At 60.2% G+C, this 42,436-nt stretch carries 34 protein-coding genes and 1 pseudogene; 24 read left to right on the top strand and 11 right to left on the bottom strand.

Going from position 1 to position 42,436, the window contains the following annotated elements:
- Nucleotides 1–40: 40 nt before the first annotated feature.
- From ASC97_RS34490 to ASC97_RS25505, 12 genes and pseudogenes are all read left to right on the top strand, one after another.
- Nucleotides 41–1,714: pseudogene (locus ASC97_RS34490) on the top strand (IS66 family transposase).
- Between the two features lie 735 nt (nt 1,715–2,449).
- The gene (locus ASC97_RS25555; RefSeq protein ID WP_057471120.1) at nt 2,450–2,725 is read left to right on the top strand and encodes a hypothetical protein; all 276 of its coding nucleotides are present in this window, start codon (nt 2,450–2,452) and stop codon (nt 2,723–2,725) included.
- Between the two features lie 1,546 nt (nt 2,726–4,271).
- Entirely contained in the window at nt 4,272–5,450 is a 1,179-nt protein-coding gene (gene repA, locus ASC97_RS25550) for a plasmid partitioning protein RepA (protein WP_057471119.1), read from the top strand.
- The gene (gene repB, locus ASC97_RS25545; RefSeq protein ID WP_057471118.1) at nt 5,447–6,448 is read left to right on the top strand and encodes a plasmid partitioning protein RepB; all 1,002 of its coding nucleotides are present in this window, start codon (nt 5,447–5,449) and stop codon (nt 6,446–6,448) included. The genes repA and repB overlap by 4 nt, the downstream gene beginning before the upstream one ends.
- 154 nt (nt 6,449–6,602) lie before the next feature.
- Nucleotides 6,603–7,904 carry a plasmid replication protein RepC gene (gene repC / locus ASC97_RS25540; RefSeq protein ID WP_057471117.1) on the top strand — a complete coding sequence of 434 codons (1,302 nt, stop codon included), beginning with the start codon at nt 6,603–6,605 and terminating at the stop codon, nt 7,902–7,904.
- Between the two features lie 453 nt (nt 7,905–8,357).
- Nucleotides 8,358–8,918 carry an FMN reductase gene (gene msuE / locus ASC97_RS25535; RefSeq protein ID WP_057471116.1) on the top strand — a complete coding sequence of 187 codons (561 nt, stop codon included), beginning with the start codon at nt 8,358–8,360 and terminating at the stop codon, nt 8,916–8,918.
- Between the two features lie 118 nt (nt 8,919–9,036).
- Nucleotides 9,037–11,175, top strand: coding sequence for a methylmalonyl-CoA mutase (gene scpA, locus ASC97_RS25530; protein ID WP_057471115.1), 2,139 nt, complete (start codon nt 9,037–9,039; stop codon nt 11,173–11,175).
- Between the two features lie 359 nt (nt 11,176–11,534).
- Nucleotides 11,535–12,692 (top strand): Gfo/Idh/MocA family protein, encoded by a 1,158-nt coding sequence (locus tag ASC97_RS25525; protein WP_057471114.1) that lies wholly within the window; start codon nt 11,535–11,537, stop codon nt 12,690–12,692.
- 13 nt (nt 12,693–12,705) lie between these two features.
- Entirely contained in the window at nt 12,706–13,590 is an 885-nt protein-coding gene (locus ASC97_RS25520; RefSeq protein WP_057471113.1) for a carbohydrate ABC transporter permease, read from the top strand.
- Nucleotides 13,587–14,447 (top strand): carbohydrate ABC transporter permease, encoded by an 861-nt coding sequence (locus ASC97_RS25515; protein WP_057471112.1) that lies wholly within the window; start codon nt 13,587–13,589, stop codon nt 14,445–14,447. Before ASC97_RS25520 ends, ASC97_RS25515 begins: the two co-directional genes overlap by 4 nt.
- Before the next feature lie 99 nt (nt 14,448–14,546).
- Entirely contained in the window at nt 14,547–15,710 is a 1,164-nt protein-coding gene (locus ASC97_RS25510; protein WP_244481593.1) for an ABC transporter substrate-binding protein, read from the top strand.
- 88 nt (nt 15,711–15,798) lie between these two features.
- Complete coding sequence (locus tag ASC97_RS25505; RefSeq protein ID WP_057471110.1) at nt 15,799–16,935, top strand: ABC transporter ATP-binding protein; 1,137 nt, start codon at nt 15,799–15,801, stop codon at nt 16,933–16,935.
- Nucleotides 16,936–16,960: 25 nt separating this feature from the next.
- Here ASC97_RS25505 and ASC97_RS25500 read toward each other — a convergent pair whose 3' ends face one another.
- The 4 genes from ASC97_RS25500 to ASC97_RS25485 form a co-directional block, all read right to left on the bottom strand.
- Nucleotides 16,961–17,263: a hypothetical protein gene (locus ASC97_RS25500; RefSeq protein ID WP_057471109.1), complete on the bottom strand. Its 303-nt coding sequence runs from the start codon at nt 17,261–17,263 to the stop codon at nt 16,961–16,963.
- 151 nt (nt 17,264–17,414) lie between these two features.
- Nucleotides 17,415–18,515: a D-TA family PLP-dependent enzyme gene (locus ASC97_RS25495; protein WP_057471108.1), complete on the bottom strand. Its 1,101-nt coding sequence runs from the start codon at nt 18,513–18,515 to the stop codon at nt 17,415–17,417.
- Nucleotide 18,516: 1 nt separating this feature from the next.
- The gene (locus ASC97_RS25490; RefSeq protein WP_057471107.1) at nt 18,517–19,992 is read right to left on the bottom strand and encodes a M81 family metallopeptidase; all 1,476 of its coding nucleotides are present in this window, start codon (nt 19,990–19,992) and stop codon (nt 18,517–18,519) included.
- Between the two features lie 20 nt (nt 19,993–20,012).
- A complete protein-coding gene (locus tag ASC97_RS25485) occupies nt 20,013–20,498 on the bottom strand; it encodes a hypothetical protein (protein ID WP_057471106.1) in 486 nt (161 codons plus the stop codon).
- A 110-nt stretch (nt 20,499–20,608) separates the two neighbouring features.
- Here ASC97_RS25485 and ASC97_RS25480 point away from each other — a divergent pair, with 110 nt between their 5' ends.
- The 6 genes from ASC97_RS25480 (at nt 20,609) to ASC97_RS25455 (ending at nt 27,385) form a co-directional block, all read left to right on the top strand.
- Nucleotides 20,609–20,998, top strand: coding sequence for a RidA family protein (locus tag ASC97_RS25480; RefSeq protein ID WP_057471105.1), 390 nt, complete (start codon nt 20,609–20,611; stop codon nt 20,996–20,998).
- 26 nt (nt 20,999–21,024) lie between these two features.
- Nucleotides 21,025–21,888 (top strand): MurR/RpiR family transcriptional regulator, encoded by an 864-nt coding sequence (locus ASC97_RS25475; protein WP_057471104.1) that lies wholly within the window; start codon nt 21,025–21,027, stop codon nt 21,886–21,888.
- 27 nt (nt 21,889–21,915) lie between these two features.
- Nucleotides 21,916–22,692, top strand: coding sequence for an SDR family oxidoreductase (locus tag ASC97_RS25470; RefSeq protein WP_057471103.1), 777 nt, complete (start codon nt 21,916–21,918; stop codon nt 22,690–22,692).
- Between the two features lie 28 nt (nt 22,693–22,720).
- Nucleotides 22,721–24,640 carry a beta-N-acetylhexosaminidase gene (locus ASC97_RS25465; protein ID WP_057471102.1) on the top strand — a complete coding sequence of 640 codons (1,920 nt, stop codon included), beginning with the start codon at nt 22,721–22,723 and terminating at the stop codon, nt 24,638–24,640.
- 10 nt (nt 24,641–24,650) lie between these two features.
- Nucleotides 24,651–26,087 (top strand): M81 family metallopeptidase, encoded by a 1,437-nt coding sequence (locus ASC97_RS25460; protein WP_057471101.1) that lies wholly within the window; start codon nt 24,651–24,653, stop codon nt 26,085–26,087.
- A 98-nt stretch (nt 26,088–26,185) separates the two neighbouring features.
- Nucleotides 26,186–27,385, top strand: a complete 1,200-nt coding sequence (locus tag ASC97_RS25455; RefSeq protein ID WP_057471100.1) for an MFS transporter — start codon at nt 26,186–26,188, stop codon at nt 27,383–27,385.
- 65 nt (nt 27,386–27,450) lie between these two features.
- Here ASC97_RS25455 and ASC97_RS25450 read toward each other — a convergent pair whose 3' ends face one another.
- The 4 genes from ASC97_RS25450 to ASC97_RS25435 form a co-directional block, all read right to left on the bottom strand.
- Complete coding sequence (locus tag ASC97_RS25450; protein ID WP_057471099.1) at nt 27,451–28,242, bottom strand: amino acid ABC transporter ATP-binding protein; 792 nt, start codon at nt 28,240–28,242, stop codon at nt 27,451–27,453.
- A complete protein-coding gene (locus ASC97_RS25445) occupies nt 28,239–28,907 on the bottom strand; it encodes an amino acid ABC transporter permease (RefSeq protein WP_057471098.1) in 669 nt (222 codons plus the stop codon). The genes ASC97_RS25450 and ASC97_RS25445 overlap by 4 nt, the downstream gene beginning before the upstream one ends.
- Nucleotides 28,904–29,545, bottom strand: a complete 642-nt coding sequence (locus ASC97_RS25440; protein WP_057471097.1) for an amino acid ABC transporter permease — start codon at nt 29,543–29,545, stop codon at nt 28,904–28,906. Before ASC97_RS25440 ends, ASC97_RS25445 begins: the two co-directional genes overlap by 4 nt.
- Before the next feature lie 83 nt (nt 29,546–29,628).
- A complete protein-coding gene (locus ASC97_RS25435; RefSeq protein WP_057471155.1) occupies nt 29,629–30,456 on the bottom strand; it encodes a transporter substrate-binding domain-containing protein in 828 nt (275 codons plus the stop codon).
- 234 nt (nt 30,457–30,690) lie between these two features.
- On the opposite strand from ASC97_RS25435, the gene hutC reads away from it, so the two are divergent.
- The 4 genes from hutC to ASC97_RS25415 all read left to right on the top strand — a co-directional run bounded on the left by hutC (nt 30,691) and on the right by ASC97_RS25415 (nt 34,371).
- Nucleotides 30,691–31,419 carry a histidine utilization repressor gene (gene hutC / locus ASC97_RS25430; RefSeq protein WP_057471154.1) on the top strand — a complete coding sequence of 243 codons (729 nt, stop codon included), beginning with the start codon at nt 30,691–30,693 and terminating at the stop codon, nt 31,417–31,419.
- An 11-nt stretch (nt 31,420–31,430) separates the two neighbouring features.
- Nucleotides 31,431–32,369, top strand: coding sequence for a LysR substrate-binding domain-containing protein (locus ASC97_RS25425; protein WP_057471096.1), 939 nt, complete (start codon nt 31,431–31,433; stop codon nt 32,367–32,369).
- 96 nt (nt 32,370–32,465) lie between these two features.
- Nucleotides 32,466–33,818, top strand: a complete 1,353-nt coding sequence (locus ASC97_RS25420) for an LLM class flavin-dependent oxidoreductase (protein WP_057471153.1) — start codon at nt 32,466–32,468, stop codon at nt 33,816–33,818.
- A gap of 16 nt (nt 33,819–33,834) precedes the next feature.
- Nucleotides 33,835–34,371 (top strand): flavin reductase family protein, encoded by a 537-nt coding sequence (locus ASC97_RS25415; protein ID WP_443216777.1) that lies wholly within the window; start codon nt 33,835–33,837, stop codon nt 34,369–34,371.
- 40 nt (nt 34,372–34,411) lie between these two features.
- On the opposite strand, the gene speB is transcribed toward ASC97_RS25415, so the two are convergent.
- Nucleotides 34,412–35,386 carry an agmatinase gene (speB, locus tag ASC97_RS25410; RefSeq protein ID WP_057471095.1) on the bottom strand — a complete coding sequence of 325 codons (975 nt, stop codon included), beginning with the start codon at nt 35,384–35,386 and terminating at the stop codon, nt 34,412–34,414.
- A gap of 177 nt (nt 35,387–35,563) precedes the next feature.
- Nucleotides 35,564–39,280, bottom strand: coding sequence for a trifunctional transcriptional regulator/proline dehydrogenase/L-glutamate gamma-semialdehyde dehydrogenase (gene putA, locus ASC97_RS25405; protein WP_156390462.1), 3,717 nt, complete (start codon nt 39,278–39,280; stop codon nt 35,564–35,566).
- 124 nt (nt 39,281–39,404) lie between these two features.
- On the opposite strand from putA, the gene ASC97_RS25400 reads away from it, so the two are divergent.
- Complete coding sequence (locus ASC97_RS25400) at nt 39,405–39,869, top strand: Lrp/AsnC family transcriptional regulator (RefSeq protein ID WP_057471094.1); 465 nt, start codon at nt 39,405–39,407, stop codon at nt 39,867–39,869.
- 11 nt (nt 39,870–39,880) lie between these two features.
- Here the strand turns inward: ASC97_RS25400 and ASC97_RS25395 are convergent, their stop codons facing one another.
- A complete protein-coding gene (locus ASC97_RS25395) occupies nt 39,881–40,840 on the bottom strand; it encodes a LysR family transcriptional regulator (RefSeq protein ID WP_057471093.1) in 960 nt (319 codons plus the stop codon).
- A 118-nt stretch (nt 40,841–40,958) separates the two neighbouring features.
- On the opposite strand from ASC97_RS25395, the gene ASC97_RS25390 reads away from it, so the two are divergent.
- Complete coding sequence (locus ASC97_RS25390) at nt 40,959–42,359, top strand: MFS transporter (protein WP_057471092.1); 1,401 nt, start codon at nt 40,959–40,961, stop codon at nt 42,357–42,359.
- Nucleotides 42,360–42,436 lie beyond the last annotated feature (77 nt).

Below are 42,436 nucleotides of genomic sequence, written 5' to 3'. Positions count from 1 at the left end.
GGGATTCCTAAGACGGGGCAAATCATGATTCGGTCCGGGGATGGCAAAGAAACGGCTCCCCTCCCCCGAGCATGCCGACACGCTTTCACTGAATGCGTTGCGCAGTCTGGTGACGGGATTGCTGGAGCGGTCGCAGCAGGCGGAAGCCCGACTTGAGAAGCTTGAGGCCGACAACATCCAGCTGCGGGAGGAAAACGCCGCCCTTCGGCTGGACAACACCCGCCTGAAACTCGAGAACCAGCTGTTGCGCGACGAGATCGCCCGACTGAAGAACCTGCCACCGCGGCCGCCGTTTCGGGCCTCCGGCATGGACAAGGCAACCGACAGCAACCCCGGCGACAAGCAGCCATCGAAGAAAAAACCACGTGGCCCGAAGCTCGACGTAAAGCGGGTGAGCCGGCAGGAAATCCTGCGCGTCGCTGCTCCAGCCGGCTCACGCTTCAAGGGATACAGAAGCTGTTTCGTGCGGGATCTGGTGCTCAGGGCAGAGCTCGTGCACTACCGTCGCGAATGCTAGGTGACGCCGGATGGACGGACGATGCAGGCAGCGTTACCCGCGGGGATCGTGGGTGGATACGGCGCCAACCTGCGCCGATTTTGCCTGATGCTGCATACACAGGGTCAGGTGACAGCCGGCCGGCTGACGACATTGCTAAACGATATCGGTCTCGAAGTCTCGAAGCGTCAGATGGTGCGGCTTCTGACCACGCAGTTGGCCGGCTTTGTCGCCGAGGATGCGGCGGTGTTGCACGCCGGTCTTGTGTCGTCCCACTATGTCACGGTCGACGACACTGGTGCCCGACACGCCCATAATAACTATTACACCACAAATATCGGCGGCCCGAATTTTACTGCTTTCCGCACCTCGAAATCGAAGTCACGGCTGAATTTTCTGTCGCTGTTGCGCGGCAACTACCAGGATTACGTGCTCAACGATGCGGCATTCGATTATCTGAAGGAACGCCGCGGGGATCCGGCCATTGTCGCAGGTCTTCGGACCCCTGAGCCGCAGCGCTTCTGCAACCAGGTGCCATTCATGACGCATTTGGCCGACAAGGGTATCGATATCTTTGACCGGCAGGAGATTGGCACGCTTGCCGAGGCCGGCCTGTGGGGCGCCATCCGCCATCATGGCCTGGTCGGCAACATGGTGATCGTGTCCGACGACGCCGGCCAGTTCCGCGTCGGCAACCACGCCCTGTGCTGGGTGCATGCCGAGCGCCTACTGCAGAAGCTGATGCCGGCGACCGCGAAGGAGGAGCGGCTGCTCACGATGGTCCGCGATCTCGTGTGGCGCTTTTATAAGGCGCTGAAAGGCTACAAGCAGAATCCTTCCCCTCAGTCCGCTCCCGCGTTCCGACGACGGTTCGACAGGATCTTCACCCTACACACCGGTTATGAGGCCCTCGACAAGTTGCTCGAACGGCTGCATCGACGAAAGAACGAGCTGCTGAAGGTGCTCGAACATCCTGATATTCCGTTGCACACCAACGCATCGGAGAATGACCTACGAACGTTTGTCACGAAGCGGAAGATCTCCGGCGGCACGATGAGCCAGGATGGCCGTGTTGCGCGCGATGTCATGCTCGGTTTGATGAAGACGTGCCAGAAGTTGGGGCTTTCCTTTTACCACTTCCTCGGTGACCGGCTCGGCATTGGCAACATAGGTCACCCGGTCCCGCCGCTGCCGGCAATCATTCTCGCTCGGGCCTGACACCGGAGCCGCGCGGCTCGGCCTCCATTCAGCGAAATTGCCCAACCCACGACCAGTGCCACCGAATCTGCCCCACTTACCCNAAGTTGGGGCTTTCCTTTTACCACTTCCTCGGTGACCGGCTCGGCATTGGCAACATAGGTCCCCCGGTCCCGCCGCTGCCGGCAATCATTCTCGCTCGGGCCTGACACCGGAGCCGCGCGGCTCGGCCTCCATTCAGCGAAATTGCCCAACCCACGACCAGTGCCACCGAATCTGCCCCACTTACCCGTTGAGTTAACCTTCTGTCGTTGCCTAGGCTCGATATAAGTCGTTGCGATGACCACAGGAACGGCTGATAATAGAAGCAATATCGGTATTCAATTCAGTCATCGCAGATTCAGGCTTACCCAATTTCAACGCCCCTAGCGACCTCGCACCCCTCGGGATGATGAAGCCGCCATATTGCAATTGGGATATCGGCGGAGCTACGCGCCGACGACATGCCCCGCCGGGAGGTCGGTGAACGCATGGATCGCGTTGCATGATCGATGATGGCCACGACATTACGCGTGAAGGGCATCCTTCATAGGTATAGAAATTAACCTTCCGTTAACTATGACGGCCTAGCCTCCGTACTGCTTTCTCTCATGGTAAGGTGCCTCCTCTCACGGGCGCCATCAGTGTACCATTGGGACATGATTTGATTCGCTCGCTATGCGCGGATTAGTCCAGAGCGTTTCGGAGGAGATCGAGATGCCACTCGTTGCCATACCCGGCAAAATCAAGTTGATCGGCGCAGACACCATTATTGTCATGGACGCGGGCACGGCGCATCAGGCCGTCCATATTACGGAAGACGCACTGAGCAACAGCGGGGAAGTGCTGTCACGCGACCATCTCATCGTTCAGCTGGAACTTATAGAGCAGGTTGCGAGCCACAAGTTCGATCGGGGTGACCTGGCGTTCGACGGTAGCATCTGGATCACTTCGGAAGATATTCTCGACTGGCGCCGCGGACGTTCGCACTAGAATGCTTCCAGCGAAAGCTGCGCGCAAACCCAGTTTATATAAAAGTATGGCGATACAACGGTTTCACGGTTCGGTGAAATAAGGCGCCGCTACGATTGAATTGCCATTCGCCACATTGCTTTCTGACATCACCCAGGCCCGCAGAAATGCAGCCCCTGGCAAATCTCGCCCCCCGTACTGAACCACCGGGCGAAAGAAAATTATCGAGCCACCCTTGAAATGCGGCGGCGTAGGGGACATTTAGCGCTCACTACCCGTATCGATAGCCTGCGGTGTCGGCCCTTGGTCGGCCAGCGTTTGCTGTCCGGGAAGAAAAGGCGCTCCCCGAAAGGGTCGAGCGCCTTTTTCATTTCGCGGCGCATAGCGGGAGGCGGTGATGAGCGGCCCTGGTCGCGCAACAGCTTCAGGACGTCCATGCCTTGCGGCGCGGGCCGACCTGTACCCTCGGAAGCGGCGCCATGCACCTGTCGCATCTGCGAAGGTCTGCCGTCACGGGCGGCCATAAAACACCCAAGGCGGAGGAAGACAAGGCGCGGCGGCGACGTTCGGGATACTCTCGATGCGTGCTCGGCGCCCCTGGCTCGCTTGCCTTGCAGGACGCAAGGAGCCTGGGTCAACTTCGGCCAGCGCCTGTCGCGCGATGTAGCAGCCACTGCTACATCGTTTGCAAATGCAGCCGAGAGGCTCCAGATCGTCATCGCCCGATCTGTTCGCGAAGGACGAATATCGAGATGCCGTCGCAGCCTTCTTGAAGGAGCGTGCCGCGCAGTTGACTTGCCTTGCCTAGCATAGATCGATTCTGAGCCTCGCTGACGAGCCGGCGACCGTCCGCTTCGGACGACGCCCGGATGCCGCGTCCAATTCCCTACAGCCTATTTTTTCGCGTCTCGGGGTTGTTCCCCGCGGGGAACTCGTCAATTTGCCGCCGCATGACTCCGATCCCGTTACATCATGCTGAAAGGAAGTTTGCCTGCTTCAAGCGAGGCGCTCAGATAGAGGGACGACTTCCTCAAGCCGATTCAACGCGTCGCAGACGTGCCAGTTCGACGCGCGCCGGCTTCCGAGGCGTGGACGCTACGATCTCGCTGCGCCTGCCGATCGCACTGGCGCCTTCGCTGCCGATTGGTTTCCACCCGATACATTCAAATACGCTCTGATGGAGGCATACTACGATCGCGTGGAAAGCCTGCCGAACGACTACACTCATGCCTGAACGCGGCCCAGATTGGGGGCTCAGCACCGGATCCGCTCAAGCCGAAAATAGCAGCCCTGACGGTGCCCTGACACGCGTCGCCCTCGGCCCGCGGGGGAGGCCCAGTTGCATTCCAGTGAGAACGCCTTGCATGGCAAGTCATCCGCTCCCGTCGACGCCCCGATCGCAGTTCCCCGCGGGGAACTCGCCCATTTGCCGCCGGATCCGAATCGGGATACTTCTTTAACTACGCAAAAAAAGCGAATTATCGGTTTTTGTCGAAACAACATGCCCGTTAATCCCGTGTTAACCAACTCGGCGCTTAGGTTATTGAAACGAATTGAGGGAAGAATCGTGACCCGGCACTTAAGCAGCCTCGACTTCATGCAGAGTTTCTCCAGCAAACTCGAGCTCGCCTTGCAAAATCTGTCCATGGCACAATACCCGCCCGACGCCCGCAGGGAAATGCGCAAATTCGCCTCATCGGAAGTCGCGGCACTCCTTGATGTCTCAGAAGCCTACATCAGGCAGATTGTCGTGAAAGAGAAGGGGCCGGCGCCGGAAACCACATCCAACGGCCGTCGAATGTACACGCTCGACCAGATACTCGAACTCCGGATGATGCTTGCCGAAAAAGGTCGCAAGAAGTGGATGAACCCCCGCCGGATCGAAGGCGAGGAATGCCAGATCATCGCGGTCACCAATTTCAAAGGTGGATCGAGCAAGACGTCGACGACGATCCATCTCGCTCATTATCTCGCCCTCAGGGGCTACCGCGTGCTCGCTGTGGATCTCGACCCTCAGGCGTCTCTGACCAGCCTCCACGGCAGCCTGCCGGATTTCAATCCACGGGAAGACGAGACGCTCTACGCGGCGATCCGGTTCGACGAACCGAAGCCAACCAGGTCGCTCATCCACAATACCCATATTGCCGGCCTAGACGTGATCTGTGCCGGTCTCGACCTCACTGAATTCGAGACAGCCGTGGCGTTGGAGATGCGCAAGCACGGCGGCACGAGCTTTCTGTTGCGGGTCTCGCAAGCCCTGGAGCAGGTGTCCGGCGATTACGACGTGATCCTGATGGATTCTGCGCCATCGCTCAACTTCCTCACTCTCTCCTCCCTGACAGCGGCGACCGGCGTCATCATACCGGTGCCGGCCCACATGCTGGACGTCGATTCCACAGGAAAGTTCCTCGAGCTCGCTTCCTCCTACATGCAGATCCTAAGCGACATGGGCGCGGCGGCAGAGTGGGACTTTGCCAAGTTCCTGGTCACTAAGTTCGAACCGAACGACCATCCGCAGGCCAATATGACCGCGTTGATGCGACAGGTGTTCGGTGAAGACCTACTTTTGAACATGGTCGCAAAGTCCACCGCTGTCGCTGACGCGCTGACCTGGAAGCAAAGCCTCTATGAGGTTCAGCGCTCACGGTTCTCGGCGCCCAAGACCTACGACCGCGCGATGGAATCGATCAATGCGTCCAATGCGGAGATTGAAAAGTTACTCTGTGCAGCATGGGGGCGTGAATGAGCCGCAAAGACTCACGTGGTATGTTTGCCAATGTACTCGGCCAGCTTGACCAACAGGCGACCACTACTCAGCCGGCCAAGACGACATCGCCGCACCTGTTGAAAGTCGCCGCTGGCGTGCGACAGATACAGGAGAAGGGCGAAGTTCTCGACCGCCTGTTGAAGGACGGCGACCACATCGTCGAAGTCGATCCGAACGACGTAGCTCCATCGCCAATACCCGATCGCTTTGATGGATCTTATGACGATGCCGCGATCGAAGACATCGTCGCCTCGATCAAGGAGCGCGGACAGATCGTGCCGGGATTGATCAGACCACTGGTCGCCGGTGGCCAGTCCTATCAGATCGTTTTCGGACGCCGCAGGCTTGCAGCCGCAAGGGCCCTTGGCGTCAAGTTTCGCGCAATCGTTCGCGAGCTCAGTGACGAACAAGCCATCGTTTTCCAAGGCGAAGAAAATACCAACAGGAACGATCTTACGTTTATCGAAAAGTGCGCTTTCGCGTTCTCGCAAGAGCAGGCCGGGTATAAGCGCGACGTCATATGTGCATCGCTTTCGACCGGCAAGTCGCACATCTCGGAAATGTTGCGTATCGCCTCAACGGTTCCACGCGCAACATTGCTGGCAATCGGACCTGCACCTGAGATTGGCCGACGCCGATGGATCGACTTCGTTGAGGTTTTTGAGGCGCGCACTGACGGCGCTGACTGTATCCAGCACGCGCTGGAGACCGTTCCTCCAGCCGTTGCTACGGATCGCTTTGCAATCGCCCTGGCAGCCCTGAAAACCGAAGTGCCTCAGGCACCGACTGCCGCTGCGCAAACGGCCGAAATCCGGGCAAACGGCTTCCTGCTGGCCACTGTCAGCTATCCGAAATCGGGTCCACGCATCAACTTTACCAAGTCGGTGCCGACAAGTTTCGTCGAATTTCTGAATGATCGCATGGAGACGCTACACGGCGAGTTCCTGCAGTCGGTAGACCACAAACGCAAAGGATAATGCCGCAAAAGAAAAAAGCTCCCGAACGTTGCCGTCGCGGAAGCCCTTCTCATTGGTTTAGCAGCTAGAGAATCGCACTTCCGGGAATCACTGTCAAGAGTCTTGGCGTCGTTTTGGCGAGTAGAGTTCTTTTGCCTTGTAGAAGGTGAAGGTGATGGAAGGTCAAGTTGTAACGACGCCGTTCGGGCGGCGAGCGATGACGTTTGGCATGCTCGCAGCTCAGGTAAGAGCCCGGGATATCAAGCCGGGTCGTACTATCGACAAATGGAAATTGTATCGCGCACTGTGTGAAGCCAAACCACTCCTCGGGGTAACCGATCGTGGCCTCGCGGTCTTGAACGCGCTGCTGAGCTTCTATCCGACTGCCGAGCTTTCGGAAGCAGCGGGGCTGGTGGTATTTCCCTCAAACGCTCAGCTGTCGATGCGATCGCACGGGATGGCTGAGCAGACAATCCGACGGCATCTGGCAGCACTGGTGAACGCTGGTCTGCTGACCCGTAAGGACAGCCCGAACGGCAAGCGATATGCCCGCAAGGACAGGGCCGGCGAGATCCGCGAAGCATTCGGCTTCTCCCTGGCACCGCTTTTGGCACGTGCCGAAGAAATTGAGCGCCTTGCAGCTGAGGTCGTAGCCGAACGATTGCACGTACAGGATCTGCGTGAACGCATCAGCCTTTGCCGCCGCGACATATCCAAGCTGATCGACGCTGCTGTTGCGGAGCGCCTCCCAGGTGACTGGATGCTTGCATTCAATCGCTTTCGTGACCTCGTGGAGGGCGTCCCACGATCTCCGACGACCGCTCAGCTGGAAGATACACTGGATGCTATCACCAACTTTCGCCTGGAAGTGCTTAACCAGTTGGAGCTTCAACTTAATTTTCGAAATACGAGCGCCAATCCCTGTCAGAATGAGCGCCACATACAGAATTCTAATCCCGAATCTATCTTTGATCTTGGACCGGGGCTGGAAACGAAGAACGACCCACTGTTGCAGGAAACATCGGATCAACCACCTCTATCAACCGCCGATGAGCTGCTTGAAACATCTGATGAGAGCATCCCAAAGGTGCACCCAGCGCCAGGATCCGTGGCCGCTGGCGAACGTGAACTGAAATCTTTCCCACTGGGACTTGTTCTACAGGCATGCCCTGAAGTTGCAGCCTATGGGCCGGGAGGGATCATCCGAAACTGGCGAGACCTGATGACCGCCGCGATTGTCGTCAAGTCCATGCTCGGCGTCAGCCCCTCGGCCTACCAGGAAGCCTGCGCAGTCATGGGTCCGGACAATGCGGCAACCGTCATGGCCTGCATCCTGGAACGCACTGAGCAGATCAACTCGGCTGGCGGTTACCTGCGCGATCTCACGCGTCGCGCTGAACGAGGCGAGTTTGCCATCCGCCCGATGATCATGTCGCTGGTCCGAGCGAATGTGGTCAAGGAGAAACGTACCGGCTGAGTAGCGGAAAGGCACTGGTCGGCAGTGGCAACCGACGCCATTTTCCTGCCTAAGACCGGCGCCTACAAGCGGGGATTTGCAGCCGAAAAGACCGACCGGTGCGGGCAGATGCGTCACAACCGACTATCAGGATGCGAACCAACCAAAGCAAACCCAGTGTTTGCTTCACTGTAAGGCGAAGATGTTGTGGGATCATGGCCTTACCCCAAAGGAGTTTAGGATCTCCAATTCGCGCCTTTGCCGTATCTTCGGTCGGTTTAACCGTATCGATCTCGCCAAGCACCGTGCCAAAAGTGCACTAGAGGAAGGATACGACAGGTTTAAATGCCATGCAACAGCGGGTCCGCACTGATTTTTTCGCAAACGGTCAAAAGGAGAACCGGCTTTCCTTTAATCTACAATCTTTATAGACAATATTGCCGACATGGAACGGTTCGCTGGAAAGGAAATGAAATGTCGGCTCCGAAACTCGTTGGCCTTGCAGGTAGCTTCAATCGCCCGTCTAAGACCTATGCCTTGGTGCAACACGTGGCAGACCTCGCCGCTGGTCAGTATGGCTTCGACAACACGATCTACGACCTTGCCGATCTCGGCGCGTCGCTCGGCCAGGCGCAGTGGCGCAAGGACCTTGACCACACGGCAAGTCGGGTCATCGACGACATCGTTAGCGCAGATGCCTTGATCATAGGATCCCCTACCTACAAGGGATCCTATCCCGGTCTGTTCAAGCACGTGATCGACCTGATCGATCCGCACGAGCTTCGCGCCAAACCGATCATCATCACCGCGACAGGCGGAGGCGATCGCCATGCCCTCATGGTCGAGCATCAGCTGCGACCGCTATTCGGTTTCTTCATGGCTCACACCCTGCCCACCGCAGTCTATGCGTCGGACCGGGATTTCACCGACCACAAGGTGTCGTCCGAACCTCTCTCCAAACGCATCGACGAGGTCGTCGGCGAGCTGGCAGCATTCTTTCCGGTAAAACGGGCGGTTCTTGCTGCTGCCGAATGACACGCCGACGCCGGTGACATAACGCGCGATCTACCCTCGCAAATTATCTCTGGTCTCTCTCGCGCCGCACGCCGTTAAGGTGATAGCCTGTGGAAAAAGCAGAGAGCCGGAGGAAAACATGACGAAGAGAACGCTTGGCGATTGGCAGATGCTTGCCGAAAGAGAGCTGCGCTCTTCACCCGAGATGCTCGTCTGGAACACCCCAGAGGGCATCGACGTCAAGCCGCTCTATACAGAAAGCGATGTAGCGGGTCTCGATCACTTGGGGTCGATGCCTGGCCTTGCGCCGTTCACGCGCGGCCCCCGCGCTACAATGTATGCCGGTCGTCCCTGGACCATCCGCCAATATGCCGGCTTCTCAACCGCGGAAGCCTCCAATGCCTTTTATCGCAAGGCGCTCCTGGCCGGCCAACAGGGCGTGTCGGTTGCCTTCGATCTGGCCACTCACCGCGGTTATGACAGCGACCATCCCCGGGTGGTCGGCGATGTCGGCAAGGCAGGCGTGGCGATCGATAGCGTCGAGGACATGAAGATCCTGTTCGACGGCATTCCGCTCGACAAGGTTTCGGTATCCATGACGATGAACGGCGCCGTGATCCCTATCCTGGCGAGCTTCATCGTTGCCGGTGAAGAACAAGGGGTGCCACGTGCCGCCCTTTCCGGCACCATCCAGAACGACATCCTCAAGGAGTTCATGGTCCGCAACACCTACATCTACCCGCCCGAGCCTTCGATGCGGATCGTTGCCGACATCATCGAGTACACCGCGCGGGAAATGCCGAAGTTCAACTCAATATCGATCTCAGGCTACCACATGCAGGAAGCCGGTGCGACGCTTACCCAGGAATTGGCCTTCACCCTTGCCGATGGACGGGAGTACGTGCGCGCCGCGATTGCCAAGGGGCTTGACGTCGACGAATTTGCCGGCCGCCTCTCTTTCTTCTTTGCCATCGGCATGAACTTCTTCATGGAGGCCGCCAAGCTGCGTGCGGCACGTTTGCTATGGACGCGCATCATGGAGGAGTTCCAGCCGAAGAAACCCTCGTCGCTGATGCTGCGAACGCACTGCCAGACCTCAGGCGTGTCGCTGCAGGAGCAGGACCCCTACAACAACATCGTCCGTACCGCCTTCGAGGCGATGTCGGCCGTGCTTGGCGGCACGCAGTCGCTGCATACCAATTCCTTCGACGAGGCAATCGCGCTGCCGACTGAATTTTCAGCCCGCATCGCCCGAAACACACAGCTCATTCTCCAGCACGAGACGGGCGTCACCAACGTCGTCGATCCGCTGGCGGGCTCCTACTACGTCGAGAGCCTGACTGCCGAGCTCGCCGCAAAGGCATGGGCGCTGATCGAAGAGGTCGAAGCGCTTGGGGGCATGACAAAGGCTGTCAACGACGGTCTGCCGAAACGACTGATCGAGGAGGCGGCGACGCGCCGGCAGGCGGCAGTCGACAAAGGCGAAGAAGTGATTGTCGGTGTCAACAAGTACCGACTGGAGAACGAACAGTCGATCGACACTTTGGAGATCGACAACACCGCGGTCAGAGCAGCCCAGATCAGGCGGCTGGAAGACACGAAACGCCGTCGCGACGGCGAAACGGTCCGCCAGACCCTGGACGCGCTTGCGCGGGTGGCAGCCAGCGGTAAAGGCAACCTCCTTGAGGCGGCCGTCGAGGCGGCCCGCGCCCGGGCGACGGTGGGCGAGATTTCCGACGCGATGCGGAGCGCCTTTGGCGATCATACCGCGACGCCGGAGGTCATCAAGGATGTTTACGGCGAGGCCTACCGTGACGAACCGGAACTGGCGGTGCTGAAGAGCCGTCTCTCGGACCTCGGCGCGACGCTTGGCCGCCGACCGAAGATCATGGTCGCCAAACTCGGACAGGACGGCCACGACAGAGGCGCCAAAGTCATCGCTTCGGCCTTCGGCGATATTGGGTTTGACGTGCTTGCCGGCCCGCTGTTCCAGACGCCGCAGGAGGCTGCCGATCTGGCCGTTGCCAGCAAGGTCAACGTCGTCGGTATCTCGTCGCTTGCCGCCGGCCACAAGACCTTGGCGCCGCAGTTGATCGAGGCACTGAAGGCCAGCGGCGCCGAGGACATCATCGTCGTCGTCGGCGGAGTTATCCCGCGCCAGGACTATCAATTTCTGACTGACCATGGCGTCGCCGCGGTCTTCGGACCCGGAACAAATGTCATCGAGGCGGCAAATTCGGTGCTGGATCTACTGGAGGGAAAACGGCGGAACAACTGACGTTCGGTTGTTGCTGCCGGTGGCAGGCATTCCATCCGTGGATGCCACGCGAAATCGAGCACATCTCCCTTGCTTAGTCCGATTTAAATTAGGATAAACTGGTATCGTGAACCACGAAGCCTCGACAGGGCGCGGGGTGGTACGGTGAGCGCGAATGACCTCCTCGTTTGGCGCGGGGCCCTTGTGTGCCGACAGTGTCATGGGCGCTGCCGATCGACGAAAATCGAAGGGGCTCGTCAAAACAGGCGCTTATGAAAATTAATTTCATAGTTTCAACTTTTTGCGTGATTCGTGTTGACGAGTTCGAATTTTTGTCCCAACTTGACGAAAATAAATTACGTAATGGGAACGAGAACAGCATGAAAGTGGGAATTATCGGGCTAGGTTTTCGGCTCGGCTACCTTGGCTATGTTTTCAAGTCTGTCGACGAAAGCTTCGAGATCGTCGGCTATGTCGATCCCGCGCCGGCGGGTCTTCCAGACCTGATTGAAAAGGGAATTTCCGCGGGCAAGGCCTATGCATCCCCCAAAGAACTGATCGCAAATGAAAAACTCGATCTCTTGATGATCGGGTCGCCGAACCACATGCATCTCGACCATATCCGGATCGGCCTTGAGGCTGGCCTGAAGGTGTTTTGCGAGAAGCCGATCGTCACGACGGTTGCTGAGAGCATCGAGCTTGCACGCCTGATGGCGAAGTTCGGGCAGGAGCGACTAATGGTTGGCCTCGTGCTGCGCTATTCGCCGCTCTATAAGGATCTGCGCGCCATTCAGGGCGCCGGCACGCTGGGCCAGATCGTCTCCATCGAGGCGTCGGAACATATCGAGCCCTACCATGGCGCTTTCTTCATGCGGGACTGGCGTCGCTACGAGCGGTATTCCGGCAGCTTCATGCTGGAAAAGTGCTGCCACGATCTCGACCTCTATAACGGCGTCGTCGGAGCGCGGCCCGAGCGCGTTGCAAGTTTCGGCGGCCGCAAGAGCTTCACGCCGGTCAACGACCCTGCCCGCGAGGGCATCAACGACCTGGAACTTTTCCATCGCAAGCCAAGCGGCTGGATGGGTTCGGAGAAGGTTTTCGACAGCGACGCCGACATCATCGACTACCAGGTCGCTATCGTCGAATATGCCAACGGCGTCGGAATGAACTTCCACACCAATCTGAATGTTCCGGATCAGTTCCGTCGCTTTGCCGTCATGGGCTCTCGTGGCATGGCAGAGGGCGATTTCGTTCGCGGCTATCTCGATGTGCACGAGCAACTGACCGGCAAGAAGGTCGTCGAGAACAAGTACGTTGCGACGGAGCTTTCCCAGCACTACGGCGCCGACGAACAAATGGCCGCCGATTTGCTCGACAGCGTGCGCACCGGGACGGAGCTTCCCGTCTCGACGCTCAACGCCCTTGAGGCCGGCATACTTGCCCTTTCAATGGACGAAGCCCGGATCAAGAAGACGATCGTCGACCTGCGCCCGGTGTGGGACAGTTTCGACGAGGCGCTCCACGCAAGGGCGGCTTGAGGAGGGCGGCAGGATGAATGTTCAACGAAGCACGGTCATCTTCGCCTGGTTACTGCTTCTCCCGGCTGTTCTCTATGTCGCGGTGATCGTTGCCTACCCGCTGGTCGATACTTTCATCCTTTCCTTTACAGATGCGTCGCTGAAGAAGACGACGAACTGGGTCGGCTGGGTCAACTACGGGAAGATATTCAACTCGACGTTTGCCGAGGTGATCATCCGGACCTTCGTCTGGACGTTCTTCTCCGTGTCCATCAAGATGATCATCGGCGTGTTCGGCGCAACGATGCTGAATTCGGCAGTGCCTGGCAGGGCGCTGTTTCGTGTCCTCACGATGCCGCCCTGGATTGTCCCCATGGCGATTGGCATTTTCATGTGGGGCTGGATGTACAACGGCCAGTTCGGCATGATTTCCGGCATGCTGCAGCGCGTCGGGCTGGCCGACGGACCTGTTGCGTTCCTTGCCCAAGGCTCGACGGCATTCTGGGCGACTGTTATTACAGACGTCTGGATCGGCGTCCCGATGGTGACGCTTTATATGCTGGCGGCCATGCAGGCGATCCCGCAGGATCTCTATGAAGCGGCCTGGACAGATGGCGCTGGCCGTTTTTATCGTTTCCGCCGCATTACGATGCCGCTGATCGTTCCTTCGATGATCACCATGTCGATGCTGTCGCTGATATCCACCTTCAACTCCTTCGATATCATCTGGATTCTCACGCGCGGTGGTCCGAGCGGCGAAACGACGACGATGATCATCGATACCTACCGCACGGCGATCGGTTCGAACAAATATGGCGAAGGCGCCGCTCGGGCAGTGCTGATCTGCATCTTCCTCTCGATCTTCTGCGTCTGCTACTTCCGTCTGACCAGCCGCCTTGCTTCCGGAGACAAGCGATGAAACAGCCTCCCATGCTGATCAATCGGTACAAATGGTATGAGATCATCGGGATCTATGCCGGTATCCTGCTGTTCCTCACCTTCGTGCTTGCGCCGTTTGTCGAGGGCTTCCTCGTCTCGCTGAAGCCGCTCAGCCAGCTGTTTTCCTCGCCCTATCGCTTCATTCCCGAGAACGGCTCCTTCGAGGCCTACCGGACCATGTGGGTGAGCGTGCCGGGATTCGCGCGCTATATCTTCAATTCCTTCTTCATCTCCACCATCGTGACTGCGGTCGTCCTGGTTCTCGTCATCCCCGCCTCCTACGCCTTCGCGCGTTTCGAGTTCAAAGGTGCAGGGCTGTTGCTCGGTGCGTTTCTTGCGGTCAACATGTTTTCGGGAGCCGTGCTGCTCATTCCGCTTTTCCGGTTGATGCGCACGCTCGGCCTTCTCAATACCTATTTCGCGATCATGGTTCCCGGTGTTGCCTTCCTGATCCCCTCCGCGATCTGGCTGCTCCGCACCTACATGATGCGCATTCCGAGGGAATTGGACGAGGCCGCGTTCGTCGATGGCGCCAGCCATTTCTACACGCTGCGCCGTGTCATTCTTCCGATCGCCATGCCCGGCATCACCGTGGTTGCGATCACGACCTTTATCGGCTCCTACGCCCAGCAGTTCATCTTTGCACTGACCTTCAATTCCAAGAGTGAATTTGCGCCGTTACCGGTTGGGCTCTTCGCCTACTTCGGGCGGCAGGAAGTTGTCTGGAACGAGCTGATGGCCGCAAGCTTCGTCGGCATTGCGCCTGCCATGATCGTGATCTTCTTCCTTCAAAAGTATCTCGTCAGCGGTCTGACCGCGGGCGCGGTGAAACAGTAAGCCAACCACCAGAGAAAAACGGGAGCTAAAAAAGTGACGATTCAATTGAAGACCGGGCTGATTGCCCTTGCCCTGCTCGGCTCCACCGCGCTCGGCACCATGACCGCCCATGCCGCTGACAAGGAGATCAGCTGGATCTATTGCGGCGACAAGATCGATCCTATTCACGAGAAGTACATCAAGGAGTGGGAAGGCAAGAATCCGGGCTGGAAGGTCACGCCTGAGGTTGTCGGCTGGGAACAGTGCCAGGACAAGGCCACGACGCTCGCCGCTGCTGGCACCCCCGTCGGCATGGCCTATGTCGGCTCGCGCACACTCAAGGAATTTGCCCAGAACGACCTGATCGTTCCGGTGCCGATGACCGATGAAGAGAAGAAGGCCTACTACCCCAACATCGTCGACACCGTCACTTTCGAAAACACCCAGTGGGGCGTGCCGGTCGCTTTCTCGACCAAGGCACTCTACTGGAACAAGGACATCTTCAAGCAGGCCGGCCTCGACCCGGAAACTCCGCCGAAGACCTGGGCTGAAGAAATCGCCGACGCCAAGCAGATCAAGGAAAAGACCGGCATTGCAGGCTACGGCCTGCCGGCCAAGACCTTCGACAACACCATGCACCAGTTCATGCATTGGGTTTACACCAACAACGGCAAGGTCATCGATGGCGAGAAGATCGTCATTGACAGCCCTGAAGTGCTTGCAGCATTGCAGGCCTACAAGGACATCACGCCTTATTCCGTCGAAGGCGCAACGGCCTACGAACAGAACGAAATCCGCGCCATCTTCCTTGATGGCAAGGTCGGCATGATCCAGGCAGGCTCGGGTGCTGCTGCACGCCTCAAGGACACCAAGATCAACTGGGGCGTCGCGCCGCTGCCGCTCGGTCCTTCCGCCAAGGGCGAAGGCACGCTGCTCATCACCGACAGCCTTGCGGTCTTCAAGGGCACGGGCGTTGAAGAAAAGGCGGCTGAATTCGCCAAGTTCATCACCTCTCCGGGCCCGCAGGGCGAGTACGAGCTTCAGGGCGGAGCAGGCCTCACGCCGCTGCGTCCGTCGGCAAAGGTCGATGAATTCGTCAAGGCCGACCCGTCGTGGAAGCCGTTCATCGACGGTATCGCTTTTGGCGGTCCCGAGCCGCTCTTTACCGATTACAAGGGGTTCCAGAACTCGATCATCGAAATGGTCCAGTCCGTCGTGACAGGCAAGGCCCAACCGGCTGATGCCCTCAAGAAGGCTGCCGGCGAGATCGAAGCGTTCAAGTAAGCCTTTATCGGGATCGCGGGCGCAACACCCGCGATCCTTTCTATTATTGAGTGTACGCGCCGCGCGCGCCGGCGACCGGAGACAGGTTTTGGGACAGCTTCTTCTCAACAAGGTTCAGAAATTCTACGGCGACTTCGAGGTTCTCAAGAGCGTTCAGCTCGATGTGAAGAACGGCGAATTCGTTGTTTTCGTGGGCCCCTCCGGCTGCGGCAAGTCCACGCTGCTACGAATGATTGCCGGCCTGGATGCAACGTCCGCCGGTGATATCGTCATCGACGGGCTGAGGGTCAACGATCTTCCGCCTGTCAAGCGTGGCATCGCCATGGTGTTCCAGTCATATGCGCTCTATCCCCATATGAGCGTTTTCGAGAATATCGCCTTCCCTCTGCGCGTCGAAAAAATGCAAGAGGAAAAGCTGAAGGCCAAGGTGGAGCATGCCGCGCGCATCCTTCATCTGGATCAGCGCCTGCAACAGAAGCCGGGCATGCTCTCGGGCGGTCAGCGGCAGCGCGTCGCCATCGGCCGCGCCATCGTGCGCGAACCGAAGATCTTCCTGTTTGACGAGCCGCTCTCCAACCTTGACGCCGCGTTGCGCGCCGACATGCGCATCGAACTTGCCAAGCTGCATCGCCAGTTGAAGGCGACAATGATTTACGTCACACATGACCAGGTCGAAGCCATGACGATGGCAGACCGGATTGTGGTGCTGAATGCCGGCGACATCGCCCAGACGGGTGCACCGCTGGAACTCTATCATAAGCCTGCCAACCTCTTCGTTGCCGGCTTTATCGGCAATCCGAAGATGAACTTCCTGCCGGTGACCTGCACGGCAGTCAGCGATGCCGGTGTGACAGTTAGCTACAAGGGACAGAGCGTGACGATCCCGGTCACGCCGCGAGACGGCGCTGTCGGCAAGGCGCTGACGCTCGGCGTGCGGCCGGAACATATCCATCTCAGCTCCGGCGATATCTCGCTGACTGTCGTTCCAAGCGTGATCGAGCGGCTAGGCGCCCAGACGGTCGCCTATGCCTCGCTCGATGGTGAGGGCGAGAATTTCTGCGCCACCCTTCCGGGCAGCATCGGCGTCAGACCCGAACAGCCGCTGGCTGCCGGGATCAACGTCGCAGACTGCCATCTGTTCGATGACGCCGGCATCGCTTTCGAGCGGCACGTCGAGCTGACCGACATCGACATCAACCTGCTGAACCCCACGGCTGCCGCCTAGCTGTGGGTAGCCGCAATCACTGTCGTCAGCGATCGAGGAAGTGAAGGAACGGCGCGTTGGCCGAGTAGGCGTAAGCGCCCCGGTCAGTGATGCCGAACCGGTACATGCAGCCTCTCAAGGCGGTAACGTACAGCAGGCTGTTTGTGTCGGTTGAGCCCCGACGGATTGCTTCCGGTGCGCAATAGCGGTAGGTGCGGTCGTAACGCTCCAGGAGACGCTGGTCGGAATCGACCCTGACGCCGCCATATGTCTGCCACTGCTGCGGAGGCTCGGCCGCCGATATGCATGCCAGGCTCGCGACTATTCCCAATGCCACACAGACTCTCATTGACGGATCTCCCCAGCGTCACAGAAAATTGCGCCGCATCAATGAAATGCAGTCCTGACGCTGATCGTCAAGATGATTCGCTCGAAGTGGGTAACGGGAGATAGCGCCGTTAGACGTATCGGTCGGTGAACGCATCCATCGACCGAGCGACCTACCAGACGAGGCCGCGGGCCGCGACCTCTTCGACGCGCGTGACGACGCCATCGCGATGGAAGACCATCGTGTCGAAGAGGTTGGAGACGACGCAGGTATGATTGGGGATGATGCGGATCTTCTCGCCGATCTCCGGCCGGCGGCCGGTGCACTTCGACAGATCGATCACACCGTGCTCTTCTGAAAGTCCAGTGATAACCGCATCGGGATAGCTGATCACGGTGCCATAGTCGGAAAAGCCGAGCAGATCCGAGGTGAGCGCTTTCGAGCCTGCGTCGATCACCGCGCGGTCCGCGGTCGGCCGCGACACCACGGTGGCCAACACGTACATGGCGCATTCGTCTTCGCTGCAATGACCGGCCCGCACCATCGAGCGGTCGTTGTAGATATAGGTGCCGGCGCGATGTTCGGTTGCCGCCGTCACGAGGTGGGCTTCAAACAGGCTCGGACTGCCGCCATTGCTGACGATAGGGCAGTCGATTCCCGCAGCCTTGAGCGATGACAGCGTCTCGCTCAGAAATGCCTGTACCTCGGCTGCGGCACCGGGTTTGGGGTAGTTCAGGAGACCCACAAATGTAAGCCCCTCTGCGTCGTTTATTCGACCGGCAAGGGCTATTGCTTCAGTCGGTGTCTGGACGCCGCAGCGACCGCCGCCGGTGTCGCATTCGACAAGGACCTCCAGCGGCTTGTGCGTGGCGAAATACTCTGAAAGCCCGTCGACTGTCGCTGCGCTGTCCGCCACGACTTTCAGACCGGAGATGCGCTCGTTGAGCGCAGCGAGGCGTTCGAGCTTCTGCGATCCCAGGATATTGAAGGTGATGAGGATGTCTTCGAAGCCCGCGGTCGCAAAGACTTCGGCTTCGCTGATCTTTTGGCAGTTGATGCCCTTTGCGCCGGCCGCGACCTGTTCAGCGGCAAGCGCCGGAATCTTGTGCGTCTTGATATGCGGGCGGAAATTCAGCCGGTGCTCGTCCATGTATGCCTGGACGCGCGCGATGTTCGCGGCCAGGCGGTCCTCGTCGATGATCGGCCGTGGTGTCGAAAGGTCTGCGACCTTGTCTCCTGGCTTGGCGACGACGGCAAACGGATTCTCGTGCATGTCAGGCAGCTCCCCGTTCGGTGCCGTGCGGATCGGCGATCATTGGCCAGATGTCCTTTCGCGCCCGACGATAGGGCGTCTTGGCCGGATTGTTGGGATAGGGCGTACCGGCCGCGCAGTAAATGATCTCCGACGCGATTTTCGAAAAGGAAGCGAAGAAGTGATTGGTCGACTTGATGACAAGGACCTTCTTCGACATCGGGTCGATACCCATGACGGCAAAAAGGCTCGGGTCGAAGCTCTGTGCACGCGTCGAGTTCAAAATGATGTCGATGCCATTGAGAACGATATGAACGGAATCGCCAAACGGTGCGAAGCTTTCGCCGAAACGCATCTCGGCGTTGAGAACGATCTTCACGATTTTGACGAGACCATCGACCGGATTTCCGGTGCCGGGCGCTGACTTGGCGCCGAAGCGCAAGGGAATCTCAGCCCCCTCTCCGGCTGCGATGCATATCTGCACCGCCATCGGATCCCAGATGGTGCCGATCGCGGTGTCGGTGACGCCGCGGGCCAGCAGCTCCTGCAGGAGGACCGTCGCGTCGCCCGCGGTGCCGCCGCCGGGATTGTCCCACATGTCGGCGATCACCACCGGCCATGCAGTCGCAGCAAGCGCCTCGTCCACGGCCTGCTTCTCGTCGATCTGCGGCATGATGAAGGTGCCGCGCTTCGAAAAGAGTTCGAGGCCCAGATCGCGCGCCAGCGCGTCACCCTTTTCGCGCTTGTCGTTCGTCACGACCAGAAGCTTCGTGCCCATTTCCGGCACATCGCCGGCCATAAAGCCGTGGATCACCGAAATCGACAGGATATCGTCGTCGTCTCGTTCGATCTGCATGAGCTTGTCGACAAAGGACCGCATGGGGTCGCGGGACGTCGGAAAGACGTCGATCATCCGGCAATCGAAGACGGACATGACGGGTTTCACCCGACCTTCGATGGTGTCAACGGCGATCCGCCATAGATCTCCGGCCCGGTCGACGAAATCGGTGTGGGGGAATTCCTTGAAATAGACGAAGACGTCGGCCGCCGAAAGCCGCTTGGCGGTCAAATGGCTGTGCGGATCCAGCTCGGCAAAAACAAGGATATCGGGGCCTACGATCCCGCGCACGCGCGCAAGAATGTCGCCTTCGGTATCTTCGTAGCCGGCTGCCACCATCGCTCCGTGCAGGCCGAGCACCACGGCATCGACCGGCATTGCGGCCTTCAGCTGGTCCAGGACTTCATCGCGCAGTCCTTCATAGGTTGCCTTGTTGACAAGCCCGGCCGGATCGGCCCAGGCAGCGGTTCCCTCGATCAGTTCCCACCCTTTTGCCGCGCAAACCTGACGACCGACGGTAATCGGTGCCGAGCAGAGCGTCGGCGTATCGGGATGTTGGCCCGGGGGAGCGTAGAGCGACGCTTCAAACGCGCGACGATCTACGCATATGGGTGAGAAGGTATTGGTCTCGGTTGCGAGTGCCGCCGTGAAAATCCGCAAGGTTTCGGCCTTTGTGTTGATCAGCCCATAGGGTTCGGCAGATAGCCGGTGAAGCCGCTGATCTTCCAGCGGCCCTCGTGCAGGCGGCAGTAGTAGAGTGTCTGCCACTGCATGATATCGCGGCTGCCGTCAGGCTTTGCAATGCCGCCGTCGAACTTCTTGCGAACGAGCGCCATGTCGCCCTCGATCTCGATGTCCTCGAGCGTCGTGGTCGTGAAGATGGCAGTGCGCGTGTCCTCGGCGAACGACTGGGTGGCGAAATCCTTTGCCTGGCGGACCCATTCGTCACGGTAAGCCGCCAATGTCGGAAATGCCAATCGCCACTTGTCCGGGCTCGTTTCCTTGCGGCCGTCAATGCCGATGAAGCCGTCTTCGACGAAATCCTGTTCGACCATCGACCAGTCCGCCGCCAGGAAAGCGTCGATGTCGCGGTGGACAAGCATCTCCCATATCGAGTGGCGAGCGATGTCGGACGAGGGGAAAGGGTTCTTGAAAGGATCGCGCATGGGGTTCCCGATTGAAATTCTTTTCATGATTGACGTTTTTCGCTGGTCAAATTCCCCTTTATATGGTCACTTGTCAACTTATCACGAAAATAATTTGCAAGGATCGGTCAATGTCCATCAAGCGTTATGGCACGGTTCAAAAGGGTGCGGGAGGCAAGCCTCTCCCTTTCGCGCGTGCTGTCGAAGCCGACGGCTGGCTCTACGTGTCGGGCCAGGTTGCCATGGAAAATGGCGAAATTATCGACGGCAATATCGTTGCCCAGACTCATAAGACAATACAGAACGTGCTGGCCATCCTTGACGAGGCCGGCTACGGCCTTGAGCATGTCGTTCGCTGCGGCGTCTGGCTCGATGATCCGCGCGACTTCTGGACCTTCAACGGCATCTATCAGCAATACTTCGGTGAGCACCCGCCGGCGCGGGCCTGCGTGCAGTCATCGATGATGGTGGATTGCAAAGTGGAGATTGACTGCGTCGCCTATAAAGCGAAAGACAAATAGCACGAGTAGCCGAGGGGGAGCCGGACATGGATATTTTCTCGACACTGCAGGAAGAGAAGGCCCGGCTTTCGCCATCGGAAAATCGTATTGCCGACATTCTGCTCAATGACTTTGAATTCGCTGTGAACGCCTCGATCATCGAGCTTGCCGAAAGGGCAGATGTCTCACCGCCTACGGTCACTCGTTTTTGCCGGCGCGTCGGCTGCGAGAGCTTTTCGGATTTCAAGGTCCAGCTCGCCCGTACCGCCTATGTCGGGATGCGCTATCTCCGGCCGGAGCCGAAAAGCAGAAATCCGGCCGATGTCGCCCAGGACATCATCACCAAGGCACAGAACGCCCTATTTCTTCTCCACCGCTCGCTTGACCTTGCAGCCGTCGAGCAGGCGGCGGAGCATTTGGCCAAGGCCGACATGATCTATGCCTTCGGCTCCGGCGGCAATTCGTCGATGATCGCAAGCGAACTTCAGAACCGCCTGTTCCGCTTCGGCCTACGCGTAACGGCAAGTTCCGACCACAGCATGCAGCTGATGATGACGGCCGCGGCAAAGCCCGGGGACGTGCTGATCGGGTCGTCCTTTTCCGGACGCAATGCCGAGCTTGTGCGTTCGTTCACGCTTGCGCGCGAAACCAAGGTCACTTCGATCGCCCTCACACAGGCAAACAGCCCTGTCGCGCATGCCGCCGATATCGTCGTGCCGATCGACCTTGCGGAAGGCAACAATATCTTCCGGCCCACCTCGACGCGGATTGCCTATCTTGCGGCCGTGGACGTCCTCGCCAGCCTGGTCGCATACAATGTACAGCCGCAGGCGGCCGTGACGCTTCGCCGTATCAAACAACAACTCGTGGCCCACCGGGATGGCGATGACCGCCAGCTTCTGGGGGACTGAGAATTCCATGCCAGGAAAGGACTTAGAATGACACAAACGGTAGCGATCGTGACCGGCGCTGCAGGTGACATAGGTCGGGCCATCGCAGGCCGGCTTGCGGACGATCACGATATCATACTGCTTGTCGACATCGACTTGGCCGCTGCTGAAAAGGCTGCCCGCGGTCTCGGCCCGGCCGAGCGTTTCGTTGCGTTGAGTTGCGACGTCACGAATGCGCAAAGCGTTGGCGAAATGGCCAAGCGTGCAGCCGCCCTCGGCAGCGTCAAGACGCTTATCAACAATGCGGGTGCTGCCCGCGCCGTCAGCCTCCAGACGACCACGCCGGAGGATTGGCGCGCCGACAATGCGTTGAACCTGGAAGCCCCGTTTCTCTGCTTCCACGCAGTTGCGGACCTCCTGAAGGCCTCCCAGGGCTCGGTCGTGAACATCGCATCGGTCAATGGCATGGGCGTATTCGGTCACCCCGCCTATAGCGCTGCCAAGGCGGGGCTCCTGCATTTCACCAAGCTGGTTGCGGTGGAATACGGCAAGTTCGGCATCCGCTCCAATGCTGTCGCGCCCGGCACGGTGCGCACTCAGGCCTGGGAGGCGCGTGCGGCCGCAAACCCGAATGTCTTCGAGGAAGCACGTCGCTGGTATCCGCTGCAGCGCGTCGTCGATCCAAAGGATGTCGCCAATGCCGTCGGCTTCTTCGCCGGTCCCCAGGCGACAGGTATCACCGGCGTCTGCCTGCCCGTCGACTGCGGCCTGACGGCAGGTCAGGCCGAGCTTGCCCGCACCTTCTCCCAATCCTCCGACTACTGACATACGTGATATAAAGAGAGTTACAGTTATGGAAACGGCTTCCTATCGCCTTGAAAGCGCGTGGCAACCGGACGGTGGCCCGAATGGTCGCTTCACGTTCACCTTGTTCAACCTGTCGGACGCACCGCTCGCCGGTTTCAAGCTGGTCTATACGTCGTTGACGCGCGTGATCGACAAGAAGGCATGCGAGAACGCCACCTTCCTGCGCCGCAATGCGAATTTCCACGAATTCGCGCCTCCGGCCGGCCTGTCGATCGCGCCAGGTGGGAGCTGGACGTTCACGGTCAGTGGCCTGCATCGGCCGGCCAAGCACTGCACCGATGGCGCCAAGTCCGCCTATCTGACACTTGCAGACGGAAAGCACGTCGCGGTCGCGGTGTCGGACCTCCTTTTGGAGGGGCGCGTCAACGAGCCGCCGCCGGTGCTCCTACCGGAAGGCAGGCTCGACCAGCCGTTCGCGCTGCAGCCCTGGCCAGCCGAGATCGACGCCAAGCCAGGCGAAGGTTTCCCGGTCGTGCTCTATCCGGCAGAAGGGTCGTCTCCGGACGAGCTTCGGGCGATCTCGACAGTCCTCGCGCTCGTCCGTCGTCTCTTCGAAAGCGCGCATGCGCCGTACCATCTGTCGCCGTCGCCACAAGGCCGCACTCTGCGCTTTCTCGCCGACGCGTCGGTTGCCAGCGAAGGCTACAGGCTCAACTTCTCGGCTGATGAAATTACCCTCTCCTACAGCGACGATGCCGGCCGGCAGTACGGCCTGACCTCTCTGGCACAGTTGCTGGAAGGGGCGCGAAGCCAGCCGGGCAAATTTCGTTTTCCTGTTTCCGGCGCGATTGCGGACCAGCCGCGCTATGGCTGGCGCGGCTGCCATCTCGACGTGTCGCGCCAGTTCTATCCGGTGGCCGACATCAAGCGGCTGATCGATATCCTGGCCTGGTTCAAGCTCAACATCTTCCATTGGCACCTGACAGACGATGAAGCATGGCGCCTTGAGATCAGGGCCTATCCGCAGCTGACGACCACGGGTGTTCTGCGCGGACCGGACGAACCCTTGTTGCCGCAGCTCGGCAATGGTGCCGAGCCTGTCGGCGGGTACTATTCGCAGGACGATGTCCGCGACATCGTTGCCCATGCCGGTTCCCTCGCGGTTGAAGTCGTTCCGGAGATCGACATTCCCGGCCACAATTCCGCAACGCTTTCGGCCTTACCGGACCTCACCGATGGCCAGGAGGCACCGGAGAGCTATCACTCGGTCCAGGGCTATCCCAACAATGCGCTGAACCCGGCCGTTCCGTTGACCTACGAATTCCTGGAAAAGGTGTTCGACGAGATGGTGGAGCTCTTCCCCTCCCCCTACCTTCATATCGGGGGAGACGAAGTCGCGAATGGATCCTGGCTCGCCTCGCCGCTTGCCAAGAAGCTGATGGAGCAGGAGGGCATATCCGGCACGTTTGCCCTGCAGTCCTACTTCCTGAAGCGCATCAAGGACATGCTGACGGCGCGCGGCCGCAAGCTTGCCGGATGGAATGAGGTTGCCCATGGCGGTGGCGTTGCGGCGGAAAATAGTTTGCTGATGGCCTGGGAAAATCCGCAGGTCGGCATCGATCTCGCGAAGGAAGGCTACGAGGTCGTCATGACCCCCGGTCAGGCCTACTATCTCGATATGGTCCAGGCGGAACAGTTCCAGGAGCCGGGCGCGAGCTGGGCTGGCACCGTGCCGCCGGCGCACACCTATGGTTACGAGGCCGAAGGCGACTTTCCCGAGGAGCTGAAGGACAAGATGAAGGGAGTGCAGGCCTGCATCTGGTCGGAGCACTTCCTCTCGCGCGGTTACTTCAACCGCCTCGTCTTCCCGCGTCTTCCGGCCATTGCCGAAGCCGCGTGGACGCCGAAGGCAAAGAAGGACTGGGATCGCTTTGCCGCCATCGTGCCGCTGAGCCCGAAACTGTAGGAGAATGACCATGCGGATTGCAGTGGGTGGAATTCACACGGAATGCAGCACCTATTCTCCGGTGCTGATGGCGGTCGAGGATTTCCGGGTCCTGCGCGGCGCGGAGCTTCTCGGCGCCGATTATTTCAATTTCCTCAACGCGGAGGGTGTCGAACACCTTCCGCTTCTCCATGCCCGGGCCGTTCCAGGCGGCCCGGTCTCGCGCGTCGCCTACGAGGCGTTCAAGACCGAGTTTCTCCACCTCCTGCGGGCAGCACTGCCGCTCGACGGGCTTTATCTCGCGATGCATGGCGCGGTCAACGTCGAGGGGATGGAGGACGCGGAGGGCGACTGGATCTCGGCGGCCCGCGCCGTCGTCGGTCCGGATTGCGTTGTGTCCGCAAGCTACGACCTGCACGGAAATGTCAGCCAGAAGATCATCGATCAGCTCGATATCTTTGCCGCCTATCGTACGGCACCGCATATCGACGTCCGGGAAACGATGGTGCGCGCCTGGTCGATGCTCATCGACGCCTTGAAGAGCGGCACGCGGCCGGGCATTGCCTGGGCGCCGGTACCGGTTCTGTGGCCCGGGGAGCGCACCTCCACAGAAGACGAACCGACGAAGAGCCTCTATGACGTCCTGCCCGGCGTCGATCGTCGCGACGGCATCCTCGACGCCAACCTGATGATTGGCTACGTCTGGGCCGACGAACCGAGGGCAACGGCCTGTGCCGTGGTGACGGCCGCCAGCAAGGCAGAGGCCGCCGAGGCCGCGGCAGAGATCGCGCTCTCCTATTGGAATGCACGGGAGGAATGTGTTTTCGGACCCGTCACCGGTCCGCTCTCCGACATGCTCGACATCGCGGAAGCGGCGGGGACCACGCCTGTCATCCTGGCTGACTCTGCAGATAACCCGACAGGGGGTGGCGTCGGCGATCGGGCGGATGTCCTGAACGAGCTGATCGATCGCCGCTTTGACGGTGCGCTGATTGCCGGCATTACCGATAGGCCGGCCGTCGAGGCCTGCTTTGCTGCCGGCAAGGGTGCGAAGGTCGCGCTGACGATCGGGGGCAGCCTCGATCCGGCGAGCACGCCTGCCAAGGTTGCCGGCGAGGTGGTCATGCTCGACGATCCGGGGCCTGCAGCCGAACGCCAGGCGGTGGTCGAGTTCGGAGGCATCACCGTCGTCCTTGCCGCGCGTCGCCGTCCATACCACAACATCGCCGATTTCACCCGCCTCGGACTGGATCCGAAGTCGGTGCGCCTCCTCGTGGTGAAATCGGGCTATCTCTCGCCCGAGCTTGCGCCCATCGCCAATCCGAACCTGATGGCGTTGACGCAGGGCGTGGTGAACCAGGATATAGAGGGACTGGTAAGCAAGCGCCGCGCCCGGCCGGTTTTCCCCTTCGACCGGGATTTCGATTACCAACCGCAAGTGCGCTTCTCGGCGCGCTGGCAGGACTGACATTATCTTGCCTTGGCAAGGTTTCGGCTCTCCGCCGAACCTGCCAAGGCGCAATCGCCCGCAGCGCCGGGTGATTTGCGAGCTCCTCGATACCCATCATGACCCGTCTCCTCCCCGATGTTTTCCGCAACCCGACAATCCGGGTCAGCATGCTTGCGATCTTTGCCTTCGGCTTTGCCGGCGCGGCAACCTCGCCCTATCAATCCGTCGTGGGAATTCGCGAGCTTGGCCTCAGCAATGGGCTTTACTCAGCGCTGATCTTCTGTGCCGCGGCCGTCAATGTCATCGTCAGCATCTTGCTCGGCAACCTCGCCGACCGGCTCGGCGAATACCGCACCATGATGCTCTCGGTCGCCGTCTTCGGTATTCTCGGCTATGGCGCCATTTACGTCATCCCCACGCAGGTGACGTTCGTCGTCAGCGCGCTTTTGTTGTTGCCGATCTATGGCTCCATGAACTCGCTGCTTTTCGCCAACGTGCGCGCGACGACCAAAGGCATGCCGCGCAACGACGTAGCGACGGTGAATTCAGGCGTTCGGGCCATGATTTCGCTGTCCTGGGTGCTGGTACCCGGCATCACCGGCGCACTCCTGTCGCGATCGTCGACCATGCTGCCGGCCTATCTCTTCGCAGGCCTCGCATGTGTCGTCTGCCTCGCCCTGATCGCCGTCTTCCTGCCGCGCCAGAGCGGCACCGACAAGGCCGCAACCCGCCATCTGTCGCATCTGGCGGCTCTCGGGGAAGTCGTCTCGCCGCCTGTCTTCTTCAGGGTGATTGCCGTGGCGCTGATCAGCAGCACATTGCATGTCAACGGGGCAATTCTGCCGCTTATCGTGACCGGCGCCGCGCACGGGACCGTCGCCGATATCGGCATCATCGTCGGCATCGTCGCCCTTCTCGAAGTCGTCTTCATCGTCGTCTGGGGTCGTGCGCAGCGGGTGATGAGCCATGTGACGGCGCTTGCGATCGGCACCATGATCTACGTCGCCTATCTCCTCATGCTCGGCTTTGCCTCGGCGCCCTGGCATGTCTACGCACTAACTGTGGTAAGTGGCATTGGCGCCGCCGCCCTGATCAGCATCCCGATCACCTATCTGCAGGATTTGATAGCCGAGCGTCCCGGCCTTGGCAGCGCCCTGATCTCGGTCAACATCTTCCTCAGTGCCGGCCTGAGCGCACTGCTGTTTGCGATCGGCACCGGCATCAGCAACTACTCCGGAACAGCCGTCATCGGCGCGGTCGCCGGCATGTGCGGCCTCGGACTCATGCTGTTCTTCGAGCGCAGAAAGCGGCGCTGAGGGCGCTTCGCGACTGCTCATGCCTCACTAGACGGGCATGAACCCTCAGATTGCGCCGAAATCGTCTACAGCAGCATCGAGGCGCCGCGATCGAGATAGGTGTCGAGGAATTGCTCGAGACGTGGGTTTCTCGGTTTCCTGAAGACGTCCTGCGGCGCGCCGGTGAACAGCAACCTGCCGTGATCGAGGAACGTGATCTGCTGGCCGACCGTCGCGGCAAAGCCGATCTCGTGGGAGACGACCACCATCGTCATTCCTTCGGCGGCGAGATCACGCATGACGTTGAGCACCTCGCCGGTCAGTTCCGGGTCGAGCGAGGAGGTCGGCTCGTCGAACAGCATGATCTTCGGCTTCAGCGCCAGGGCGCGGGCGATGGCGACGCGCTGCTGCTGTCCGCCGGACAGCTGCGAGGGGTAGTGCCCCGCGCGGCTTTCCAGGCCCACCTTGATCAGCTGCGCCATGGCGCGCTCCTCGGCATCCTTGCGGCTCATTTTGTGAACTGTCTTGAGCGCTTCGCTGACGTTGCCGAGCGCCGTCATGTGCGGCCAGAGATTGAATTGCTGGAACACCATGCCGATCTGGGCCCTGATCGCGCGGTTGGCGGCGGGCGCTATGCGTTCACGGACCCCCCGTGCGTTCTCGGTGAAACCGAGAACTTCGCCGTTGACCGCAATTGTGCCGGATGTCGCCTCCTCCAGAAAAGCCATGCAGCGTAAAAGCGTGCTTTTGCCTGAACCGGACGGACCGATCAGGCACGAAACCTGTCCCTGTGGGATCTCCAGGTCGATACCCTGCAGGACGGTCGAGTCCCCGAACTTCTTGACGAGATTTCTGACGGCGATAGCGGGGAGGCTCATGCGTTGGAAAACCTGAATCTGGTGAGTTTCGTTTCGACGAGGTGGCCGAGCCGGCCGGTAATTTCGACGATAACCCAATAAAACAACGCCAGCACCGACAGTGCTTCGACGAAGGCGTATTGTTGGGCACCGATCGCGCTCAGCGTCGCGGTCAGCTCTGGGACGGTGATGATCGACAACACGGCCGTCTCCTTCATCAGGAGGACTGCCATATTGAGCGATGGGGGCAGAACCAGCATGGTCATCTCGGGAAGCAGGATGCGACGGATAATCTGACCCTGCGTCAGGCCGACGCATTCGCCGGCCTCGATATGTCCAGTCGGGACGGCCAAAAAGCCGGATCGGAAGATCTCGCTATAGTAGGCTGCACCGTAGATCGAGATGCCCAGGAGGCCGGCAGGCAGCGGGTCGAGTGACAGGCCGATGAACGGACCGCCATAATAGACCAGGAATATTTGGATCAGGAACGGTGTACCGCGCAAGATGGCGACCACGAAACCGAGCAGTCTGTCCAGCAGCACTCCGCCAAATCGTCTGCCAACGGCGACGAAAAAGCCAAGGACGGCGGCGGCAATCGTACCGACGATCCAGATCAGGATCGTCACCCCCGCGCCGCTCAGAATGGCCGGCCACGCATCGAAAAGGACGTTGACGTCGAAGCTCATCGGGGAACTCCGGGGAGAGAGCGCTCTATCATGCCGCCGGCCAGCGCCACGATCCAGTTGATCGCAAGGTAGATCAGCCCGGCGGAGGCGAAGATCTGCAGCGGCAGGAACGTGCTGCCCGCCAGGTCCTGCGCCATCCGGGTCAGCTCGACGATGCCGACGACCGATACCAGCGAAGATGCTTTGAGGATGAGGATCGCCTCGTTGACAAGCGCTGGAAACGTCAGCCTGAGGGCGATCGGGGCCTTGATGCGGCGAAATATCTGGCTCGGCGTCAGACCGACCATTTCCGCCGATTCAATCAGCCCGTCCGGGACGCTCGCAAAGCCGCCGCGCAGGTTCTCCGCCTGATAGGCTGCGGTGCAGAGCGACAGGCCAACAATCGCCGCAACGATGCTCGGCACGTTCAGCCCGATCGCCGGAAGCATGTTGTAGATGAGCAGCAACTGCACCAGCAGAGGCACCCCGCGAAAGAAGCTGATGAAAATCTGGGCAGGCGTGACGAGGAGCTTCTTCTTCGAGAGAAGCATGCCTGAAAGAAGGATCGCGATCGCAAAGCCGATCAGGATCGATACGACGCTGATCGTCACCGTATAAATTGACGCCTGCAGCAGCAACTCGAATAGTTTGATGGACATGTCCGGCTTGTTCCGCCTGGGCGTCGGAGAGACCTGATCGCGCCCGGATATCCCGAGCGCAATCGATTATCGATCTGGATTGATCAGAATGCCGGGTCCTTGACAGCATCCGGGGTGTCGAAGGATGCACCGAACCACTTCTTCTGGAGCTCGGCCATGCGCCCATCAGCCTTGATCTTCAGCAACGCCGCATCGATCGCGTCCATCAGTGGAGCATGATCGGCGTCCTTCAGGCCGATGAAACCGAAATAGGACTTCTTGCCGAAGGGAGGCAGGACGACTTCGAAAGTGCCTTCGCGCTGCTTGGCGACGAACGCAATGTTCGGCAACGAGTTGGCAACGCCCGCGATACGACCCGCCGCCAGATCGGCGTAGGATTCGGTAAAAGCGGGATACTCGCGAATATCGACCTTGGACGGCAGCGTTTCAGAGAATTCCTTGAGCTGGTCGAGCTGTGAGGTGGCCTTGCCGACGCCGATCTTCTTGCCGGCAATGTCTGCCGGCTTGCTGATCGACGTGTCGCCGGCCTTCTTCAGCACGGCAATCGTCGCTTCGGCAATCGGAGGGGTAAAGCGATAGCGCTCCATGCGCTTCTTGGTGATTGTTGCCGGTCCTGCAACAACGTCAAACTTGCCGGCTTCGAGTGCAGGGAAAACGCCATCCCACGGAAGCGCCACCCACTCGATCTTCACGCCGAGTTCCTTGCCAATCTCGGCGAAGAGGTCGACGTTCAGGCCGGCGTGCTCGCCGGCGTCGATGAAGTCGAACGGCGCGAATGCCGTCTCGGTGCCGACCTTCAATGTGCCGGCCGCCTTGACGGCTGCAAGGGTGTCGGCCGCGTGCGCCGTCAGCGTCGCTCCGAACAGGAATGCGGCGCCGACGAGGCCCTTGAGCAATGAATTCGCAATCATGATCATCTCCAGTTTTCACTCCCCCGGCAGAGGAGTTCGAGTTCCCGATTTTTAGCCCGCTCAACGGATTTCTGTGATCCGTTTTGACTATACAAATAGATATAGGCTGGCCTAAGGTGTCAACGTCAAAGTCGAAACATGCAAATTTTGTGCCGCAGGGAAAAGGTTGCGATCGGGCAGGATCGCCAGGTTGCCTCCGATCGGTTGTTTGTGTCGCTGGAAGAGGTGGCGTTCTTGGTGCCGATTCATCAGAGAATTTTCAAAGACATAGAGACAAAGATCCTGAGCGGCGACTGGCGGCCGGGCGAACGGATTCCGATAGAGCACGACCTTGTGGAGCAATATGGCTGCTCCCGCATGACTGTCAGCAAGGCACTGACCACTCTGGTGGAACGCGGCCTCATCGTGCGCAGGCGCAAAACCGGTTCTTTTGTCGCCAGTCCCCAGATCGATCGCACGGTCATGGATATTCAGGACATCGGCACCGAAGCGGTGCTGGCGGGCCACGAGCATCGCTACGAAATCCTGGCGCGCAAGGTAGACAGGCTGAGCCCCGGAGAGGCTGCCCGATTGCGCAGCTCCGTGGGGGAAGACGTGCTGAGGCTTCAGTGCCTGCACATCGTCGATGGCACGCCCACCGCTATCGAGCGCCGCATTATTCTGTTGGATACGGTGCCGCTTGCAAGGCACGAGAGTTTTGCAGAGGCGCCGCCGGCAAAGTGGCTTCTGTCGCAGGTGCCCTGGTCAAAGGCCCGGCACGTCATCCGCGCCGTCTCGGCGGATGCGGCGACCGCCCGCATCCTTCAGATCGAGCGTGGGGAACCTTGCCTCAATCTGATCCGCCAGACGTGGCAGAACGAACGCCTGGTGACCTATGTGGAGATTACGCACCCCGGCGATCGCTTCCAGTTCGCCGGCGTGTTTCATCCGGCGGAAAAACGCCCATCGCGCCGCCAACCCTAGCGAGACATCGATTGAGTCAGAACCAAAATGTCAGGGCCCTTCCGCTCAAGTCGCTTCAGGCCTTCGAGGCGGTGGGGCGCTGTGGCGGCGTGACGGCCGCGGCGACCGAACTCAACGTGTCACCGGGCGCAATCAGCCAGCAGATCCGCAAGATCGAGAGTTTTCTCGGCGTCACCCTTTTGGAGCGTAGCGGCCGCACGGCGGAGCTGACGGTGTGGGGACGGCTATATCACAGGGAGATTTCCAAAGGCTTCGAGCAGTTTGCCATCGCCGAACAGCTTCTCGAGCGTGCCCGCAACGAGAATGCGTTGGTGTTGAGTGCGTTGTCATCCGTCGTCAACAAGTGGATCGGCCGGCGCATCTTCGACTGGCAGGCGCTTCATCCCGATGCTCATGTGAGGGTGACCGGGCGAGACAAGGAGCCGCGCATGGGGTTCGACGAGGTCGATTTTCGCGTCAGCTACGGATCCGACGTTCTTCAGCATGATCACTACGTGGAGCTCTTTCGTGATTGGGTCGTTCCCGCCTGCTCGCCGGCGCTGCTCGAAGGCCGCGCGCTCGCACCCGCCGCGCTGTTTCATCATCCCCTCTTGCATGTCGAATGGGAACGACACTTCACCCCCTATCCCAGTTGGGCGGAGTTCGCCGCAAAAGTCGGAGTTCAGCTGAAGGAGACGTCACCGGGGCTGTCCTTCACATTATCGAGCAGCGCCATCGACGCAGCCGTCAACAAGCGCGGCATCGTGCTTGCACAAATGTCGATGATTGCCGACGAACTCGAAGCGCAGACACTCGTTGTGCCGGTCGATATCAGGATCGCGCTGCAGGAGAGCTATTTCCTGGCCTGGGACCGGTCCGCTCTTCAAAAGCCCTATGGGCGGGAATTCCGCGACTGGGTCATCGCCATATCAAGACAGCAGGCGCTGATCTCTGCCCCTGTGATCCTTTAGAAAAACTAAAACGGAAATCAGCCTGGTGATATTGATGAAAAAAATCGCATGGCGCTATTTTGCACGATCGAAACGACCAGCCTGCGGGAGAAAATGATGGCACGGGCCGACAAGATGAAACTTGGTACGTTTGTCTACACGTTCGGCTTTCATCCGGCCTCGTGGCTGCATCCGGCCAGCAATGTCCATGGCGCCAACGATTTCAGTCATCTCCTCGATGTCGCGAAGCGCTCCGAGGCTGCCAAACTCGACTTCATGTTCATGGCTGACTCCCCGGCCGCAGCGGTTGGTGACCCGGACGCCCTGTCGCGCATCCCCACCAAGATGAACCGCTTCGAGCCGCTGTCGCTTCTTTCCGCGCTGTCGGTGACCACCGAGAAGCTCGGACTCGTCGCCACCGTGTCGACGAGTTACTACGAGCCGTACAATGTCGCCCGTCTCTTTGCCTCTATCGATCATCTGAGCGGCGGCCGCGCGTGCTGGAACGTTGTGACCTCGGACCACGACGAGACCGGCTATAACTTCAATCGCGAGGGACTTGATCCGCATGCGCTACGCTACGAGCGCGGCAACGAGTTCGTCGATGTCGTGTTCGGTCTCTGGGACAGTTTCGAAGAAGGCGCATTGCTTCTCGACCGCGAAAGCGGCGTCTACTACGACAAGTCGAAGCATCACACGCTCAATCATAAGGGCAAGCACTTCCAGGTTCGCGGGCCGCTCAATATTGCCCGTACGCCGCAGGGACGGCCAATCATTGCGCAGGCCGGCGGTTCAGAACCCGGCATGGACATGGCCGCGCGCACGGCCGAAATCGTCTTCAGCCTTGCCTCCAACATCGATCGCAACCGTGCTTTCTACGAGAATGTCAAAGCTCGCATGCCAGCCTATGGGCGCAATCCGGACGATCTGAAAATCATGCCGGGTGTCGTGCTGAATGTCGGCGAGACACAAGCAGAGGCAAAAGCCAAGGTCGATTATCTGATCGACAAGATGCACCCCGACGTCGGACGGCTCATGCTTTCGGAATTTCTCGAAGCCGATCTGCGTGGCGTGCCGCTCGACAAGCCGTTTCCGATGGACCGGCTGCCGGAAGCGCCGAAGGGCTCGCGCGCGCTGTTCGACGAACTCGTCGATTTCGTCAAAAGCGGGCGCACGGTCGGCGAACTCGTTCGCCACTATGCCGAAAAGCACACCGGCAATGGCATCACCGGCACACCGGCAGAGATCGCAGATTTCATGGAGGAATGGTTCGAGACACGTGCCGCCGACGGCTTCATTCTGATGTTCCCGACGCTGCCCTCGAGCCTCGACGATTTCGTCAGGCTGGTCCTGCCGGAACTGCGCCGGCGTGGGCTTTTCCGCGAGGAATATGAAGGGACCACGCTTCGCGAGAACCTGGGGATTTCGATGCCGGTAAATCGTTTTGCCAAGGTTCCCGTCACGGCATGAATATGGAGGCACACAGATGGACACGGGCATGAGGGCGAGGATGGTGGTCGATCAATCTGCGTTCAAGCTGTCGATGCGCCAGCTGGCCGGTGCGGTCAGCGTGGTGACGGTTGGCGAGCGCGAGGACCGCACGGGCTTTACCGCAACGTCGGTGTCGTCGCTTTCGGCTGACGTGCCATCGGTGATCGTCAGCGTCAACCGGACATCCTCCTCCTGGCCGATCGTCGAAAAATACCGCCGCTTCTGCATCAATGTCCTGGCCGCCGACCAGCAGCATGTGGCGCAGTCCTTTGCAGGCTTCGGCGGGCGGAAGGGCATTGCCCGTTATGCCGACGCCCAATGGTATTGCCTGGCGACAGGAACGGCCGCGCTCAGGAATGCGCTGACGGTTCTCGACTGCGAACTGGAAACGGTCTTCAACCACCATTCGCATGCGGTCTTGATTGGCCGCATATGCGCGATCGACACCCGTGAGGACGTCGAGCCGCTGCTTTACTGGCGGGGCGGTTACCGCCGCCTGTCGACCGACGCCATGGCGGATTCTCCGACATGAGGACGACGCGGCCAGGGCCGATCGTCGTCCGCCACAGCCATCAGCCAGTTGTCAGGGCACGGCGGCGATCACCGACCTGCCTGGCGATCACACATAGAAGTTCGAACATCATCGTCGCCCCCGCCAGTGCGGTCATTCCAGCGAGGTCGAAGGGCGGGGAAACCTCAACGACGTCAGCGCCGACGATATCAACGCCTTCCAGCAGCCTGATCATCTGCTGTGCCTCACGGGTCGTGAAACCGCCGGCTTCCGGCGTGCCTGTTCCCGGTGCCATCGATGGATCGATGCTGTCGATATCGAAGGTGACGTAGGTCGGCTGATTGCCGGCAATCTCCCTGGCCTCTCCCATGACGGCTTTGACGCCCCGGTCGACAAACTCCTCCATGTAGATGATGCGCACGCCTTGTTGCCGTGCCCAGTCATGTTCGTCGGGCTCATAGATCGAACCGCGAATTCCGATCTGCACGATTCGCTTCGGATCCAGGAGGCCTTCTTCGATGGCGCGGCGGAATGGCGTACCGTGGGTATAGGGATTGTCGCCGAAATATCGGTCGTTGGTGTCGGAATGGGCATCGAAATGGATGAGGCCGACAGGCCGGTCCCTGGCGATTGCGCGCAGCACCGGAAGCGTCGTCAGGTGGTCGCCGCCGACCGAAAGCGGAATAGCGCCCGCAGCGACGATCTCCGCCATCCCCTTTTCGATGCGGGTGAGCCCGTCGACAAGGTTTATCGGGTTGACCGACAGGTCGCCGACATCGGCAACGTTTGCAATGCTGAATGGCTCGGTGCCGGAGACGTGATGCACGCGGCGCATCAGGCTGGACTGGCTGCGCACCTCTCGTGGCCCATGCCTGGCTCCCGCCCGGTTCGTCGTGCCGCCGTCCCACGGAATTCCCACCAGCGCGATATCGAGTCCTTCGGCGGTTTTGGCAACCGGCATCCGCATGAAGGTGGCGTGTCCGGCAAAGCGCGGAATGTCGGCGGCGTCGATCGGCTGGTGGAAAGTCTCGTTCATTGCTCTGTCCTGTCGGGCTTTTGCTTCGGTCGCGAAATTGGATCGTCGCTATCCGTTGCGCAAGTACATTCTGCGCGTTTGCCACAACGCCCGCACTCGCCCGCATCTCCCGAACAAGTAAAAAGGCCGAGCGGTCGCCGCTCGGCCTTTCTTCGTTCGAACATCCCTCAGCGGCGATCAGCCGATCGACATCAGGCTGGCGTTTCCGCCCGCCGCCGCCGTGTTGATCGACGTCGACACCTCTTCCAGCAGCCAGTTGAGGCAATAGGCGTCAGGATCGTTTTCGAGCTCCAGCGTGGAAGCCGATTGTGTCAGCAACAGCGGACCGGGCATTGCGGCAACCTTTTTCAGCATTGCCGAGACGCGATCGGCATCGCCTTCGATGAGGGCCCCGGACATAAGCAGGCCGCCGCCCACACCGCTCCCGAAGGCGACACGTTGGGCAACGCTCGCCGGAATACCATCCAGGCTCGAACGAAGACCATCGTCGCAATCGATGAGCGCGCTATTGCCGGTGGCAAGCACCGAGGACACCTGCCGGCGCAGGCCGACAGCCGAAGCCGGTGCGCAGTAGATCGTGCCGCGCGCGTGCAGCGCGTAGATATTGCGTTCCCCGACGGGACCGGGAAGCTCGGTTTCGAGGCCGAGCGCCGATTGACCGCCGAGATTGCGCGCCATTTCGGCCTCGTCCTGCAGCCCCTCCCTATCGAGCCACTTGGCGAAGTCGGACAGTGCCGGATCGCTATAGACCGAGCTGTGCTGCGGCGGGATGGGCGGCGTCCTGACGAGGCGGCCGAGATAGAGCGGCCCGCCAGCCTTGGGTCCGGTACCCGACAGGCCCCGGCCGCCAAACGGCTGTACGCCGACGACCGCGCCGATGACGTTGCGGTTGACGTAGAGATTGCCGACCTTGATGCGCGACGTGACATGCGCGATGGTTTCGTCCAGGCGCGTATGCAGGCCGAAAGTCAGGCCATAGCCGGTCGCATTGATGTCGTCGATCAGCCGGTCGAGGTTTTGGCGGCGCCACCGGATCACGTGGAGGACCGGACCGAAGACTTCCCGTTTGAGATCTGAAATGTTGCGCAATTCGACGATGGTGGGGGAAACGAAGGTGCCGTGTTGGGTCCCTTCAGGTAGTTCGACCCGCTCGACCGCGCAGCCAAGGTCGCGCATCGCCTGAACATGGGCTTCGATGATTTCCTTCGCCTCGGCGGTAATGACGGGGCCAATATCGGAAGACAAGCGATTGGTGTTGGCAATAGTAAGTTCGCGCAGCGCACCCTTCAGCATGGCCAGCGTTCGGTCCGCCACGTCTTCCTGCAGGCACAGGATGCGCAGTGCCGAGCAACGCTGCCCGGCGCTGTCAAAGGCCGAGGCGATGACGTCACCGACAACCTGTTCGGCGAGCGCCGACGAATCGACGATCATGGCGTTCTGGCCGCCGGTCTCGGCGATGAGCGGAATGGGCTCTTCGCTCGCGGACAGGCGCTTTGCCAGTTCCGCTTGAATGAGCCGGGCGACGTCGGTCGATCCCGTGAACATTACCGCCGCGGTTTCGGGCGCAGCAACGAGCGCAGCTCCGATCCGGCCGTCGCCGGGGACGAGCTGGGCGACATCGAGGGGGATGCCGGCCTCATGGAGAATGCGAACGGCCTCGGCGGCAATCAGCGGCGTCTCTTCGGCAGGTTTTGCCAGAACGGGATTGCCAGCCACCAAGGCCGCCGCAACCTGACCTGTGAAGATCGCCAGCGGAAAATTCCACGGGCTGATGCAGACGACAGGACCAAGAGGCGCGTGCGAGGGACCGAGTGTGCGACGGGCCTGCTCGGCGTAGTAGCGCAGGAAGTCGATCGCCTCGCGGACCTCGGCGATGGCATTCTGCACGGATTTTCCGGCTTCGCGAATGATCAGCCCGAGCAGGGTCTCGATTCGGGTCTGCATGATGTCTGCGGCGCGGTCGAGCATATCAGCCCGTTCGGCGGGCGACACGGAAGCCCAGCTTGGGGCGATTTGCAGGGCTGCGGCAGCGGCCACCGCCGCCTCCCCCTCCGTTGCCTCGCGCACAGTGCCGACGGCGTCGCGACCGTCGGCGGGATTAAGAACGTCGCGCGGCTTGCCTGCCAGGGTCGTCGTTGCCCGGCTTGGAACCGCTTCCCAGCTCCGGGCGGCGCTTGCTTCCAGCGCGTGGGTCAAGCCTGAAAGCACGTCCTCGTTTGAAAGATCAGGGCCGCCCGAATTCCGCCGCCGGTCGTAGAGATCGGCGGGAAGGGAAATCTTGTCGTGCTTCTGGCCGACAACAGCCATCGCCGACACGATGTCGACCGGGTCGGCGACGAGTTCGTCGATCGAGACGCTGGGGTCGGCGATCCTGTTGACGAAAGATGAGTTGGCACCGTTTTCAAGGAGACGGCGCACCAGATAGGCGAGCAGCGTTTCATGCGTGCCGACGGGTGCATAGATGCGGCATGGCCGGTTCAGGTTCTGGCGTCCGACGACCTCGTCGTAAAGCGGTTCGCCCATGCCGTGCAGGCACTGGAATTCGTATTTGCCGACATAGTAGTCGGACCCTGCCATCTGATAGATCGTCGCCAGTGTCTGTGCGTTGTGCGTGGCAAACTGCGGGAAAACAGCGTCCGTTGCCGCGAGCAGTTTTTTCGCGCAGGCGATATAGGAAACGTCCGTGTAGATTTTGCGCGTGAAGACCGGAAAATCATCGAGACCGTCGACCTGTGCGCGTTTGATTTCCGCATCCCAATAGGCGCCCTTGACGAGCCGCACCATGATGCGTCGCCCGGCGCGACGGGCAAGATCGATGATGAAATCGAGCACGAATGGGCAACGCTTGCCGTAGGCCTGCACCACAAATCCCATGCCGTTCCAGTTTGCGAGATCCTGGTCGAGACACAGGCTCTCCAGGATATCGAGTGACAATTCCAGCCGGTCGGCCTCTTCGGCATCGATGTTCAAGCCGATGTCGTAGGATTTGGCGATCAGCGCGAGTGCTTTCACCTTGGGCAACAGTTCATCCATCACGCGGGCGCTCTGTGCACGAGCATAGCGCGGATGAAGGGCCGAGAGCTTGATGGATATGCCTGGACCTTCATATATGCCGCGACGGTCGGAGGCCTTGCCGATTGCGTGGATCGCCGTCTCGTAGTCCCTGTAGTATCGCTCCGCATCGGCGCCGGTCGTTGCCGCTTCGCCGAGCATGTCGTAGGAATATCGGAAGCCGCGCTGCTCGAGTGTCTTTGCACGCTGCAGCGCCTCGTCGATGGTTTCGCCGGTGACGAACTGCTCACCCATCATGCGCATCGCCATGTCGACACCGCGGCGGATGACCGGCTCGCCGCAGCGCGCGATGAGGCGCGTAAGGGCCGCGGAAAGACTGCGGTCGTTGACCGTGGATGTCAGCTTGCCGGTGACGACAAGGCCCCAGGTTGCAGCATTGACGAAGAGCGAGCGACCGCCGCCGAGATGAGCCTTCCAGTCGCCTTCGGAGACCTTGTCGCGGATCAGGGCGTCACGCGTCGCGGCATCGGGAATGCGCAGCAGGGCTTCGGCAAGACACATCAGCGCCACGCCTTCCTGGCTGGAAAGCGAGTACTCGTGTACCAGCCCCTCCACCCCAGTGCCCTTGTGCTTCGCACGCAGTGCTTCAATCAGCTTTCGAGCTGTCTTTGCGGCTGCCTGCCGGATCGGATCGGGTAGAGCCGCAGCCTCGACGAGACGGGGAACGCACACTGTTTCGGGCGTGCGGTAGGCCGCCGTGATCGCCTTCCTCAGATCGCTCTGAGGGCGGATGGCCGGGGCAAATCCGTCAAAGTGATTTCCAGTTCCACCCACCTGCTTTACGGTGGCTTCGTCCGCTACCGCGCCATTGATGCTCGTCATGTCAGCTCCTATCGGGACAGGCGGACAACCTAGCAGATTCCCCAAGGTCAATTTCACTTGATTTCTGGCGAATAAATCTATATTTCGCCAATTCTTGGTCGCTTAAGAGGGAATTATTGTGACTATGTCAAATCATGGCAGAGAAATCGACTTGTTCGATAACAAGATAATCGAAGCGCTGATGGCAGATGGCCGTATGTCGGTGACGGACCTTGCAAAGCGCGTCGGGCTTTCGAATACCCCTTGCCAGGTCAGGCTCAAGAGATTGATCGAAGACGGCTACATACTGGGCTTTCGCGCCATCGTCGATGTCAACAAGCTCGGCAGGAACCATGTTGCGTTTACCGAGGTCAAGCTTTCAGACACACGTGAGAATGCGCTCAACGCATTTAACATCGCGGTCAGGAAGCTGCAGGAGGTCGAGGAGTGCCACATGATCGCAGGCGCCTTCGATTATCTGCTCAAGATCCGGACGTCGGACATCGCAAACTATCGGCTCGTCCTCGGCGAAAAGATCTCCAGCCTGCCGTTCGTTGCCAACACGTCGACCTTTGTAGCCATGGAAGCCATCAAGGAAGCCGGCGTTTAAGGCCGGCGTCGCTAAGCAGCTTGGGAGACTGTTGACGTGCAACCAGAAGCCTTAAGTGCCGCAACGACGATGTCTACAAACAATCTGCGGAACCACATCGATCGGCCGTCAGCGCGGTCGACGCGCCGATAGAGCATCGTGACCGGCTCTGCCGGCAGCTCCAGCGGCGGCACGGAAATCGCGAGTCCATGCAGTTGCGCCATGCATCGGGCAATCGATTCCGGGATCGTCGCGATTGCAGGCATTGCCCTGAGGGCCGTCGGCAGGGCAGAAAAGCGCGGTACCGTCGCAACGATCTGACGGCGCAGGCCGACACGGCCAAGCGCCACATCGAGGTTGTTGGCACTGTTGCCTTCGAAAGAAACGGTGACATGAGGCGTCCTGACGAAGTCTTCGAGCTTCAAGGGAGCCTTCAGCCCAACCCGCGCAGGGTCGAAGACGCAGATCGAAGACTGGTTGAAAAGCGGTGCACGGATGTGCCAGGACGCGGGATCGTCATGCACCGAGACGCTGAAGTCATAGGCGCCTTCATCAAGCATCCGCGCAGCGTCGCGTTTGTCGGACGCCACGCCCACCAGCCGGGATCCGGGAGACAACTCGCGCAGCCGCGCCACCAATGGGCCGAAAAAAGCCGATTCCAGATTGTCGCACATGCCGATCCGGAATTCGCCCTGCCAGCTTGCGGGATCGAAGGCCGTCGGCGGACGAATGGCGCGTTCGATGCCAGACAGCGCGTCCTCAATCGTCGGCGCGATTGCAAGAGCTCTCGGCGTCGGCTGCAGCCCTCGTCCCACCCTGACGAACAGCTCGTCGTCGAGCGACTCGCGCAACCGCTTCAACGCAGCCGACAAGCCAGGTTGGCCGAGCAACAGGCGCTCGGCGGCACGACTGACGTTCCGTTCCTGCATGAGCACGGAAAATGCCAGCAGCAGGTTCAGGTCTATCTTGCGGAGGATCGCATCATTCATCATCGCCAGTAATACCTGACATAGGTACTATCAATTTGCAATAGATCCTGAAGCTGTACATTTTCTCGTTCCTCTGGCGCCCGATCCTCCCGCGGCGCCAGCACGAAAGGAACGATCATCGATGACTATTTCCAAACGGAAAGGCGGAGCCGGCCTCGCGTTGCTGCTCCTCTGTGCTGCCAATTTTCTCGACGCCATGGATGTCTCGACCATCGGCGTTGCGCTTCCGGCCATCCAGGCGGAGCTCGGCATGAAGGCCACGTCCCTGCAATGGGCGGTGAGCGCCTACGTTCTTGGCTACGGGGGCTTCCTGCTGCTTGGGGGGCGTGTTGCCGATGTTTTCGGGCATCGCCGCACCTTCCTCTGGTCCCTCGGAATTTTCGCCGCTGCCAGCATTGCCGGCGGTTTCGTCGACAGCGGACCGACGCTGATTGCCGCGCGCCTGGTGAAGGGGATTGCCGCCGCCTTCACGGCGCCCGCCGCTCTCGCCCTGCTGCTTTCCGTATTCGGTGAGGGCAACGCGCGCGCAAAGGCGCTCGGAGTGTTTGCCTCGACGGGGGCCACCGGATTTGTGCTCGGTATGGTCCTGGGTGGGGCGGCGACCATCATCAGCTGGCGCGCAACGCTCGTGATGGGGGCGCCGGTAGCTTTGATAGCGCTGGCAATCGCCCCCTTCGTATTGCCTGCGGATCAACCGCGGACTGGCCCTCGGCCCACGTTTGATTGGGCTGGGGCCCTGACGATCACGCCCGGTCTCCTGCTCTTCGTGTTCGGCATCACCCATGCCGCCGCCGCCGGCTGGGATACGCTGCCCACATGGGGCTCGCTCTTCGCCGCCGTCGTCCTGATCGGCCTCTTCCTGGTCGTCGAGATGCGCCATGCCGATCCGATGGTGCCGCTCGCGATCTTCCGCCGAGCCAAACTCAGCCATGCCAATGCCGTCGCCGCGCTGTTCCAGGGCGTCTATGTCGGGTTCCAGTTCATCGCAACGCTCTACTATCAAAACGTCTTTGGCTGGTCGGCCTTCGCGACGGGATTCTGCTTCGCCTTCGGAGGGGTCTGCGTGATGTTTCTCGCGCCACGCTTTGCCGCAATCGGACAAAGCCGTGGCACCACGGCCCTGATGACAGCGGGCGTTGCGTTGCAGGCGGCCAGCTACATCCTCTGGATCTCCGCGGTCGGCCACATCCATCCGGTCCTGCTCGTGGCGCTCTCGCAAATTCCGCTCGGCGTCGGCTATGCCATGACCTATCCTTCGGTGCAGGTGGCGGCGCTGTCCGATGTCGAGGAGGACAAGTCCGGACTGGCTTCCGGATTGCTCTTCGCCTCGTTCCAGATCGGTGGCGGCATCGTGCTCGCGGCGGCGTCGGCGGTCTTCGCGGCCGCCCCAGGCTTTGGTTGGGATCCGTATTTTGCGGGTATCACTTTCGTTGCGACCGTCTCTGTCGCAGTAACGCTCGTCGCTGCCTTGGGACCGAGAACATCGGCTCGCCCGGAAGACGTCTATCAGGCAGCCGAATAGCTCGGCTGATGTGGACCGTGTCATCGAGCAAATGTCACAGCCGGTATCTCGCGGCTGTGACAGACATTTGAAGTGAC

Origin of the sequence: Rhizobium sp. Root1203 (assembly GCF_001424945.1) — a bacterium.
Lineage (GTDB): Bacteria > Pseudomonadota > Alphaproteobacteria > Rhizobiales > Rhizobiaceae > Rhizobium.
Note: the sequence above shows the minus strand (reverse complement) of the source record. Positions and strands in the feature narration are given on the sequence as shown.

Coding starts and splice junctions, on each gene's coding strand:
- ASC97_RS25555 (WP_057471120.1), top strand. CDS start 2,450: ATGCCACTCGTTGCCATACCCGGCAAAATCAAGTTGATCGGCGCAGAC.
- repB (WP_057471118.1), top strand. CDS start 5,447: ATGAGCCGCAAAGACTCACGTGGTATGTTTGCCAATGTACTCGGCCAG.
- repC (WP_057471117.1), top strand. CDS start 6,603: ATGGAAGGTCAAGTTGTAACGACGCCGTTCGGGCGGCGAGCGATGACG.
- msuE (WP_057471116.1), top strand. CDS start 8,358: ATGTCGGCTCCGAAACTCGTTGGCCTTGCAGGTAGCTTCAATCGCCCG.
- scpA (WP_057471115.1), top strand. CDS start 9,037: ATGACGAAGAGAACGCTTGGCGATTGGCAGATGCTTGCCGAAAGAGAG.
- ASC97_RS25525 (WP_057471114.1), top strand. CDS start 11,535: ATGAAAGTGGGAATTATCGGGCTAGGTTTTCGGCTCGGCTACCTTGGC.
- ASC97_RS25520 (WP_057471113.1), top strand. CDS start 12,706: ATGAATGTTCAACGAAGCACGGTCATCTTCGCCTGGTTACTGCTTCTC.
- ASC97_RS25515 (WP_057471112.1), top strand. CDS start 13,587: ATGAAACAGCCTCCCATGCTGATCAATCGGTACAAATGGTATGAGATC.
- ASC97_RS25510 (WP_244481593.1), top strand. CDS start 14,547: ATGACCGCCCATGCCGCTGACAAGGAGATCAGCTGGATCTATTGCGGC.
- ASC97_RS25500 (WP_057471109.1), bottom strand. CDS start 17,263: ATGAGAGTCTGTGTGGCATTGGGAATAGTCGCGAGCCTGGCATGCATA.
- ASC97_RS25495 (WP_057471108.1), bottom strand. CDS start 18,515: ATGCACGAGAATCCGTTTGCCGTCGTCGCCAAGCCAGGAGACAAGGTC.
- ASC97_RS25485 (WP_057471106.1), bottom strand. CDS start 20,498: ATGCGCGATCCTTTCAAGAACCCTTTCCCCTCGTCCGACATCGCTCGC.
- ASC97_RS25480 (WP_057471105.1), top strand. CDS start 20,609: ATGTCCATCAAGCGTTATGGCACGGTTCAAAAGGGTGCGGGAGGCAAG.
- ASC97_RS25475 (WP_057471104.1), top strand. CDS start 21,025: ATGGATATTTTCTCGACACTGCAGGAAGAGAAGGCCCGGCTTTCGCCA.
- ASC97_RS25470 (WP_057471103.1), top strand. CDS start 21,916: ATGACACAAACGGTAGCGATCGTGACCGGCGCTGCAGGTGACATAGGT.
- ASC97_RS25465 (WP_057471102.1), top strand. CDS start 22,721: ATGGAAACGGCTTCCTATCGCCTTGAAAGCGCGTGGCAACCGGACGGT.
- ASC97_RS25460 (WP_057471101.1), top strand. CDS start 24,651: ATGCGGATTGCAGTGGGTGGAATTCACACGGAATGCAGCACCTATTCT.
- ASC97_RS25455 (WP_057471100.1), top strand. CDS start 26,186: ATGACCCGTCTCCTCCCCGATGTTTTCCGCAACCCGACAATCCGGGTC.
- ASC97_RS25450 (WP_057471099.1), bottom strand. CDS start 28,242: ATGAGCCTCCCCGCTATCGCCGTCAGAAATCTCGTCAAGAAGTTCGGG.
- ASC97_RS25445 (WP_057471098.1), bottom strand. CDS start 28,907: ATGAGCTTCGACGTCAACGTCCTTTTCGATGCGTGGCCGGCCATTCTG.
- ASC97_RS25440 (WP_057471097.1), bottom strand. CDS start 29,545: ATGTCCATCAAACTATTCGAGTTGCTGCTGCAGGCGTCAATTTATACG.
- ASC97_RS25435 (WP_057471155.1), bottom strand. CDS start 30,456: ATGATTGCGAATTCATTGCTCAAGGGCCTCGTCGGCGCCGCATTCCTG.
- ASC97_RS25420 (WP_057471153.1), top strand. CDS start 32,466: ATGGCACGGGCCGACAAGATGAAACTTGGTACGTTTGTCTACACGTTC.
- ASC97_RS25415 (WP_443216777.1), top strand. CDS start 33,835: ATGGACACGGGCATGAGGGCGAGGATGGTGGTCGATCAATCTGCGTTC.
- speB (WP_057471095.1), bottom strand. CDS start 35,386: ATGAACGAGACTTTCCACCAGCCGATCGACGCCGCCGACATTCCGCGC.
- putA (WP_156390462.1), bottom strand. CDS start 39,280: ATGACGAGCATCAATGGCGCGGTAGCGGACGAAGCCACCGTAAAGCAG.
- ASC97_RS25400 (WP_057471094.1), top strand. CDS start 39,405: ATGTCAAATCATGGCAGAGAAATCGACTTGTTCGATAACAAGATAATC.
- ASC97_RS25395 (WP_057471093.1), bottom strand. CDS start 40,840: ATGATGAATGATGCGATCCTCCGCAAGATAGACCTGAACCTGCTGCTG.
- ASC97_RS25390 (WP_057471092.1), top strand. CDS start 40,959: ATGACTATTTCCAAACGGAAAGGCGGAGCCGGCCTCGCGTTGCTGCTC.